Genomic DNA, 56189 nt, shown 5'->3' on the forward strand with positions numbered 1-56189 from the left:
ACCCAGGTGGTGATTCGACCACCGGCTCGGCTATCGCGGCTGAACTTGCAGGTCGCGACGCTAATCCGTGCGTTTTCCGGACGCGGCGCGCGTCCAGAGGGAAAGCTGAGCCTGGTGCACCACATCCGAGGGAGGTGAACCATGGACGTCAAGGAAATCAATCGTCGAACGATCGCTCAGTTCCGTGCGGGCGGCGACATCGAGGGTATGCATCGCGACCGCTTGGTCCTGCTGACCACGACCGGCCGCCGCTCCGGCGCCCCACACACCACCCCGATGATGTTCCACCGCGACGGCGACCGCCTCTTGATCATCGGCTCCAATGTCGGCGCGCCGGATCACCCGGACTGGTACCTGAACCTGCGGGAGAATCCGCACGTCACCGTCGAGGTGGGCGAGGAGACCTATCCCGCGCTGGCCACCCCGCTCACCGGTGACGACCACGCGGTGACCTGGGCCATGCTCAAGAACGCCTACCCGTTCTTCGCCGAGCACGAAATGAAGACCTCGCGCGTCATCCCGGTGGTCGCGCTGACCCGGGCGTGACGCGCACTCCCCTGCTCGGCTGCCGCGACGCTCCGGCGGCAATCGGCGATCAGGTTGCTCGGTCAGTTCGGCGGCGCCGGTGCGTCGCCACGGTAGTTCGCGGCGATCTCGAGCAGCGTCATCAGGTTGCCCGGGTCCACGGGCTCGATGACTCCATCCGGAACTGCCAGTTCGGTCAGTTGGTGGCCGGTGGGACGCAGGGGCGGGGCGTGGTCGGGTTGTCCGAGGATGGTGGCGATGTTCCCGTCGGTGTCGTAGACGGCGTAGTAACGCATGAGCTGGCTCCTCAGTGGCCGGTCGAGACGGTCATCCGAATGGTGTAGCTACTCCTGGTCAGAACACGCTGTGGTTGAAGGCATCTGAGCTTAGCTTGGCTCCACCTCCGCATGGTGCCGCCTTCGTCCTCGGGTGCGCATGAGTAGCGGGTACCCGTTTTCGCCCGACTTTTGCGTACTCGGTGCAGGTAGAGCGGTCTACGGAAGCGTGATCTATGGTTTGCCGGCGCACACGGTCGCGAACGCCGACCAGAGCACCGGCGAGTGCTCGATTCCGCCGGTGCCGCGCCAGGCGGCCAATCGGGCACGCTGCCAATCGGCGAGCGCGGACACCGGGTCGGGCTGTTCGTGCGCGGCGTCGATGGCGCAGATTGCCTGCTGGAGCGGGTGGGCTTCGGGCGGTGCGCCCGCGATGCGCTGGAAGGCGAGGTCGGTCGGCAGCGCCCATCGGCTCGCGGTGACCAGTTCGGCGCCGCCGCTGATCATCGCGGCGGTCAGGCCGAGCGCTTCGCTGAATCGCAGGTCGCCGCCGCTTTCACAGGCGATCAGCGCCACCCGGCTCGGGATCGGCCACAGTTGCGGCCCGGCAACGGGGTCGGGGTCGATCGTGTGTGTGCCGAGCAGCAGATCCTTGGCCGACAACGGACGGTGCGTCCTGGTGGGTTCGGCGAAGCCGACGGCATCGGCCGTGCAGGAAAGGTGCAGTTCGGCGTCCTCGCTGCGGCCCGATTCCGGCGCGGCCGCGGTGACGTGCCCGACGTAGATCATGCGGCTCGCCCCCTCGCGCAAGGTGGCGCCGAGCCAGGCGCGGTCTACATCGGTGCGGCGGAAGACCTCGACCGGGTCCTCGACCGCGGGCCGCAGCCTGCCACGCATGGCATAGTCCGCGATGCGCTGCGCGAGTGGGGTGTCGGCCGTCATGCGGCCGAGCACCGAGCCGAGCGTCGAATCGGCGCGGAACCCGGGGACCCGTGGGTCCAGCACCGCGACGACCGGACTCGCCTGCGTCCGCGTCCATTCGCGCGCGCTGCGCCCCGGCGCTTGCACGACGCTCGCCGGGGCGAGCAGGCTGACGTCCGCGATGTCGATCAGCCGGACATCGCGATCCGGCGCGATCAACTCCCACGGCACCTGCGCGACGCGCGGTGACGGTTGCAGCCGGATATGCGGACGCACGCCACGCTGCCACAGCTCGTAGAGCTGAGCGGCCAAGCCATAGGGCAGTAGTGCCCGGGAAAGTGCCTGTGCGACAGTGTATTCGCGCTCATAGTCGGCGAAGGCCCCGGTGGTCAGCGCGCGCTCCAGCCCACCGGACTCCCCGGGCAGTGGCAGCGCGTCAGCGAGCATGCCTACCGCCCGCATCGCGGCTTCTTCCGGAAGCATGCTCGCGCCACGCTCCGCGCTGTCGCCGACCCACCGCCACGACACGTACACGTCTCCCGCGTCCGCCATGCGGACGACCACGGTCGGCGTCATATCGTCAATACCCGATCGTCGCGGATCACCCGGCCGTAGCGCTGTTCGGCGGCGGTGATGAACGGCGCGAGCGCGATCCGGCCTTCCGCGGCCAGTGCCAGGCGCGGCGGTGGCGCGACCGGTAGACCGGCACCGGCGGCGACTTCGGCGAGAGCGGCGCCGAGTTGCAGCGCGGCGCTGCCGGGATGGTCGTCGAACTCTTGCGGTGCTTCGAGCAGTGCGAGCGGGAGCCGGGCAGGCCACTCGCGCTCGGAGCGGTCGATCGCCAAGGTGGTTCCAGCACATTGTGTTTCGATGAGATCGGCCAGCAGTGGCCCGTTGCCGGACAGGTAGGCGAACCGGAACGCCAACCGCATGGCGGGGTCGGCGATCCGGCGGTTCCACTGCTCGCGCTGGGTGCCGTTGGGCAAGGTGTAGCGCACGGCGTCGATCGCCAGGGCGGCGGGAACGGCGAGGTGAACCGCGTGCGTGAGCATTTCCGCGGTCGGTGCCTCGGTCGCGGTGATCGCGTCGTCGAGCAGCGTCGCGTGCCAGAAATCGAGCTGGGCGCAGTGCAGCCCCAGACCGCGCTCGGCGTAGGTCGCGAACGCCGTGGCGAGCAACTCCTCGCACTCGGCGAGGCGCCCGGTCCTGAATGCCACCGTGGACAGCCGCATGCGCAGCTCGGCCGCGTCCAGCACGGCGCCGGACTCGATGAAGTAGGCCAAGCCCTGGTCATAGCAGTCCTGCGCGCTCGCGAGATCGCCGCGGCCCTCGGCGAGGAAACCCATCGTCTCGAGCCCGATTCCGGCTCGATAGCCGAGACCGGCGCGCTCGAAGTACTCCTGGCTCGACCGCAGCGGAGCCTCCGCCTCGTCGTAGCGCTCGACGCGGACCAGCATGGTCGCGAGGTTCTGTTCGGTCTCGGCGACCGCGTTGCGGTCGTCCACCGACGCGAACGCGGCCAGCGCTTGCCGCGCGAAATCGATGGCCAGATCGCGGCGACCGGTTTCGAAGTAGGTCGCGGCGAGATTCATCAACGGGTGGCCGGCCAGTTGCGGTGCGAAACGCCGTGCCGCATCCAGCGATTCGGTGGCCAGCTCGGCGGCGTAGGCCCAGTTCTGGCGGTGCAGTGCGACCGCGGTCAACGACAGCAGGCAGGCTACGCGGAGCACGCCGAGGTCGGTGTCGGTGTTGTCGGCGAGCAACGCCCGCGCCTGCTCCAGCGCCTCCTGCGCCTCGTCGAGCGCACCGAGGTGCTGCAACGCCTGCGACATGTTGACCAGTGCGTTCGGGCGCAATCGCGGGGCATGCTCGGGCATTTCGGCCAGCGCCGCGCGATAGAGAGCGAGCGAGGCGGTGTGGTCGCCGAGTTCGTCGGCCATGCTGGCCGCGTTGATGATCGCGCCGAGCCGGATGTCGCCGGTCGTCTTGTCCGCGGCGTCCTCGAACAGACGCTTGGCCTCCGCCGTTTCGCCGCGCGTATAGGCCGCGGCGCCGGCGGCGAGCAGTTCGCGACCGTCGTCCGGAGTCTCATGGGTCATGTCAGAAGTCCGAATCGGACGCGGCGGCCGCGATTTCGGCGAGCAACGGGCTTTCGACCGGATTGTCCGGCGCATCGGCCGTGCGGCGAAGCCGCGCCGTGACCAGCGCACGGATCTGGGCACGACGGCTGACGGCGTCCGGTTCGGGCTCGTCCACGCCGACGCCGGGCACGTAGATCGCCACGGCCACGCCTGACTCCGATCCGGCCGGTGCGGCTGTCTCCGCGTGCCAGAGTTCACCCTCGCGAATCAGGGGCACGTCGACCGCGCCGGCGGCCTGGATGCGGGCACGGGGATGCAGGTGTGCCGGGACATCAACGACCGACAGCGGTGCGGCGACCGCGCTCACCCGCACGATCGTCGTGCCGGCGTCGCGTACCACTTCCCAGGACACGGCGCGCTCCGAGGCGTCGAGCAAGCCCGGTGGGCAGCGACGCCAGTCCCAGCCCGCGGTGCCCCTGGCCAAAACCAGGGCGCCGGGTGCGACTGTCGCGACCGGTCCGGCGGCCAATGCGTAGTCCTCCGCGCGGCCCAGTGTTTCGGTGCTGCTGCGTATCTCCTCGAGCGCGTCCGCTCCGTCGACGATCAGCTCGCATTCCTCGTTCAACGCGGCGATCTCGTCCTCCAGCAGGTGCTCGTCCAGCGGGGCGATGCCATCCAGGGTGGAGGCGGGCCACCAGCGCGCCGCCCAGCGGGCATAGCCGAGCCGCCAGATACGTGCCGCGAGGTCCGGCAAGGCGGGCTCGACGGTGTATTCCCTTGTGTCCCCGTTTGATTCGTCGAGCGCGAGGGATACCTCCTGGCCGTAAATCGCCCAGACCCATTCCTGGGCGAGAGAACGGTCATCGATCACCGCCGCGGGGGCCGCGTGGCCGGTGAGCAGGCTCCACGTCAGATGCCCGCCCGCCACTTCGAGCACCAGCACGTCGATTCCCGCCGTGCCGTCCACCACGGTGGGCGCGCCTTCTGGCGCGATGATCCACAGGCCGTCTCGATTCCGGATCCGTACGGTCGTGCTCATCAGCTCGCCTTCGATTCCGCCGCGTCCGGCTCGCCCGCGCCCGCCCGCACGCTGAGCGCCCGCTTGACCCGCGTGCGATGGTCGAGGATGACCGAACGCGCCACGCCGTCGAGCAGATCCCAGAGCTCGTCCGGATCGTGGATCGCATACTCCCTGACGTCCCTGCCGTGCAGGCGGACCCACAGTCGCCGCAGGTAGGGCCGCCACGGTGTGGTCAGTTCGGCGGCGATGGCGGCCAGTGGGCCGGAGGGCGGTTCTGCGGAACCGGCGCTCACCACCAGCCGACGGGCCTGTAGCACGTATGCCTCCCGTTGCCAGCGACCGTTGATCACCTGGTGGGCGGTGGATTGCGCGGTACCCGTGCGGGTTTCGGCCAGACGCAGACGCGATTGACTCGCATTTCGCACGTGTCGCTGATCAATCGGCGCCAAGCCGAGCGCCAGCTTCGTCCCCGCCGTCGCCGCGACGCGCAACGACTCGTCCAACAGCGCCCACGGCGCACAACTCCTGGCGATCTCGGCGTCCACCAGCTCCGGAATCGGCGGCAGCTCGGCACGGTCGCTGGAGGCCTGCAGGACGGTGAACACGCGCTCGTAGACGGTGCGATCGAACGGCAGTCCCAGGGTCGATTTCGAGGCGGAGGCGCCGATGTCGGGCCGTCGCGGCACCGGATGCGCGGTGAGCCCGAGCTCCCGCGCCGAAGGGGCGGATTCGTTCTGCCACAGCTGGATTCCCGTGTGGGTTCCGGCGTGCCCGCCGATCAGTCGATTCAGCGCGGGTTGCGCCGCGGGCGCGTCTCGACCGAGTCGTGCGGCGGCGCAGGCTTCCAGCAGGGTGTCCACCGCGACGGCGTGGTCACCGCCGGACGGGTTGGTCAGCGGGCGCCGGCGCCAGGCGAGGTCGAGCAGCCCGGCCAGCACCGGCCCCTTGGTGTGATCGTTCAGGTACTCCTTCAGCGCTTGGGTGGTGCGTCCCGCGGTGTACTCGTGGATCTCGCGCAGCGCGGCCTCGGCGATGGCAGGCCCCCGCGCCGGATCCGGCATGCCGGACGTGGTCGCCAGCTCGAAGCAGCGCTGAAAGTACAGATCCTGCGGATGCCCCTCGGTGATCCGCAGCGTCCGCCGCACCTGCTTGAGCACCGTGAACCAGGCCGCCGTCGCGCGCAGCACGTCGGCCGCGGCCTGGATGCGCGCTTCGAGCAGCACCGCGCCGTCGGCCGTCAGGATCGGCCCGGCGCACAATGGATGCTGCACAGGCCGGATCACCAGCGGGTCGAGCACGAGCTTCACGGTGCGGCGCAGCGGACCGCCGTGGGGGCCGCTGAGCGGTTCGACGCCGTCGAGCCTGCGCCACACCTCGTCGAGCACCATGGCGCGCGGTCGTCGCATTCGACCAGGTTAGCTGGGTCTAATCTGCATCGCCTGCGGCGCTGCGTGTTCGCGGCCCCCCTTATGGCGAGCCGGGCCGCGAACAGGGAATGCTCGGTCTCGCTGCGCTCGAAAATCAGGGCCGGGCCGATGGGGTACGTGGGCAGCAATCGGGCATTGGATGTGGGCGGGCTGACTGGTACCTGACGGCTGGGGTGGTTGCCGGTGGCGAATTGTCCCGGGCAACACCAGATGGGCCGCGTTGTTCCCACAGCGCCAACCGCAAACGCCAGGTTTGGCTGTGCTCGAAACCGCGAGGTGGGCCGGTGTGTTGCGTGGATCGGTACCCGCGGCATCTGGATGGTCGCTACCTACGGGGCGTGCAAAACCTGGGATCGGTAGGGCGCGAACCGTTCCTAGTTTTCTCTCATCGGCTTCGCACCGCGGGGCCGAACGAAACGAAGACCGGGCGCCGCGCCCACGAACCACAAGGACAGATCATGAACACCATCCGTTTCGCCTCCGCCGCTTTCGCCTCCGCCGCCGTCGCGCTGCTCGTCACCGGATGCAGCGACGACGCGAGCACCTCGCCCGCCGCGCCCGCGCCCTCCTCGGCCCAGCCGGGTCCGGCGGCCCCGGCCGGCAAGTCGATCGCGTCGGTCGACGGCAAGGCTCTCGAGGCGAAGTTCACCACCACCTGCGCCAAGCAGGGCGGCACGCTGGCGCTCGCGCTGACCGACACCGACAACGGCGCCTACGGCAACCTCTCGGTGAGCGCGACCATCACCGGCGCCGACACCGTGCAGGCGGTCGCGATCGCGGGCAGCAAGGGCGGCGACAACGGCCTGCCCTACGCGGTCGGCTTCGGCAACGGCATGCCGGGCGGCTCGGCCACGGTGGTGAAAGACGGCAACACCTACAAGGTCACCGGCGAGGGTGTGGGCGCCCCCGACCTGACCAACCCGCTGGCGGGACCGAAGACGTCGAAGTTCGACATCACCTTCGCCTGCTCGTCCATCGTCGGCGCCTGATCGCCGCATGCCCCCGATCCGCACCCGTCATCCCGGTCTTCGCACCGGGATGACGGGTGGCGGCGAATCCCGAACTTCTCACCCCCGAAGGACTGTCATGAAAAAGATCCGCCTCTTCGCTCTCGCTCTCGGCGCCGCGGCCATCGGCTACTACGTCTATCACGCCGTAACCTACGTCCCCACAAGCGAATGGGAGCCCGCCGGTATGGGCTGGCTCGGCTTCGAGATGGCGCTGCCGATTCTCGCGTTCACGCTGGTTCCGCTGGTCTTCTCGTTCACGGGTGAAGGCATCGCCGCCGCGTTCACCGGCCGCAACAGCGCCGAGTTCCGCGACGGGCGTACCGGACTCGGCACGGTCCGGTCGGTGCGGGAGACCGGGCTGACCGTCAACGACCAGCCGCAGGTCCGTATCGAGTTCAGCGTGGAGGGCGCGGACGGCAAGACCTTCGATTCGGCGGCGAAGCTGATCGTGCCGCTCACCGAGCTGGCCCTGCTGCGTCCCGGTGTGGTGCTTCCGGTGCGCTACCTGCCCGACCGGACCGACAAGGTGGAGATCGACCTGTCCGGCGACGCGTCCGCCGCACAGCACGCGATCAACGAGTCGCTGATCCGCAAGGGCATCACCACCCGGCACAAGCTCGACATCGCCGAGCGCGGCATCGCCACCCAGGCCGTGGTGCAATCGCTGTCGGTCACCGGCACGATCCGCGACGGTTACTCCGAGGTCGAACTCGGTCTTGTGGTCACCCGGCCGGACGGATCGACCTTCGCCACCCGGGTGACGAAGTTCCTCGCGCCCACCAGTGTCGGACAGGTCCAGATGGGGCGCGTCGTGCAGGCGCACTATCTGCCCGAGAACGAGAGCGAGGTCGTCATCGCCCTTCCGGTGAACGCCTAGTGGGCGCCCCGCCTGTCCGCCAGTGGGAATGCCGCGTCGATTCGAGATACCGAATCGACGTGGCATTCGCTTTTGCGCGACAGCCGGGCAATTTGAGGGTTACCTAATTGGGCGGCTGTTCACTTTTTCGTCTTTTCCGGATGGTCTGGATGGTCTACCGTGCGCCCCGTCGGCCCAACCCAGGAGTCACCGTGAGTCTTCAGCCACTCGCCCTTTTCGTGAAGCACGACGGCCAGTCGTCGCGCGCCGCTGTGACGTGTGAGTACAAGTGCGCGAACGCGTGCTTCCACGAGGCGCCCAATACTTCCGCCGGTGCCTACTTCGGTGACATCGTCAGCTCCCTGAACCGCCGCGGCCTGATCAAGGGTGGCGCGGCCGCGGTGCTCGCGGTCGGCGCGGGCAGCGTGCTCGCGGCCTGCGGCGACGACGAACCGGCCCCGGCGGGATCCACCAAGCCCGCTGGTCCGCCCGGAACCGGCACCGACTTCGCCGCCGTCGCGCCGAACAAGGAAGATGCCGTGGTGATCCCGGACGGCTACGAGCAGTCCGTGGTGATCCGCTGGGGCGACCCGCTGTTCCCGGACGCGCCCGCATTCGACTTCGACAAGCAGACCGCCGCCGCGCAGGCCGAGCAATTCGGCTACAACAACGATTTCGCGGCACTGCTGCCGATCGAGGGCCAGGCCAACGGCTACCTGCTCGTGGTCAACCACGAGTACACCACCGGCCCGCATATGTTCCGGGGCTACAACAAGGACGCTGCGACCGACGAGCAGATCGCGATCACCATGGCCGCGCACGGGCTGAGTGTGGTCGAGGTCAAGGGTGATTCCGGTTCGGGCAAGCTGGCTCCGGTCTTCGGCAAGTACAACCGCAGGATCACCGCGACCACCGAGTTCAAGCTGACCGGCCCCGCCGCGGGCAGCGATTTGGTGAAGACCTCGGCCGACCCGACCGGCACCAAAGTCCTCGGCACCTTCGCCAACTGTGCCGGTGGCCTGACGCCCTGGGGCACCGTGCTTTCCGGCGAGGAGAACTTCAACGGCTACTTCGCCAATGGCGACAAGGTGACCGATCCCACCGCCACCGCCAGGCTGAAGCGCTACGGTCTCACCGCGGGCAAGACCGCCAACCAGTGGGAGCGCGCGGACAAGCGCTTCGACGTGGCCCAGGAACCCAATGAGGCCAACCGATTCGGCTATGTGATCGAGGTCGACCCGTGGGACCCGAACTCGACGCCGATCAAGCACACCGCGATGGGGCGGCTCAAGCACGAGGGCGCCAACATCTACGTCACGAAGAACGGTGACGTCCTCTCCTACACCGGTGACGACGAGAAGTTCGACTACATGTACAAATTCGTGTCCTCGCGCAAGATCCAGCCGGGCACCGGCGCGTCCAGCATGCGGCACAACCTGACCATTCTGGACGCGGGCACGCTCTACGTCGCGAAGCTCACCGGCGACCACCCGGACAAGATCGACGGCACCGGCGCCAAGCCGTCGGACCAGGGTTTCACCGGCACCGGCCAGTGGATTCCGCTGCTCGAAACCGATGCGGACGGCAAGGGCAAGTCGCTGGTCGACGGCATGAATGCCGAGGAGGTCGCGGTCTTCACCCGGCTGGCCGCCGACAAGGTCGGCGCCACCAAGATGGACCGCCCGGAGGACTTCGAGGCCAACCCCTACACCGGCAAGGTGTACGTCGCGTTGACCAACAACGACAATCGCGGCGCGGAAGGCAAGCAGGGCCCCGACGAGGCGAACCCGCGCAAACTCAACAAGAACGGCCAAGTGCTGGAGATCGACGACAACCACACCGGCACCACGTTCACCTGGTCGCTCCTGTTGGTCTGCGGTGATCCCGCGGCCGCGGATACCTACTTCGCCGGCTACGACAAGTCCAAGGTGAGCCCGATCTCCTGCCCGGACAACCTGTCCTTCGACCCGTACGGCAACCTGTGGGTCTCCACCGACGGCAACGCCATGAAGTCGAACGACGGCTTGTTCTCGGTGGTGCTCGACGGGCCGAACCGCGGTCAGACCAAGCAGTTCCTCACCGTCCCGCGCGGCGCGGAGACCTGCGGGCCGGTGGTCACCGAATCGCGAGTCATCGTCTGCGTCCAGCACCCCGGCGAGGCCGACGACGCGACCCCGGAGAACCCGCTCTCGCACTGGCCCGACGGCGGGACGGCTCAGCCGCGCCCCTCGGTCGTGGCGGTATGGAAGAAGAACAGCGGCCGCATCGGCGCCTGATACCGCAGCCGCGACCCGGCCCCTGCAACCACGGCCGTGCCCACCGCGGCTTTCCTCATAGGTGGAGCCGCTACTCGACTGGGCGGGTAGCGGCTCCACCTCCCGCATCCGCCCGGAAGTGCGGTCAGCCGCTTCCGGTGCGGAAGCCCATGTTCGCGAAGCGGGCGAGATCGCCGTGGGCGCCGCTGTAGACGTTGAGGTCGACGCGGCCCGCGATGCCGGGGATGGTGCCTCGGTCGGTGGTCTGCCAGAACGTCCAGGTCGGCCAACCGCCGGGGACTTCGGGCTGGGCGTTGCCGCGATAGTCGGCGATCCACAGGGGATAGCCGGAGAACTCAGCGGTGTCGGCCATCGCCGTGCGCCAGAAGTTGGGATAGGTGTAGATGATCGGTACCCGGCCGGTGAGTGCTTGCACGGTGGTCAGATAGCGTCGCGTCCAGTCGATCAGGGCTGGTGGCCCGAGCCCACCGGAGTCCTCGAGATCGAGCACCGGCGGCAGGTCGAGGGGACCGTTCTGTCCGAGCGCCACCGACGCGTACATCGCGGCCTGCGGTTCGGGTGGCAAGGCGGGCCGAGCGTAATGGTAGGTCCCGCGCGCCAGGCCGGCGGCAAACATCAGCAGGCTGTCGGTCACGAAGTACGGGTTGACGTAGCTGAGCCCTTCGGTGGCCTTGACCATGGCGAAGTCGTGCCCCGCCCGCTTGACGGCGAACCAGTCGATCAGGCGTCCATCGGTGTGCTGCCAGGACGAGACATCCGGGCCGGTCGGCGCGCCGGCGGCGCCCGGAGTGATAGCTGAAATGATGCTCAACGGTGCTATCAGTGACAATGCAATGCTGAGGCAACGGCTTGCCGGGCTCGCCCATGGGATTTTCATGCCATTTGACGCTAGCCACCTGCGCATGGTGTGGCTAGTGTTACTGATGTGATAGTTGCGAATAATTAACTATCAATCCCGACGCGCTCAGATCGCCTTGCCGAGACCGCTGGGCATGGCGCGGTGAGTGGTTCGATCGACTGATGACGCGGCGCGAATATCAGCGAAATCCCGCCCCCGCGCAGGGGACCGCCAGTCGGGTGCTGTTCCGGTTCACTCTGGGCCGGCGGGCGTTCATTCTGCGCCAGACGCTCATCGAGCCCGGCGGCACCAGTGGCTGGCACTATCACGACGGCACGCTGTTCGTCCTGGTCGCCCGGGGCATCCTGGACCATCCCGGAGCGGACTGCGCGCCGGTGACCTACCGCCGCTGGCGGGTCTTCCGGGAGCCGAGTGGACCGCGCTATCCGCATGTGGCGCGCAATTCAGGGCCGGTGCCGGTACTGCTGTGCGTGCTCTATGTCACCCCGGTGGACAGCCCGCTGTCGCGCAGCGTCGCGCCACCACCGTGTGCGGAATAGATCGGCGTCCGGGCACTGCCGCGCCGGGCTATCCCGATGAGTGACTCGGCCGACAGCCCCCGCCGGCGCCGCGCCGATCAGCCGGCGGGCTGGCAGGTGTCGCGTAGCGAGCACGCGCCGCAGGAGCTGCCACAGCCGCCGACTTCGGCGGGCGGGGCGATGGCGTCGGCGGCCTGCGCGGCGGCGGTAGCGCCCGCACCCAGGGTGAACAGTGCGACGACGGCGGCACCGGCCGCGACGACGAGCGCCACGATTCCGCTGGCGGCCAGTGCGACTAGACCACCGGCGAACAAGAGGGCGCCGGCCGCGATCGACGTGGGGGCGGCGACACGGTTGGCGACGCGGAACGTCTCATCGCTCGAAAGCGCGGCCTCGGTGTGCACCCCGAAGAAACGGTTACGGGGCAAACGGCCGGTCAGCCCGAGTGCGCCGGTTGCGATGGCCACCACAGCCAGCACGAACAGGACGAGAGCGACGACGAACACCCATGCAGGCTAGCGCATCGGTGCCGGCCGGCCGCCGACGGGCCGTCTGGCTGCGACCGCTACCGGAAGTCCAGGCCAGCCCGATTTTCGGTCCTGCCGACCACACGTTCTACCCTGATAGGCGAAGTTCGACGGGGATCGGCGACCACAAGAAGGCAGGACCGTGCAGGACACACGTGCAACCGAAAGCGATGTACCAGAGCACCGGTACAACGCGGAGCTTGCCGGGCGCATCGAACGCCGATGGCAGCAGACGTGGGACGAGCGCGGGACCTTCCATGCGCCGAATCCGGTCGGCCCGCTGGCCGGCCCGACCCCGGACGACAAGCTGTTCATCCAGGACATGTTCCCCTACCCCTCTGGCGCAGGCCTGCACGTCGGGCATCCGCTCGGCTACATCGCCACGGACGTCTTCGCGCGCTATCACCGGATGCACGGCCGCAACGTGCTGCACGCGCTGGGCTACGACGCCTTCGGCCTGCCCGCCGAGCAGTACGCGGTGCAGACCGGCGCACATCCGCGGGTGACCACCGAATCGAACATCGCCACCATGCAGCGCCAGCTGGACCGGCTCGGCCTCGGCCACGACCGGCGCCGCAGCTTCGCGACCACCGATCCGGAGTACTACCGCTGGACGCAGTGGATCTTCCTGCGGATCTACAACGCCTGGTACGACGTGGAACTGAACCGCGCCCGCCCGATCGCCGAGCTGGAGGCCGAATTCGCGTCCGGCGCACGGGCCGTGCCGGACGGCGGGTCCTGGACCACGATGTCGCCCGCCGATCGCGGCGCGCTGCTGGACTCGTATCGACTGGTGTACCAGACCGATTCGGTGGTCAACTGGTGTCCCGGCCTGGGCACCGTGCTGGCCAACGAAGAAGTCACCGCCGACGGCCGCAGCGAGCGCGGCAACTTCCCGGTGTTCCGTAAGCGCCTGCGGCAGTGGATGATGCGCATCACCGCCTATTCCGATCGGCTGGTCGACGACCTGGACCGGTTGGAATGGCCGGAGAACGTGAAGGCCATGCAGCGCAACTGGATCGGACGATCTCGCGGCGCGCAGGTGAAGTTCGACGCCGACGGCGAACAGATCGAGGTCTTCACCACCCGCCCCGACACCCTGTTCGGCGCGACGTATGTCGTGCTCGCACCGGAACACGAGCTGGTCGACAAGCTCACCGCGGCCTCGTGGCCGGAGAGCACCGCCCCCCGCTGGACCAACGACGGCGCCGCCACACCGGCCGACGCCGTCGCGGCCTACCGCAAGTCGATCGCGGCGAAGTCGGATCTGGAGCGCCAGGAGAACAAGGAGAAGACCGGCGTCTTCCTGGGCAACTACGCGATCAACCCGGCCAACGGCAAGGCCGTGCCGATCTTCATCGCCGACTACGTGCTGAGCAGCTACGGCACCGGCGCGATCATGGCGGTCCCCGGACATGACCACCGCGACTGGGAGTTCGCCTCCGTTCTCGGACTGCCGATCATCGAGGTCATCAGCGGCGGCGACCTGGCTACGGGTGCCCATGCCGGCGAAGGCGTGCTGGTGAACTCCGGCTACCTCGACGGCATGTCCGTCGAGGAGGCCAAGGCGGCGATGATCGCCCGGCTGGAGGCCGACGGCCACGGCAAGGGCACCATCCAGTACAAGCTGCGCGACTGGCTGTTCGCCCGCCAACGCTACTGGGGCGAGCCATTCCCGATCGTCTACGACGAGCAGGGCGCGCCGCACGCGCTGCCGGAATCCATGCTGCCGGTGCGGCTTCCGGAGCTGGACGATTTCGCCCCGGTGACCTTCGATCCGGATGACGCGGATTCCGAACCGTCCCCGCCGCTGGCCAAGGCGACCGACTGGGTGGAAGTCGAACTGGACCTGGGCGACGGGCCGAAGCGGTACCGCCGCGACACCAACGTCATGCCGCAGTGGGCGGGCAGTTCGTGGTACGAGCTCCGCTACGCCGACCCGACGAACGCCGAGACGTTCTGCGCCAAGGAGAACGACGCGTACTGGCTGGGCCCGCGCCCCGCGGAACACGGCGAGAACGATCCGGGCGGCGTCGACCTGTACGTCGGCGGCGTCGAGCACGCGGTGCTGCACCTGCTGTATGCCCGGTTCTGGCAGAAGGTGCTGTACGACCTGGGTGACGTGTCGGCGAGCGAACCGTACCGGCGGCTGTTCAACCAGGGCTACATCCAGGCGCACGCCTACACCGACGCGCGTGGCGCCTACGTGCCCGCCGCCGAGGTCGTCGAGCGGGACGGCACGTTCTTCTGGACCGACGCCACCGGAACCGAGATCGAGGTGTTCCAGGAGTACGGCAAGATCGGAAAGTCGTTGAAGAACGCGATCTCTCCCGACGAGATGTGCGATCTGTACGGCGCGGACACCTTCCGCTTCTACGAGATGGCGATGGGTCCGCTGGACACCTCGCGGCCGTGGGCGACCAAGGACGTCGTCGGCGCGCACCGGTTCCTGCAACGCGCGTGGCGCCTGGTGGTGAACGAGGAGACCGGGGCGCTGCGGGTCACCGACGCCGCGCCGACCGACGAGACGCTGCGCCTGCTGCACAAGACGATCGCTGGCGTGGACGAGGATTTCGCCGCACTGCGCGACAACACGGCGGGCGCCAAGCTGATCGAACTGACCAACCATCTGACCAAGACCTACCCGGGCGGCGCGCCGCGCTCGGTCGTGGAGCCGATGGTGCTGATGCTGGCTCCGCTCGCCCCGCACATCGCCGAGGAGCTGTGGGAACGGCTGGGCTATACCGAATCCCTGGCGCACGGCCCCTTCCCGGTCGCCGATCCAGCGCTGCTGGTGGAGCAGTCGGTGGAATACCCGATTCAGGTGAACGGCAAGGTGCGCAGCAGGATTCAGGTGGCCGCCGATGCCGACAACGCGACGATCGAGGCGGCCGCGCTGGCCGACGAGAAGATCACCGAGCTGCTCAATGGAGCAGCGCCGCGCAAGCTGATCGTGGTGCCGGGGCGTCTGGTCAACATCGTCGCCTGAGTCGTCCGGCGTAGGCGGCGCGGTAACTGCACGACATCGCGCGTGGCCGGGAGTTTGCGCTGGCACCCGGCTGGACAGCGCACCGTCCCGCCGCGCCGCGCGGCAGTGGTGACAGCACGCCGCGTGCAGCTACCGTGCGTTGGCACGGACGCGGTGCGATCCGGTGGAGCGCCGGTCGTTCAGTACGGCCGCAGCACGATCTCGGTGGGATGCGCGTCGCGCGGGGTATCGATGGCGGCGCGCACCGCGTACGCCACCGTCTCCGGTGTGAGGAATTCCTCAGGCCGATACTCGCGGCCCTCACCGGCGATGATCTCGCGCTGCATGTCGGTATCGATGCGGCCCGGGTGAATCGACGTCACGCGCAGTTCGGGTTCTTCCAGCCGCAGTGCGTCACCGAACGCGCGCAGCCCGAATTTGCTCGCGGCGTACGAGGCCCAGCCCGCGTTCGCCCGCAGCCCGGCGCCCGAGTTGATCAGCACCACATGGCCATTGCCCGCCCGCAGCGCGGGAAGCAGCAACCTGGTCAGCTCGGCTACCGCGATCAAGTTGGCTTCCAAGGTGTTTCGCCATTGCTCGACTGTGGAGCCCGCGATGGTCCCCAGATCGGCGATACCGGCGTTGTGCACCAGCACATTCAGCCGCTGGATCGGCGCGGCAGCCGCGGCGACGGCGGGATAATCGGTCAACTCAACCGGCCAGCCCGTGGCGGCGGGCAACTCCGCCAGAATGCCGCGCAACGCCTGGGCCGATCGGGCGCCGAGCAGCAGGTCGTGCGTCGGTGCGAGCTCGCGGGCGATGGCGGCGCCGAGCCCGCGGCTGGCACCGGTGATCAACGCGGTCGGTATCGAGGTCGCGGCGGAAGTCATGGGCCCCACCGTAACCGGCGGTGGAACTAAGGCGTAAAAACCCGTAGCAGTGGACGAAGGACTAGCGATGCAGGCATGAATCGACCGACAATTCTCGGGCAGCGATCACGGGATGGGGCATTCGAGGTTGAGAACCGCCGAAGAGGAGCCGGCCACCGGCCGGTGGGACGGAGCCGAAACGGACACCGCTGAGCGGGCATATCTGCGGGTGACATCGCAGAATAGGGGGATGGCACACCCGGGCTTCACACCGACCCAGCTCGCGGCCCGCGCTGCCTACCTGCTGCGCGGGAACGACTTGGGCACGATGACCACCGCGGCGCCACGACTGTATCCACACATGTGGAGCTGGGACGCGGCGTTCGTCGCGGTGGGACTGGCTCCGCTGAGCGTGGAGCGGGCGGTGGTCGAGCTGGACACGCTGCTTTCGGCGCAGTGGAAGAACGGGATGATCCCGCACATCGTCTTCGCCAACGGCGTGGACGGCTACTTTCCCGGCCCGGCCCGCTGGGAATGCCGCAAGCTGGCCGCCAACGCACCGGACGGCCCGGACACCTCCGGCATCACCCAGCCGCCGGTACACGCCATCGCCGTGCAGCGGATTCTGGATCATTCGCGCAGGCACGGGCGCACCACCAGGTCGGTGGCCGAGGAGTTCCTCAACCGGCGCTGGCCGGACCTGGTGCGCTGGCACCGCTGGTTGGCGCACGCCCGCGATCCGAAGGAGACCGGCCGGATCACGCTGTATCACGGCTGGGAATCCGGGATGGACAACTCGCCGCGCTGGGACCGCGCCTACGAGAACGTGATGCCCGGCGACCTGCCGCCGTACCGTCGCGAGGACGTGCTGGTGATCTCCGATCCGAGCCAGCGCCCGACCGATCGCGAGTACGACCGCTATTTATGGCTGGTCGAGCAGATGCGCCGCGCGGGCTACGACGACTACCAGCTCGCCTCAACCATGAGCTTCGCCGTCGAGGACGTGTTCGTCACCGGGATCTTCGCGCTGGCCTGCGAGGTCCTGGCGAACATCGGCGAGGAGTACAAGCAGCCCAACGCCGACGTGCGCGACCTGCACGCGTGGGCCGACCGTTTTCGCGCGGGCGTCATCGCGACCACCGACGCCCGCACCGGCGCTGCCCGGGACTTCGACGTGCGGTTGCGGCGGTGGATCAACACCGAGACGCTGTCGATGTTTGCGCCACTGCTGTGCGGCGGGCTGCCCCGCGACACCGAGCGCAGCCTGCTGCGGCTGTTCGAGGGCCCACGCTTCTGCGGGCACCCGGATCTGCGCTACGCGCTGCCGCCCTCGACCTCGCCGGTCTCCAAGGACTTCCGCTCCCGTGAGTATTGGCGCGGCCCGGTGTGGCCGGTGATGAGCTGGCTGTTCTCCTGGGTCTTCGCCAGGCGAGGCTGGGCCGAGCGCTCGTTCATGCTGCGCGCCGAGGGTCTGCGCCAGGCCAGCGACGGCGCCTTCGCCGAGTACTACGAGCCGTTCACCGGCGAACCGCTGGGCAGCATGCAGCAGTCCTGGACGGCGGCGTCCGTGCTGGATTGGCTGGGATAGGCACGCGCCGGTCGCACGGACTCAACGTCATCTCGTGGCGAAGTTCGAGCGCTACGGTGTCGAGGTCGGGGTGAGGGCTCGGAGGACGGCGTGGTCCGCGGCTGGGTCACCGACGGCGATCCGGGCGCTGCCGTCGGAATAGCACTTGGCGGCGATGCCCGCGCGGCGTAGGGCAGTGCCGATGCCGGGTCCGGGGAGGTAGAGGAAGTTGGCGTGGCTTTCCGGGACTGCGATGCCGCGGGACAGGAGCGCGGCGCGGAGGGCGTCACGCGCTTCGGTGATGCGGAGGGTTCGGGCGGTCAGTTCGGGTTCGGCGGCGTAGGAGGCGGCGACCGCGGCCACGGCCGCCGCGCCCATCCCGAAGGGTAGTTGCAGTTTGCCGACCCGCGTGATCAGTTCGGTTCTGCCGAAGGCGTAGCCGATGCGCAGCCCGGCCAGGCCGTACGCCTTCGAAAAAGTGCGTAGCACAAGCAAATTAGGGTGTCTCTTGATCAGCGCGAGCGGGTCGGTGTATTCGGCGGCGCCGAGGAATTCGACATATGCCTCGTCCAAGAGCACAGGTATCCGGGTGGGCACGTCGGCCAGGAACGCCTTCAGTTCGTCGGCCGGAATCACCGTGCCGGTCGGATTGTGCGGACGGCACACCACGACCAGTGCGGTCCGTTTGCCGATGGCCCGTAGCATCGCCCGCAGATCCTGATCGCCCGCCTTGCCGAGCGGCACCGGCACGCCCGCCACGCCGGTCATCTCGCACATGATCGGGTACCCGTCGAAAGTCGGCGCACCATAAACGATGTCCGCTCCCGGCGTGATCAGCGACTGCATGATCTGCATCGCCACCCCGGTAGCGCCCGAGCCGACCACCACCTGATCGGCCCGCACACCCACGTGCTGTGCGATCAGCATCGGCAGTTGCCGCGGCAGGAATTCCGGATACCGATTCGCCTGGGCCAGCGTCATGTGCACGGCCCGCAGCACCGAGGGCAGCGGTGGGAACGGATTCTCGCTCAGGCTCAGGTCGAATCGCGGCGGCATCCTCGGGGACACGTACTGCCGCGATGGCCGTGTCTCGTCGGCGATGCGAACGCTCATCGCGCGGCGCCCCAGCGGACGGCGGCCGCACCCGCGAAGTCGCCCGCGTGCGCGAAGGCCGCCATCAGTACCAGTGATCCGTTGGGCAGCCGGCCCGCCCGGTTCTCCACGTCCAGGGTCACCGGGATACCGGCGGCGAACAGATTGCCGCAGGAGTCGAAGGTGTCCGGATGCCGCTCCGGCGGGAGCTCCAGTGCGTCGTGCCAGTTGCGCAGGAACAAGCGGTTCGGCTGGTTGGTGACGAAGGTGTCCACCTCGCTGCCCTTCACGCCGATCCGATCGCACACCGCGAGCGCCACCTCGGGGACCAGGCGGTTGCCCCGGGCGAACACCTTGGTGACCTTGGACTCGGTGAAGCTGACGCAGCCCTGCCCCTGGCCCGGCTCCCAGTACTTGCGTTCGCCGTTGGTGGAAAAGTCCATGTCCCCGGCGAATTCGGGATAGGTACGGCATTCGATGTCGAGGATCGGCGCGCTGTCGTCCTTCCGGAGCAGCCCCACGCCGCAGCCGTCGCCGGGCACCGGCGCCTGGGCCAGCTTGCGGATCTCGGTCTGGGTGAACACCGGCCCGGCGCAATTCTGTGTCACCGCGATCAGCGCGGTGCGGGCGGTGGTGGTCTGCAACACCATGCGAGCCATCGCCATCATGTGCACGAATGCCGCGCAACCGCCGTTGTGCACGTCGTAGACGAACGAGGGGCGGATGCCGAGCCGTCGCGCCACCTCGGGACCGCAGCCGAGCACCGGGTTGTCCGGCAGCTGGGTATGGGTGATCAGCACGTCGACGTCGGTGATGGCGTCGTCGCCGTGGCGCTCGATCAGCGGCGCCACCGCCTGCTCGACCATGTCCACCGCGGTCTCGTCGCGTGCCACGTGATGGCGGCCCTTGGGCGCGCGGAACATGACGTTCTTCGCCATCCGGTCCGAGCGCGCGAACTGGGTGAAGTATTCGGTGCCGACCGGTTCGCCGGGCAGGTAGCTGGACACGTCGACGAGGCTGACCGGCGGCAGTCCCGAGGTGTCGTGGTGCGGGGGGTTGATCACGTGCGTCTCACTTCATCCAGTCGGGCTTGATGGGCAGGCCGTGCGCCGCCCGGTACTCGCAGATCGCCTTGAGGTTGTCCATCTCCAGCTGATGACCAGCCGAGAACATCTCCCAGAAGTCGCCGACCCACACCGGCCGCTTCGGTGGCGCGGTCTCGGGGTAGGGGTTCTCGTCGTAGAACGGGTGCTTGCAATTCACCCACAGCACAACCGAACCCGGCTTGTTGAACACCACTTGCGCGTCGATCACGCGCAGCAGGTAGATCATCCACAGGTGCTGTCCCTGGTCCCAGGCGCAGTGATAGTCGACGGTCATCGCGTCGGGGTGCGCGACGGTGCGGGTGAAGATCTTGGTCTCGGAGCCGAGCCGGTCGTAGGCCAGCCAGAGTCCGGGTTCCTCGGTCTCGGCGAACCCGCGCAGGCTGTAGGTCCACTCCTCCAGCGACCTGGTATCGGCGAGGTATTCGTACACCTCGCGCGGCGGGGCGGCGATGTAGGCCTGCACCGGGCAGTATTCGCCGTAGATCTGGTCGTGCGGGTACACCGATCGCAGCATGTCCATGATGATCGGAGTGGTCGCGTCCTTGTCGGAGTTCTCGATCCGCAGCACACCCGCTGGGACGTCCGGGATGTCGCTGAGCGCGGGCAGGGAACTTGTGGTCACGGTGTACTCCTCTCGGCAGGCGCCAGCGTGCGGGCTGGGCGAGCCTGGTTCATCAGGGGTTCCTGGATTGCTCGATGGTCGTCAGGAAGGGCAGGAACGGGGGGATCTCGTCGGGGTCGCATTCGATCGAAAGGAACGAGGGCCCTTCGGTTTCCAGGCAGTACCGCAAAGCGCGGTCGAGTTCGCCCGCGGTGTGTGCCGAGAACGCGGGCAGCTCGGGGAACATGGCCGCGACGCCCGCGCCGAGATACGCGGGACGAAATCGGTTGAAGCTGTATCGATCCCGGTAGTACAGCTGCTCCCTGGTCACACACATGGCGTGCGCGTTGTTGTTCAGCACGATGAAAGTGACGGGCAGGGCATGCTCGATCGCGGTATGCAGTTCCAAGCCGTGCATGAAGAACGCGCCGTCACCCCCGATGACCACCGTGCGCCGCGTGCCGTCCGCCGTCGCCTTCCGCGCGAACGCGGAGCCGATCCCCGCGCCGAACGCGTAGCCCATCCCGCCCATGCCCAGCGCGACGACGAACCGCCCACCGCGCGGGACCCGGAGATGATGCACCACCGCGGCGCCGGTGTTGCCCGCGTCCGCGAACACGTCGGTGCCCTCCGGCAGTGCGGCCTCGATGGTCTCGACCAGGTCCCGGTAGCGCAGGCCGGGACCGGTGGAGTCGGGCACGCGCAGCGGCGTCGGCGGTTGCGCCGAACCGTCGCGTTCGGATTCTGCCGCGCCGCCCGATAGTTTCTCGGCGAGATCGGCCAGGGTGCGCGACAGGTCGGTGCTGGTCGCGTGGATGGCAGGGAAGTACGGCGGGGCGACGCCGACACTCGCCACCGTGCATTCGCTGAGCAAAGGTTCCAGGCCGGCGCGCGTGGTGACCGGCAGCCGAGTGCCGACCAGCAGGCACAGGGCCGAGGACCGGATGGCCGCGGCCAGCTCGGGATGACCCATGGTGCCCGCGACGCCGCAGAACGCGGGGTCGGCATTGTCGTAGGTGTCCTTCGCGTCCGGGGCGACACCGACGGCGGCGTCCAGCGCGGTGGCCAGGCGAGCCAGCTCGTCGCGCGCGTCGTCGCGCGCGACTTGATCACCGGCGATGATCACGATCTTTCCGGTGTGCCGGGCCCGGGCGAGTGCGTCGCGCACGCGGGCTGTCCCGGCTCGGTCGGATTGATGCGTCCTGGAGGACAAGCGGAACGGCGCGACCTCGCCCAGGTCGGCCTGCTGCACGTCTTTGGGCAGCAGCAGTACCGCGGGCCCGCCGCGCCGGGCGGCGCCGACCGCCCTGGCCACCTGATCGGGCAGGTCGGCGCCGGTCTCCACGCGCGCGCAATAGGTGCTGACCGCGCCGAACAGGCGGACGGCGTCGATGGCGCCCGCCCGTCCGCTGGTGTCCTGGAAGGCGCCGTTGCCTTCCAGCGACGTCGGTGGCTGCCCGACCAACGCGAGCACCGGAACCCGCGACGCGAAAGATTCGGCAAGTCCGGCAACCAGATTCATCGCCCCGCCGCCGGAGGTCGATGCGACGACGCCGAATCCACCGGTGCTGCGGGCGTAGCCGTCGGCCATGGTGGCCGCGGAGAATTCGTGCTTGGCGATCACGCCGGTGACGTCATCCGGTGCGTCGAAGATCGCGTCGTACAAGTCCTCGATATTGGCGCCGTCAACGCCGAAGATGTGCCGCACCCCCAGCGCCGAAACCGCTTGCACCAGATAGTCCACGACCCGCATCGGCACTCCCTTCCGCTGACGAACGTTCGGCTGCGTACACGAGTGATACGGGCTGGGCCGCCGGATGGTTCAACGGCGGATCAGAAGATGCATCCACCGATCTTGCGTGTACGTATACATCTACGTATAGTGGGTTCATGCCCAACAAGACGATCTACGTTGCCGATGACGACCTCCCGCTCTTCCAGCGCGCGCAGGAGTTGGTCGGCGGCAACCTCTCGGGGGCGGTGGTCACGGCGCTGCGCCGGTTTATCGAACTCGAGGAGGGGCGCCTGGAGGGCTTCGACGAGATTGTGCTCGAGGTTGGTCGCGACGGTGTCCGGCAGGTTCGTTTCTCCGGCACTCTGCTCGGCGAGTGGCACGACGTCAACGATACGCGGATCGAGCACGTCAAGGTGTATCGCAGCCGCAAGGGCAAATACGTGATGCACGCCCAGTATTCGAACTGGGACGACTACCCGACCGACGCGGGTGCGAAGTGGCTCAAGGACTGGAAGGACCCGAAGAGCTGGCGTCGCCTGCTCGGCGTCGGGCAGCAGGATTGGGGCGAATTCATCTTCGTCGTGGTGGATTCGCCCGACGAGCTGAAGGGCCACCTCCCCGACAAGCTCTATCAGCGGGTGGTCGACCTGGCCGAGGGGCCGAAGATCGAGGATCTGGACATCTAACCGGCGCACCCGGCGCGACAAGCGAATAACCCACCGGCAATCGCCGCACCGGATTCGGTCGCGGTGCGGGTGAAACATGCCCGCATTCGCATGAAGACATATATTTTGAAAGGAAAAGTCATGGTGAACGGCCATCGCGTGCCCGCAGTCTGGGCACGGGGCTTGCGCAAAACGTTCGGCGAGCAAGTGGTGCTCGACGGCATCGATCTCACCGTCGCGGAGGGCACGATCTTCTCCCTGCTCGGCCCGAACGGCGCGGGCAAGACCACCACCGTGCAGATCCTCACCACGCTCATCAACGCCGACGCGGGGGAAATCCAGGTCGGCGGGCACGACGTGGACGCCGAGCGCAAGCAGGTGCGTTCGCAGATCGGGGTGACCGGCCAGTTCTCCGCGGTCGACGAGCTGCTCACCGGCCGGGAGAACCTGCTGCTGATGGGTGATCTGCATCATCTGCCGCGCCGCGAGAACCGCAGGCTGGCCGCGGATCTGCTGGAGCGCTTCGACCTGGTCGACGCGGCCGACAAGACCGCGTCCACCTACTCCGGCGGCATGACCAGACGGCTCGATCTGGCCATGACCCTGGTCGGCGATCCGCGCATCATCTTCCTGGACGAGCCGACCACCGGGCTCGACCCGCGCAGCAGGCGGTCGATGTGGGACATCATTCGGGGGCTGGTCGACGACTACAGCGTCACGGTCTTCCTCACCACCCAGTATCTGGAGGAGGCCGACCAGCTCGCCGACCGCATCGCCGTGCTCGACCGGGGCAAGATCGCCGCCGAAGGCACCGCCGCCGAACTGAAGCGGCTGGTGCCGGGTGGGCATATCCGCCTGGAGTTCGCCGATCGGTCCGCCCTGCTCGCGGCGGCCGACGCGCTCGGGGCCGTCGCACCGACGCCGGATGACGACGATGACGACCTCACTCTCGCGGTGCCGAGCGACGGCGGCGTGAAATCGCTGCGGTCGGTGATCGACCAGCTCGACTACGCGCGGATCGAAGTCGAGGGGCTCTCGGTGCACACACCCAACCTCGACGACGTATTCCTCACCCTCACCGGCCACCCCACCACCGAAAAGGAAATTGTGCGATGAGTGCCACGTCCTACGCGCTCGCCGATTCGGCGACCATGCTGCGCCGCAACCTCGTGCGCGCCAAGCGCTATCCCAGCATGACCTTCGGTGTCATCGTGATGCCGACCGTCCTGCTGCTGGTGTTCAACTTCGTCTTCGGCGGCGCGCTGGAGAAGTCCTCCGGCGGAAACTACATCGACTACCTCGCGCCCGGCATGCTGCTGATGATTCCGGCGTACATGACGGTCTCGGTCGCGGTGTCGGTCGCCACCGACACGACCAGGGGCATCGTGAACCGGTTCCGCACCATGGACATCGCGCAATCGGCGATGCTCACCGGCCATGTGGTCGGCGCGCTGATCCAGGCGCTGGCTGGGATCGCCGCGATGGTCGCGATCGCGGTGCTGATCGGGTTCCGCCCGAACGCGAACCTGCCCGAGTGGATCGCGGCGTTCGCGTTGCTCGCGCTGATCATGGTCGCGCTCACCTGGTTGTCGGTGGCGCTCGGACTGCTGGCTCCGAACCCGGAGAGCGCGAGCAACACGCCCTTCCCGCTGGTGATGCTGCCATTTCTCGGCAGTGGGCTGGTCGCCACCGACACCATGCCCGTCGGGCTGCGGCAGTTCGCCGAATACCAACCGTTCACGCCGTTCACCGAGACCCTGCGCGGCCTGCTGATGGGCACCGAGATCGGCAACAACGGCATCATCGCAATCGCCTGGTGCGTCGGCATCACGGTGGTCGGGTACCTGTGGTCGTCCTCGATCTTCCGGCGTCAGGCGCGCTGATCGGCTTGCCGCACGACGATCCCCCGCGGGCATTTGTCCCGGCGGGGGATCGTTCGATCGATCAGACCGTGCCTGCCAGCAACACCCGGCCAGTGTTTGCGGCGCGGATCTCGACCGAGCGAACCTGGTCGGGCGGGCCGTCGATGGTCCGGTCGATGGTCAGTTCGGTGCCGGGGCCCGCTGGCCACTGGTCGAGTTTCTGCTGCTGTCCCTTGACGCTGGTGACGTACAGGGCCAGCTCCCAGTTGTAGCGCTGCTGCTCGCCCGGCGGGTAGCTGCAGGACATCACGAGCCGCGTCTTATCGCCTGCCGGAAAGAGCTTGAAACTCGCCGAGACCGGCGTCGCCTCCAGCGGATCCATCGGGCGTTCGACGAAAGCCTGCTCGGTGGTGCCCGGTGTGTCCGGCCCGTCAGACTCCGACATCGTGACGGCGATCGGCACCGCGATCGCCACGGCGGCCGCGGCCGCCGCCACCGCCACGCCGACCGACGTCCACCGGCTGCGCCGTTCGGCGGCATCGGCGAGCCGCGGCGGCGGGGGTGGCGCCGTCGGTAGTTGCGGCATCGGCGGCGGTAGCGGCATCGACGGTACCGACTCGGCGGCGGTCGGCTCGATCATCGCGAGCGCAGTCTCGGTCTCGACCATGGCGAGCATGCCGGGCAGACCCGCCAGCTCGCCAACCGCGGCCCGGCATTCGGTGCAGCCGGCGAGGTGGCTTTCGTACTCCAGGCGCTCAGCACGGGTGAGGGAGCCGAGCACGTACGGTGCGTCCCACGTGGTGTAGTCGTCCGTGATATCCATCATTGATTCGTCACCCCCATCTCCTGTAGTGCCAGTCGCAATGCGCGCATGCCGTAGTGCATCCGGGATTTCACCGTGCCCGGCGGGACATCGAGTTCCTCGGCGATCTGGTGGGTGGACAGTCCTCGGTAATAGGCCCGCACGATCACCTCGCGATGGTCGGCGCTGAGCCTGCCGAGTGCGTCGGCGACCAGCCACCCGTCCAGTGCGCGGTCGGACTGGTCCGGGGCGGCCCGTTCGGGCGGGCTGTCGGTGCGGAACTCGCGCCTGCTGCGGGCGCTGCGATGCTCATCCACGGCGAGATTGCGGGCCACGGTGAACAACCACGCGCGCGCCGACGTGGTGGATTGGTCCAAGACGTTCGGGCGTTGCCATGCCCGCAGCAAAGTTTCCTGCACGATGTCCTCTGCTCGCCCTGGATCCCGTACCAAGCCGAGCGTGTACCGCCACAGTGGGGTGGCGTGTTCGCGATAGAGAGCCCGCATCAATTCGGACTGATCGTCGGGCTGATCTGCTTCGTTGCGCACAACTAGATCCCTCTCCGCTTGTATTGCGGGTCCGGTGTTCGGGCGCACCCGAGGAGTCACCCATGCTCTCTCGCCAGATCAGTTGCCGTGTCTCATACCATGTCTCCTTCGGTCCTCTCGAGGAGTACACGTTCTCAGTTGCGTTCGAGTTCAATCGGGTGTGTCGCGAGTAGGGCCAGCGGCAGCGGCTGGCGGCGCAGCACGTGTGCCCACAGGTCCGGGCGGCCGGTGCTGATCGGGTCGGACGGCAAGGCCGACAGCACGATCCAGTCATTGTTCTCCAGCTCGCCTTCCAGTTGGCCGAAGGTCCAGCCCGCGTAGCCGGCGAAGATCCGGATGCCCTCGACGAGCGGGCCGACTCGCTCGGGATCGGCGTCCAGGTCGACCAACACGACGCGGCCGTCGACGCGACGCAGCCCGGGTACGCCTTCGATCTGCGCGCCCACCCGGACGGTGCCCAGGCACAGCGCCGCGTCCCGTTTCACCGGGCCGCCGATGAACAGCGTGCGCGGCGCCGCGACCGCGTCCGTCCAGCGGGGTAGCACGTCGTGCACCGCCGTATCGCTCGGACGGTTGAGCACGACCCCGAGACTGCCCGCCTCGTTGTGCTCGATGATGTAGACGACGGTGCGCCGGAAAGTGGGTTCGACCAGTTCGGTGGCCGACACCAGCAGCGTCCCGGCACGTACCACCTGCTCGCCGGGCCGGAAATCGCGCCGCCTGCGGTCGCCGTGTCCGCCGCGAGTCTTCCGATCATCCGGGTCTTCTGCGCGTGCCACTCCGACATCATCGCAGCTGTTCGCCCACAATGCGCCTTCTGTGGCGCAGTTCTGTCGTCCCGATTTGCGGGCGGCGGCGGCCCGGCGGCAGGACGCCGCGTTGCGGTGCCGGCGCGACATCGTAGAGTCCAAGGTCATGGAACCGCCCGAGGTGCGCCTCGAGAACAGCGACACCGTGTACGACTTCTACCGAGATCATCGCCAGAACCGGCTGAAAGCCTGGGGGGCTTACGCCATTCTCGGCCGCCGCTACCATCCCCGCGTCAGCTACGCAGAAGGGGCGCGCGCCTCGCTCCGCGCGGTGATCGACCAGGGCCGGCCGCTGCTGATCGCGATCAACCACCTATCCGAAAACGATCCCTACACGGTCGCGGCGGCGGCGTGGCGCAGCGGGCTGCGGCCGGTTATCGGGCGGGTGCGCGTGCTGGCGAAGGACGAACTGTTCGTCGAGCCCGACCAGCGGCGCAAGATCGACATGATGGGCGGCATCCCGGTGTTCCGCGGCAAGGATCATGGCATCCGCGCGGTGAACGCGGCCGGTCAACGCATGATGGACATCTGCGCGGAGCGGATGGCTCGCGGCGACGGCATCGCGGTGTTCCCCGAGGGCACCTGCAACGACGTCGATCCGACCCAGGTGCAGCCGGTGGGCAGCGGCATCGGGCACATCGCGTTCCGGGCGATGAAGCTCGGCATCGAGCCCGTGCTGCTGTCCATGGGGCTGAGCTACGGGCCGCGCAAGGACCCGGCGGTGCAGCCGACGAGGGAGGAGGCCAAGTCGGCCAGCTTCTACTTCGGCGCCCCGGTGCTCGACCTACCCGCCCGGCCCGGTGACATCGCCCGATTGGTGCGCAAGGATCTGCAAGCGGCGCTCGACGGCGCCGTGGCGGCCTACTGAGTCCGTTGCTCATGCCTGCGCTTTGCTGACGCTCGGCTCCGGCATGAGCACGTGCTCGGCTGTGTACATGGTTCGCAGTCGCTCACTGCGGCAGGTTGAGCCGGTCGCGCGCCCAGTGCGGCACCATCGCCAGGTATTCCGGGCGGGTCTCGATGAAGTGGTGGACCGTGCGGCACATGGGCAGCGCGCCGAGCTTGTCGTCGCGGGTACTGTTCAGCGCGGTCTCGACCAAGAGCCGCGCGTAGCCCTGGCCCTCGTAGCGCGGATGGATCTCGGTGTGCACGAACGCGCGTTCGGAGGCCGTGTCCTGGTATTCGGCGTAGCCGGCGATCGCACCGTCGACGTAGATCTCGAAACGTTCCAGTGCGGTGTTGTTGCTGACCTCGGTCGACATGGCTCGACGCTACTCCGTGCACCGCTATCGGGGTAAACCACATGCTCGACCGGGCGAAATCCCGCCACCGACTTGTCTGTCCGGGCGGGCCTGCGCAGAATGCTCTTGGTCGGCGCCGGTTCACGCGCGAGCGCGGCAGGCCCGGGAGGTACGGAACATGATGAGGACACTGCGGGTTTCGCGGGTCGCGGCCACCGTCGCCGCCGCGGCTCTGCTCGGCGGATCGATCGTCACCGGCCTCGCGAATGCCGCGCCGGGCGTCGTGTTCGGTGCGTGCCCCGACGGGTCCGTCACCGCTGACCGCGGCGTGCAGTGCGCCGTGGTCAGCGTTCCGATGGACTACGCCGAGCCGAACGGGCCGACGATCGAGGTGACCGTCAGCCGGATCGCGGCGACCGGCACGCGAGAAGGCGTCTTGTTCACCAATCCGGGCGGCCCCGGCGCGGACGCGCTGGACTACTGGGCACGCCGGTCGGAGGCATTCCCCGCCGAACTCGCCGCCCACTATGACCGGATCGCCGTCCAGCCGCGCGGGCTGCGCTGGGCCACGCCGCTGGAATGCGGAGCGGGCGGGAAAACCGCGGAGAGTGAACAGGTCTCCTTGGGCGGCGGCAACCGCGACGCCATCAAGAAGGCCTGCGACGCCGCGCAGCCCGGCTATCTGGACACCATCACCACCGAGAGCACCGCACGTGACCTCGACACCGTGCGTGCCGCGCTCGGGCTGGAACGGATCAGCTACTTCGGCACGTCCTACGGCACCTACCTCGGCGCGGTGTACGCGAGCTTGTTCGGCGATCGGGTGGAGCGGATGATTCTGGACTCCAACGTCAACCCGGATTGGGTGTGGACCGAGGAGTTCGCCCAACAGCAGCTCGCGGGCAAACAGCGCCTCGACGATCTGTTCGCCTGGATCGCCGAACACAATGCCGAGTATCACCTGGGCGACACCGCTCTGCAGGTCTACCGGACCTGGGTACGGCTGGCGGCGGCCCAGGGCGGCGGCTGGTACGCCAACCTGACCCCGCCACCCGCGAGCCTCGCCGACCTGCCCGGCGCACTACCCGAGCCGCTGGCCGAGATCGCCAAGGACGGCTACAACGGCAGTGTCGAGCAGCTGGGCAAACTGCAGAACCTGTTGCGCACCTTGGTGAGCGGTGGTGTCTCCGCGCAGGTGCCGCTGCTCGGCGCGACCACCGTGGCCACCTACACCCGCACGTTCTGGCCGACCTTCGCCCGCGCGATGGCCGACGCCGCCGCCGATCCGGCGAATGTGCAGCGACTGCGGGCCATCGAGGGCGCGACCTCGACCGACCCCACCGGGCGGTTCGTGTTCAGCGCGATCACCTGCAACGAGAACGCCGTGCCCGGCAGGCCGGAACTGCTCGGCTCCGCGGTCGGCACCATCGCCTCCGGCGGCAACGCCATGGATGCCCGCGCCGACCTGATCCGCTCCGGAATGGCCTGTGGTTCCTGGAAACCCGTGACGAAGCCCGTGCCGATCACCGGGGCAGCTCTGCGTACCCCGCCGCTGGTGCTGCAGAGCCGCCACGACGCGCTGACCAAGTACGAAGGCGGCCCGGCCATGGCCGAGGCGCTCGGTGGTGCACTGATCACCGTCGAGGGCGGTGACCACGGAACCTTCGGTCGGGCAAACCCCGCGGTCGACGAGGCCGTGCTCGCCTACTTGCGGACCGGGAAGGTCACTATCACGCAGGCTGACCAAGCTCCCCTGCCCGGAAGCTGAGCGCACCGCGCCGGCGAAGGGTTCGCGTCGTGTGCGCCGAACATGCGGTGGTGCGGCCGATCCGGTCGCGTCCGAGAATGTGGGGATGACGCGTGCATCCACTGCCCCCCGGGTGATCCTCGCTCCGGACAAGTTCAAGGGGTCGCTTTCCGCGCCGCAGGTGGCGGTGGCGCTGGCCGCGGGATTGACGCGGAGCGCGCCGAATGTCGACCTCCGGCTGGTTCCGGTTGCCGATGGTGGTGACGGCACGGTCGAGGCGTTCGTCGCCGCGGGTTGGACGCGCGTGGAGCTGACGGCGCCGGGACCGACCGGGGTGCCACGCCGTGCGGCCTACGCCCGGCACGGGACGCGGGCGGTCGTCGAATTGGCGGCCGTGGTCGGTTTGTCGGCTCTGCCCGAGGGGCGGCTCGATCCGCTCGGCGCGAGCACGTACGGGCTGGGCATTGTCCTGGCGCACGCCATGGACCACGGTGTGACCGACATCGTGCTAGGTCTCGGCGGCAGCGCGTCCACCGACGGAGGCGCGGGCATGCTGCAGGCGCTGGGCGCGCGCATCCTGGACGCCGACGGGCGGGCATTGTCCACGGGTGGAGCGGGTTTGGCGCGCGCCGCCGAATTGGATCGTTCCGCCATGCACCCCCGAATCGTCGCAACGACGTTCACGCTGGCCTGCGACGTCGACAATCCGCTGCTCGGGCCGAACGGTGCGGTCGCGGTATACGCGCCGCAGAAGGGCGCGGGGCCGGCGGAGTTGGAGGAACTCGAATCCGCGCTCGCCACTTGGGCATCCGTCGCGGGACCCGGTTTCGCAGGCCATCCTGGTGCGGGCGCCGCGGGTGGTGCCGGTTTCGGAGCGCTCGCCGTGCTGGGTGCGCGGGTTCGCAGCGGCATCGAAGTCGTGCTCGAACTCCTCGAATTCCGCGACCTGCTCGCCACCGCCACCCTTGTCGTCACCGGCGAAGGCTCGCTCGATCGGCAGAGCTTGCACGGCAAGGCGCCCATCGGTGTCTGTGCGGTGGCTCGCGAGGCGGGTGTCCCGGTGATCGCCGTGGCAGGCCGCACGCTCCTGGAGCCCGGCGAGACGCGGGCCGCGGGCTTCGCGGACTGCTACGCGCTGGCCGACCTGGAACCCGACCCGGCACGCTGTATGACCGACGCGGCGTCGCTGCTCGAACGCGTCGGTGCGCGTATCGCGGCCGACCAGCTGACTTAACTCGCGGACGCCAACAGGTTCGCGCTCAGTTCGTGCCGGTGCCGGTCGCCCCATTCCTCGAGCGGGCGCAGGGCGACGGCGAGTTCCTTACCGAGCGGGGTGAGCGAATATTCGACCCGCGGCGGGACTTCGGGATAGACCTCGCGGTGCACCACGCCGCTGGCTTCGAGCTGGCGCAGATTCTCGGCGAGCACCTTCTCGCTGACCCCGGTGAGGAGCCGGCGGATCTGGCCGAATCGCTGCGGGCCTGCCCCGAGCACCCACATCAGGTGCAATTTCCACTTTCCGCCGACGACATCGATGGCGACCGTCATGCCACACACATCGTGATCCGCGTCACTGCTCATGCCCACCGCGCTCCTCTGACCTGTTTTCGAACCCCGAGGTAAGCAACCGCACCTCTACGTTCGGTCTTCCCGACTCTACCTGCGGGAACGACGATGGATTCCGGCGCCGACAGCAATCCGAACGACAACCGAAGGGACACATCATGTCCGAGCAGACCTCCGCCAGCGCCGTCTCCGTCATCGGGCTCGGCCCGATGGGTCAGGCGATGGTTCGGGCTTTCCTGGACGCCGGCGTGGAAGTGACGGTGTGGAACCGTAGCCCCGAGAAGGTCGACGCCATGGTCGAACTGGGCGCCAAGCGTGCCGCGACCGTCGCAGACGCGCTCGACGCCAACGAGGTCACCGTGCTCAGCCTCACCCACTACGCGGCCATGTACGACGTGCTCGGTCAGTCGACCGATCACCTGAAGGGCAAGGTGATCGCGAACCTGTCCTCCGATTCGCCGGAGAAGGCCCGCAAGGGCGCCGAGTGGGTTCGCTCGCACGGTGCGCAGTTCCTCTCCGGCGGCGTCATGTCGGCCGGGGACAACATCGTGCATCCGGCGTCGTACATCTTCTACAGCGGCCCACGGGAGGTCTTCGACGCCCACGCCGAACTGCTGCGCCCGTTGAGCCCGCAGGAGTACCTCGGCGCGGACGACGGCCTGGCGCAGGTCTTCTACCAGGGTCTGCTGACCATCTTCCATCCCTGGCTGCTCGCCTTCGACCAGGCGACCGCGATGATCGAGCGCACTGGCCACGACATCGCCGCGTTCGTCCCGTTCGCGATCCGTTCGGCCGCCGCCTTCCCCTACTTCATGGAGGAGTTCTCGGTCGCCAACCAGAACGGCGGATGGGCCACCCTGGCCAGTCTGAAGATGATGGACGCGGGCGCCAAGCACGTCATCGACGCGAGCGAGGAGGTCGGCGTCGACGCGACGCTCTCGCACACCGCCCAGTCGTTCTGGCGCAAGGCCGTTGCCGCCAGCGAGCAGGCGGGCACGCCGATCTCCACCTACGCGCTGATGCGCGGCGACGCGTAGTTCTGCCGCCGCCCGGCGCCGGGCGCTTCCTCGCCCACGCCACTCCCGCAATGTCCGGCGCACCGATGTGAGCCGAAAGAGAGAGCAGTGCTCTTGACTCGGCTGCGGGAAACATGGAACACTCCTCACTATAGAGAGCAGTGCTCACACTCAAGGGGTAGGACATGGACTACAGCACCCGCTACATCGGCCCCGCCGGACTGGATCCGTTCTTCAACCGGATCTTCAATCTGCTGCCCAAGCTGGGAATCAGCGTGCTGGGTTCGCGGCTGCTCGCGGTGCGCGGGCGCAAGAGCGGTGAGTGGCGGACCGCGATGGTCAACCTGCTGGTGCGCGAGGACGGCGAGCGATTTCTCGTGGCGCCGCGCGGACACACGCAGTGGGTGCGCAACCTGCGGGTCGCGGGCGGCGGCGAGCTGCGGCTCGGTCGCAAGGTCGAGCCGTTCACCGCGATCGAGGTGCCCGACGCCGACAAGGTGCCGTTGCTGCGGCTCTACCTGCGGAAGTGGGGCTGGGAGGTCGGCAAGTTCTTCGAGGGCGTGACCAAAGACGCCACCGACGCCGAACTCGCCGCCATCGCACCCGGGTTTCCGGTTTTCCGGCTCGCCCAGTGAGAGCTGCCGAAGGCGCTGGTCGGATCAGGACGAGCGCGCCAGGAATTCGATGGCGGCGGCGTAGCCCAGGATCCCCATTCCCGCGACCACGGCGGTGGCGATCGGAGAGATATACGAGTGGTGCCGGAACTCCTCACGCGCGTGCACATTGCTGATGTGCACCTCGACAATGGGGAGTTCCGGAATCACCAGCGCGTCGCGCAGCGCCACCGACGTATGGGTGAGTCCGCCGGGATTGATCACGATGCCCGACGCGGTGCCGCGCGCCTGATGGATGCGATCGATCAGCGCGCCTTCGGAATTGGACTGGAAGGCGACGACCTCCCGGTCGAACTTCGCCGCGGTCCGCTTGCACAGTTCCACGACGTCGTCCAACGTCGCCGACCCGTACACCTCCGGTTGCCGGGTGCCGAGCATGTTCAGATTCGGGCCGTTGAGTACGAGGATCGGGCCCGGCGTCGCGCCGACGGTCTCAGCCATGCACGCAACAGTAGACCCGGTCCGGCATCAGTGATCAGGCCCGGAGGCGGCAGCGGAGCGTGACCATGGAGGGCCCCGCTGATGCCGATAACAAGGGCACAGCTACAGCCCCTGTGGTCCTTCCGAGCGCAGATCGTCGACCTTGCGCATCGCGACGCGCAGTTCCTCCAGCCACGCTTCCGCGTGCTTGCCCGCCAGTTTCACCGTCCAGGCCAGCGCGTCGGCGCGGGAACGGGCCACGCCCGCGTCGACCAGGGTGTCGAGCACCTTGCGTTCCGGCTGACGCAGCCGGGTCATGACGGGAACGGCCAGGTGGGTGAACATGATCCGTTCCCCGTCCACCGATACGCCCCAGGCGACACTGCGCCCGTAGCGGTGCTGCGCTTCGTTCGCGATCTGCATGCGAGCCGGGCGGGTGGACTCCCGGAAGCGGGCCACGGCGCCCTCTTTGGTCGCGCGCGGAACCTCGTCGGTCTGCGCCTCGGCGTCGTCGGTCTGCCGCTTCTCCGGCTGCGGGATCGGCAGCTCACCGATGACGACGATCTCGTCCCGGTCCACCTCGATCACCGGCGGACCGGCGAACCAGTCACTCGGCAATCTTCCGGCGAACCAGTCCGGCACGTCCGCGGGATCCGGCAGGTCGGCCTGCTGCCAGCCGCCCGGTCGCCCGAAACCGCGGCCGCGGTGTGTGTTTCTCATGGGAGGGTCACCTACTTACTGTGGTGCGTTGCTTCATTGATTACAAGATTACTTCGCAATTGAGCGTGGGGGTTCCGCTCTGTGCGAACAGGGCCCGCATGCTTCGATCGGGGCGCGGAAGGGTATTTATTGATTCGAAACGTCCGGTACGGCGGTAACCGCGCGACTTTTCGTGGAGGCCGGTACGGTAGCGGCGCCGGTTTGCCTCCGTGCGGCCGGTCGATGATCATGAAAGGCCCCCCGAGATGCGAGATCCCGGGGCAGAATTGGGATGCTGAGCATGGGTAACGTCCGCGCTACGGAGGCATCGCGGTCTGGTCTTTTTCGGGTACGGTGGTCTTGTTACTGGAGTGACAAGAGTGAAGAGTGGGCGACATGGATGTGTGGGGATCCCGCCGCTTTCGCGTTCGGGGCGCAATGGCACTCATGGCGGTGGCATCGCTCGCGCTCGCGATCGGGTCGTGTGGGATACATGAGAAGCAGAATGAAGCCGAGGCAGTCGTAGAGCGCTTCACGGATCTGCTCGACGATCAGGACTACGCCACGGCGGCGGACCTGACGTCATACCCCACTGCGGCATCGGCAACGTTGAAGCAAATGTTCGAGGGACTCCAGCCCGGCAAGGTCGACTACCGCAAGACCCAATTCATCGGTCTGGACGCGCAGTCGGGGATCTTCAGCATGGACGTCGAGTGGAGCTTCGGCGAGAAGAAGACCTGGCACTACAGCCTGCAGGGCAATGTCCGCAAGCTGGCCATCGGCTGGCGGATCTCCTGGGAGCCCGCGGTCGTCATGCCGCAGCTGGCGCACAACCGGACGGTCCGGTTGGTGCGGACTCTGCCGTCGCCCGCCCCTCGGGTCAACGACATGGCCGGTCAGCCGCTGATGACCGAGCAGATCATCAACGTCATCAAGCTCGACCCCGCGAAGATGTCCGACCCGGTGGCCTCGACCGATGCGCTGGCCAAGGCCATCGAGCCGGTCGCGCCGCTGATCACCGGGCCGTCGCTGATGCAGCAACTGGCCACCTCACAGGGCAAACCGATCATCGCGGTCAACCTGCGCGAGGGTGATTTCGCCATTCTGGAACCGCGGATGGGGCCGATACCCGGCGTGGTCATGGAGAAGCAGCCGCGGTTGATCTCCGCCGACCGCAGGGTCTGGTCGCCGATGCTGGACGCGTTGCGCAAGGTGCAGCAGGAAAGCCAGGAGGAGCACTCCGGCTGGGGTGTCCAGTTGTTCGAGCGGGACGGCCGGTTCATCACCCAGCTCGCCGGCCAGCAGGGCCCGCCGGGGCCGGATATCGCCGGCACCATGGACCAGCGTTTGCAGCGTGCCGCCGAGGACGCGGTGGTCAGCGTGGGCACGCCCGCCTCGATCGTGGCGATCCAGCCGTCCAGCGGGGCGGTGGTCGCGGTCGCGCAGAACAGCTACGCCAGCGAGCACGGCCCTGTGGCGTTCACCGGGTTGTATCCGGTGGGCGGCGCCATGGACCTGTTCCGCACGGTCGCGGCGGTGGCCAAAGGCAAGGCGCCGCACGAGGTCTCGGTGCAGGACGCGGCCGAGGCGGCCACCGCCCTCGGGGTCGGCATCGATTTCAAGGTGCCCGGCCTGGACGAGGTGACCGGTCGGCTGGCCGTGGCGGGACGCAGCGCCGAGCAAGTCGTCCAGGGTGCCGGTTCGGATGCGGTGCTGGCGAGTCCGTTCGGCATGGCGATCGCCGCGGCCACGATCGCGCGCGGCTCGGTGCCGCCGCCGATGATCGAGGTCGCTCGGCCGAGCACCACCGACGCCCAGCTCGCGCCGCTGTCGCCGGAGACCATCGATCGGTTGCGCGGCCTGTTACGCGACGCCACGAACGCGCCGGAGCTGGCCAGTGTGCGCCGCTACCGGGACGTCAACGCGTTCGCCGCGATCGCGGGGCGGGACGGATGGTTGATCGGGGGCATGGGCGATCTGGTCTTCGCCGTGCACATCAAGGACGTGGACAGCAGGGACGCGACCGCGCGAATGGCGGCCAGGATGCTACAGGCGCTGGCGACCCCGGAACCGTGATCGGCTCATGGCCCCGAACGCGGCACGCCACCCGAGCAGGAACAGCGCGAGCACGGTGCCGGCGACCAGCACGAAGCTGACCGCCGTGCCCTGACCGCTGACCACGCGCAGCAGCATGCCGCCGGCCAGGGTGCTGATCCAGACCACGATTCCGGCGGGCCACAGGGCCGTACCGTCGAATCCCGGCTCGTCGGCCCTGCGCCACCATCGGCCGGACGCGACGATGAGCCAGCCCGCGGCCAGCCCGGTGGCGAACGGCCAGAAGGTGCGCAGCAGCCCGGCGAGGACGGCTTCGTCGTGGCTGCGCCTGCCGATCGCGCAGAAGACGATGACCAGCAGCGCATCCGTGACCAGCGGCAGCAGTTTCCTCACGCGGGCAAGCGTAGTGGGGCCGCCCGCTGCCCACTCACAGCCGCCGCTGCTCGAATTCCTTCTCGAACTCCGCGTCCTCGGCCTGGCGTGTCCGGAACAGGAACAGGAACACGATCCAGCCGACGATGGCGACCAGGATGAAGCTCACCATCCGGTAGACGAACGCCGCGGCGACCGCCTGCGCGGCGGGCAGGCCCGCGGCGGCGGTGAGACCGTAGATCAGCGTCGCGTCGACGTAGACGATGCCACCGGGTGCGAACGGGATGGACCCGACCGCTTTGCCGACGGCGAAGGCGAGCAGCAGGCCCGCGATCCGCGGATCGGCGCCGACCGCGTAACAGGCCGCGCCGAGGCAGGCCACGTCGGCGAACCGATGGACCAGCGCCCACACCGCCACCAGGACGCCGTCGCGCTTACCGAGATCCACCGACTCCAGCTGGTCGAGCATGTCGGCGATCTTGTTGGCACCCTGGTCCCGCGGGCGCTTGCGCAGCCGGTTGACCAGCGCGAGCTGCCTGCGCAGCAGCGCTTCGAGCGAACCGGGATTGCGCGAGACGTAATTGCCCACCCACACCAGCGCGACCACGGCGGCCAGCGAGAGGATCAGCTTCAGCGGGCCGACGTTCCCGCCCGCGAGCAGCGTGCCGCCGACGCCGAGCAGCGCCAGTCCCACCGCGGCGACCACACCGGAGAACACCAGCTGCCAGGAGGCGACGATCGGACTCGCGCCCCAGCGCCTGGTCTGCCGATAGGTGAAGGCCGTGGAGAACACCTGACCCGCGGGCAGGGTGACCGACATCGCGGTCGCGCCGTAGACAACCGCGACCGACTTCCGCTGACTCACCGCCACCCCGCCCGCGTTGAGCAGCTGTTTCTGCACTCTGGCGAAACCGCTCATGGATACCGCCTGCAGCCAGATCGCGACCGCGAGCCAGCCCCAGTGGATTTCGGTGAGCTTGCGCCAGGATTCGTGCAGCCGGGGCCAGAGATATACCCCCTCGGCGATCAGCAAGGCCAGCAGGGCGGCTCCGAGCACCCATTTCAGCCACCGGAATCTGCCACGGCGGGAACCCGCCGTGGGCGGCGGCGCAGGTTCTCCTGCCAGTTCCCCGTTGGCCGTCACGCGGTCAGCCTAACGAACGCGCCGTTTCGACATCGGTACCCTCGGGCGCGTCGTCCCTTTCCCGTGGCCAGGCCAGCAGCGTTTTCCTGCGTCTGCCGCGCAGCTGTACCTCGTCGCCGGTTTCCCACTGCTCCTGCTCGCTTTCCTCGGCGAAATACAGCGCGCTGCCCGACGCCAGTGTCCGGCCGGGCCGTTCTTTGGCCAGTTCGGTCAGCCGGGAAGCCTCGTTGACCGGATCTCCGATCACTGTGTATTCGAAACGGTTCGCGGCACCGATATTCCCCGCGACGGCCAGACCCGCCGAAACGCCGATTCCGATGTCGAGGCCGGGGACTTCCCGCAGGGTTTCGCGCAGCTCCCGCGCGGCGGCGAGCGCGGCGGTCGGCGCGTCCGGGCGGTCCAGCGGCGCGCCGAAGATGGCCAGCGCCGCGTCGCCGACGAATTTGTTCACGAAACCGTGGTGGCGGTCGATCACGTCGACCACGATGCGGAAGAACTCGTTGAGCAGGCTCACCACCTCGGTGGGCGGGCGCTCGGCCGCGGTCGCCGTCGAGCCGACCATGTCGACGAACAGCACCGCGACGAAGCGTGTCTCGCCGCCGAGCTCGGTGCCGTAGTCCAGCGCCCGTTGGGCCACGTCCTCGCCGACGTGCTGGCCGAACAGCTCTTGCAGCTCGCGGCGCTTGGCGGCCTCCTCCATCATCCGGTTGAAGCCGACCTGCAGCAGCCCTATGACGCTGCCGTCGAAGACCTCGACCTGAACGTCGCGCGCGCCGGCTTGCACCCGGTCGATCGCTTGACTGAGCTGGCGCACGGGGTCGGAGATGCTGGAACCGGTGAGCATGGACAGCGCGAGGGCCTGCATGATCACCACGCCGCACAGCAGCAGGATGGACAGCGCCAGCGATTGGGCGGAGAACTTCACATCCGAGGAGATCTGGGTGACGCACAGCAGCACGATGGCGATGGTGGGGGCGAAGGTGCCCAGTCCCCAGGTCATCGCCATCCTGGTGCCGACGCCAGGGGTCAGGGTGTGGTCGAAGGTCCCCTCGGTCAGCGCCTGGGCCGCGACCGGCCGCAGGATGCGTTCGCCCAGCATGTAGGTGAAGCCGAAGACGAAGGTCGCGGCCATGCATTCGGTGACCACGACCGCGCCCGCCAGCTCGGGGGTGTCCCTGATGATCAGGGCGGCGAGGACCGCTCCGCCGATGAACCACAGCGCGAGATGCAGGATCGCCTGACGCAGCGGGGCGTGCAGCGCGGCCATCTGCTCTTGCCGGCTCGGCGGTCCGCCGCGCATCTGCCAGCGCATCACCGGTCGCAGCATCAGGGCGGAGGCGGCCATGCTGAGCAGGCCGCCGCTCAGGAAGACCAGGGCCGGGATCAGCAGGCCGGTGCGCCTGACACCGGAGGGCTCACCCTCCGGGACGGGCAGCCCGTACTGGATGAAAGCCCATACCAGAACCGCGCCGAAAGCGTTCGCCAGCAGCATCGATGTCAGGTACAGCGGCCAGCGCGTTCGCATGGTCTGTTTGACCGCTTCCAAGGGCGCCGACACGAGGACCAATCTAGCGTTTCGACAAGCTGGCATGTCCGGGCGCCATGCTGCGCGGGCTGAAGACGGACCACGTCCGACCGCGCCGATTAGGCTCACGGAGGTGACCGAGCCGAAGTCGAGTCCAGAGCGGAAAATCAGCATGTCGCGGCCTGCGGCGGAGATGGTGCACCCGGTCGTGCGCGTCGCCGCGGAGTGGGGCTGGCGGCTGCTGGTGCTGTTCGCGCTGGCGATCGCGGTCACGGCGATCGTGCAGAAATTGGCCACGGTGGTCATTCCGCTCGCCATCGCGCTGCTCGCGGCGGCGCTGCTCGCACCGCTGGTGGACTGGATGCAGCGCCGGGGGATACCGCGCGCGGTGGGCGTCTTCGTCGCGCTGGTCGGGTCGCTCGGTGTGGTCGCGGGCATCATGACGTTCGTCGTCGAGCAGTTCGTCGCCGGTGTGCCGCAGCTGTCCGCCAAGTTCACCGACAGCATCCATCAGATCCAGGACTGGCTGATCAATGGGCGGCTGCACCTGAGCAACGAGCAGATCCGCAACGCGGGCGACGCCATCGTCAAGGCCATCCAGTCCAATCAGGCCAGCCTGACCAGCGGGGCGCTCACCACCGCGACCGTCATCGGCGAGTTGCTCACCGGCGCTTTCCTGACCATGTTCATCCTGATCTTCTTCCTCTATGGCGGGGATCAGATCTGGGAGTTCGTCACCAGGATCGTGCCGACCGAGCACCGCGAGCGGGTGCGCACCGCCGGCCAACTCGGGTTCGGCACGCTGGTCGGGTTCGTTCGCGCGACCGTGGTGGTCGCCGCGGTGGACGCCATCGGCATCGGCGCCGGATTGGCGATCCTGGGCGTGCCGCTGGCGCTTCCGCTGGCCTCGCTGGTGTTCATCGGCGCGTTCATCCCGATCATCGGCGCGTTTCTCGCCGGATTTATCGCGGTGTTCATCGCGCTGGTGACCAAGGGGCTCGTCACCGCCCTGATCGTGCTCGGCATCATCATCGCGGTGATGCAGCTCGAGGGCCATGTGCTGCAACCGCTGCTGCTCGGCCGGGCGGTCAGCATCCATCCCCTCGCCGTGGTGCTGGCCATCACCGCCGGTGTGGTGGTCGGCGGCATAGCCGGGGGTCTGCTCGCGGTGCCGTTCGTCGCGGTGATGAACACCGCGATCCGGTCGCTGCTGGAAGGTCCCGAGGAGCTGTTCGAGGAATTGCAGACCGGCGAGGACCATCGCAGGTTGTATGCGGCCGAACCGGACCGACCCGATCCCGGCCGGTTCGACGTGGTGGCGACACTGGTCGAGGCGGCGCACCGGCAGGCGGCGGAGCGGAAAGCCGCGGGACACGAAGGGGGGAAAACGGCTGAGCAGGAAACGGCGGGGCCGCCAGGCGCGGAGCGGAAAGCCGCGCGGCAGCGGGCGGAATCCGGCGAGGGCGCGGAATCCGATGGCGGCGTGGCGAACACCTGAGTTGCGCTCGGCTGACGTGGCGACCACGCCGCTGTGGCGGGCCGCCCAAGCGCTGCGGCTGGTCACGCTGCTGTACGCGGTCGGTCAGCAGATCGCCTCCGTGCCGTACTACTCCAACCAGCGGTTGAGCTGGGTGCTCATCGCGTTGATGGCCGTGTGGTCGGGGGCTTCGGCGATCATGTTGTCGCAGTGGCAGTTTCCGGGCGTCGCCAGGTTGCGCACCTGGGTGGTGATCGGCGATCACGTGGTCGTGATCGGGCTGATGGCCGCCACCAGGCTGGTCGCCGACTACGGCTGGTACCACGGACACCAGACGCTGCCGACCACGCTGTGGGCCACCAACGCCGTGATCGGCGCGGCGATCCTGCGCGGACCGATCGCGGGCGTGCTGTCCGGCGCGCTGATCGCCGCGGTGTCGCTGACCGTGCGCGACCAGTGGGGCCAGGACGTGTGGACGGATGCGACCGTGCCGGTGCTCGTCTCGGTGGGCCTCGCCTTGGGGCTGGCCGCCAACACCGCGCGCCGCGCGCAAGATCAACTCGAGCGCGCGGTGCGTCTGACTGCGGCCGCCGAAGAGCGCGAACGCCTTTCCCGCGAGGTGCACGACGGCGTGTTGCAGGTACTCAGCTACATCAAGCGCCGTGGCAGCGCGATCGGCGGTCCCGCGGAGGAACTGGCGCGGCGCGCCGGTGAGCAAGAGGTGGCCCTGCGGGTGCTGATTTCCGAGCAGGCCGATCACCGAGACGAAGGCGGGATCGAGGTGGACCTGCGTCCGCTGCTGACCGCGCAGTCCACGCCGAAGGTGTCGGTGTCGACGCCGGGCGATTCGGTGCGGGTCGGGCGCTGGGTGGCGAACGAGATAGCGGCCGCCGTGGCCACGGCGCTGTCCAATGTGCAGCTGCATGCCGGACCGGATGCGAAAGCGTATGTGCTGCTGGAGGACACCGGCGACGAAGTGGTGGTCAGTGTGCGCGACGATGGTGTCGGCATCCCGCCGGGCCGGTTGGCCGAGGCGGAAGCCGAAGGGCGGATGGGGGTGTCGCGGTCGATCGTCGGGCGGATCGCGGCGCTCGGCGGCAGCGCGGACCTGCTCACCGAGATCGATGGCGGCGTCGGGTTCGGCACCGAGTGGGAATTCCGGGTGCCGAGATGAGTGAGCGCCGGCGAGGCGCAGCCAATGAGCGAAGATGGGAGGCGCGGATGACGGACCGGGCGGCCGAGACCATTTCGGTGATGGTGGTGGACGATCACCCGTTGTGGCGGGACGGCGTCTCCCGCGATCTCACCGAGGCCGGATTCCAGGTGACTGCCACGGCCGACGGCGTCGGCGCGGCGACCAGGCGGGCAGCGGCGGTGCGGCCGGACGTGGCGCTGATGGACATGCAGTTCCCCGACGGCAACGGGGCGCAGGCCACCGCCGAGGTGCTGCGCGTTTCCCCGCGGACCCGGGTGCTGGTGCTCTCGGCATCGGCCGAGCGCGACGACGTCCTGGACGCGATCAAGGCCGGGGCCTCGGGATATCTGGTGAAGAGCGCGTCGGCGGCGGAGCTGATCGACGCCGTTCGCGCCACCGCCGCCGGTCAGGCGGTCTTCACGCCCGGCCTGGCGGGGCTCGTGCTCGGCGAGTACCGGCGGATGGCGACCGCGCCCGCGGAGCCCGACGAGCCGCATCGCCCGGCCCTCACCGAGCGGGAGACCGAGGTGCTGCGGATGGTGGCGAAAGGACTGTCCGCCAAGCAGATCGCGGCGCGGCTGGGCCTTAGCCATCGTACGGTGGAGAACCACGTGCAGGCGACGCTGCGCAAACTGCAACTGGCGAACCGGGTCGAACTGACCCGCTATGTCATCGAACAGGGCCTCGAGTAGTCCGGAAATGGCGGCGGGCGGAGGCCGGGAATCGGGGATCGCCCTGATGCGGTCGTGGCCGCGCGCTCGGTAACCTCGATTGCATGGTCGGCCCCGAATCGGTATCCAGTGCGGTCGGCTCCGGTGGCGGCAACCCCGCGGCGTCCACGGTGGGTGACCGGGAACTGCGGGTGTCGGACGCGGAGCGCGAACACGTCGGACAGCTCTTGCAGCGCGCGGTCGGCTTGGGCATGCTCTCGCTCGGTGAGTTCACCGAGCGGATGGACACCGCGCTGGCCGCGAAGACGCGCGGAGAGCTGAACGCCGTGCTCATCGACCTGCCCGGAGTACGCCTGATCGGCCAGCCCGCCGCCCCGCCGTCCACCTTCGTGAACTCCTCGCCACCCTTCGCCAAGCCGGCCTCTCCGGTTCCCGGCTCGAATACGGCGGGCAATGTGATCCGCGCGCGTATGTCCGCGGTCAATCGCCGCGGCCCCTGGCAGGTGGCGCCCAGGCTGTATCTGAACAACTGGATGTCCGGGGTGACCCTGGACTTCACCGAGGCGATCATGTCGACCCAGGTGGTCGAGGTCCGCATCGACGACTACTGCGGTTCGGTCACCCTGATCGTGCCCGCCGAGGCCACCGTCGACCTGAACGCCCTGGAACTGATCGGTTCGAGCGTGAACAACAAGGTCCGCACCGGACCGCCGCTCGGCCCGCTGCACCTGGTGGTGCACGGCCGGATGCGGCTGGGATCGGTGACCGCCAAGCATCCGTTGCTGGCGCACTGGCGCCGATTGATGGGGCGCTGAGCCCGACGCGAAAGCCGAGGTGCGGATGAGGATCGGGGAACTCGCCGAGCGTACCGGCGTCAGTGAGCGGTCGCTGCGCTACTACGAGCAGCAGGGGCTATTGGCGTCCGATCGCACGCCCGGCGGGCATCGCGAGTATCCGGAGCGGGCCGTGGACCGGGTCATTCACATTCAGGAACTGCTCGCGGCGGGGCTGACCAGCAAGAAGATCGCGCGGATCCTGCCGTGCATGCGGGATGCGGACGGCGGCCCCAACGAGTACGCCACCCCGGCGCTCGTCGCGGAGCTGCGGACCGAGCGTGAGCGGATCACCCGCACGATCAATGATCTCGTGCGCTCGCGCGAGGTGCTGGACGACGTGATCGACCGGGCGGGCGAGCGTCCGGCGGTCTAGGTGTTGACCCCGATGCGGCGGGCGAACGCGCGCAGCGGCACCTTCCGGTCGTGGTCGAGCAGTTCGGACACGATGTGCCGGGGCAGTGTCTGGTATTTCAGCCAGTCCGCTCCGCCCACCCGTTCGGCAGTCAGCAGCGCGTCGAGGGCGCGCTGGTGCTGGCCGGTGCGGGTCAGCGCGACCGCGGTGTCGGCCAGGTGGCGGGCCCGCGACGCCTGCGGCAGACTGCCGTTGACCGGCATGTCCTTGGCGGCGGCCAGCGCCTCCGGGTAACGCTCGGAGGAGACGTTCACGTCGACGGTCTGCATGACCACCTGTGAAGGGCCGAAATAGGTTTCGTAATCCTGGCGGTCTCCGCCGATCCGCAGCGCGACTTCAGCAGCGGTCTCGACCAGCGACAAGGCACCCGGCACGTCCTGCGCCCGGCCCGCCGCGGTCGCACCCTGCAACACCAGCGAGCCGTAGGCGGACAGATGGGCGGGCGTGACATCGCCGGAAGGCTCCAAATTCGCCGCCGCGTTCAACGCGACGCCGCGTGACTCCTCGTAGCGGCCCTGCACCAGTAGCTGCCAGGCGACCGAGCCGCGGATGGTGGCCAGCAGCAGCGGGTCGTTGCCGAGTTCGGCCGCGGCGAGCGCTTGGCGGATCGCCAGGAACGCCGGATCGGTCTGGCCGAGATGCACCAGTGTGCAGCCGGTTACCCAGTACATCCTGGCCAGCAGCTCGTTGGCGGGCGCGACCGAACCGTTGCGGGCGGCGTGCACGGTGGCGCGCAGCTGGGTCAGTCCTGGCGGAAGGATGGAGGTCAGCGTTTCGTAGCGGCCCGACCAGTAAGCGCCCCAGGCGTACTCGACCGCTCGGCGACCGTCGTCGAGGCTGACCGCCTCTTCCTCCTTGGTCTCGCCGAGCAGGTCGTCGACCGGCGTCAGCGCGCGGCGAATGGCGACGATGCCCGCGTCCGGGTTGGCGGACGGCACGCCGTGGCGTTTGCCGATGAGGTCGGCGATGTCCACATCCAAGGCGCGCGCGATCTTCTGCAAGCTGGCGATGGAGGCGGTCTGGCGGCCGCCCTGCTCGAGCTTGCGCACCAGATCCACGCTGACCCCGGCCTGATCGGCGAGCTGGCGCTGGGTGAGCGCCTTCCCGCGGAACTGGCGGATCCGAACTCCGATCGACGATTCGTCCATGTACCCAAGTCCTTTTGTTAAATCTGGGTTTCAGAGTACGACGCTATGCCATCGAACTCGACCGAAGTGGGACATTGCGTACGACTAGTTGGCTGCTGGTTGGAATACCGTTGCCTTTCTGCAACTTTGACAGCAAAGGGCGGCGGCGATGATCACCATGCCGAACAACACCGTGCAGGCCGGACGCGCCGATCGCGCGTGCGGGCTCGATGCACAGACCAAGCGACCAGCGCGCCACAGCACCACTCGATCGGCACGCTTCGTCAGCGCCCTACCCGCGTTCACCAAGCGGCGGGTGCGCGATCAGCAGGAGTTGCTATGCCGAACGTCCGTGGTGGTCACCGGATCCGGCTTCTTCGGGGCGGGGTAAGGCCATGTTCGAGCGCTGTCATTCTCCCCACGAAGTCGCGCACCTGCTGCGGCATACCTACGGGCTGCCGGTTCAGCTTCTCGCCGGACGCCCGATGATCACCACCGGTTCCATCATCGGCGCGATCGTCATGCCGCCGGAACTGGGCCGTAAGGTCCTGACCCAGCTGGAACGCCACCACACCGCGCCCGTGGTCGCCGATCCGGGCGAACGCAACTGGACCTTCCTGGTCACGCCGCCGAGCCCCGCGCGGCCCGTGGAGGTCCCGATCCGGCGCAGCCTCGCCGGTCACCAGGTCACCGTGGTCCCGGGCGGCCGGATCATCCTGCTACCCAGTTCCGACTCACCGCTCGGCTGGCACTGGGCAGGGGAGCCCGCGCCCGGCGTGCTGCGGATGCCGCCGCGTTCCGCGGTGATCGAAGCCGTACACGAGGTCATCGGCCTGCGTGCCTACTGACCATCTGGCGCGGACCGGCCCGCACTCGACTTCCCGGGTGGGGGCCGGTCGTGTCCGCGGCAGGTGCGTGACCGGCGATTCGGCGAAGAACAGGTAGATCTCGGCTGTCTACAGGGGTTACTACTCATGCTCGCGCGCGTGGTGGCAACCAGCATGAAGTCATGACTACCTCTATCGATCCGGCGCTGCTCGCGCGGCTCTCCGGCGAGTTCACCACGCTGGGGACGCGGCTTGGTGCGCTCGGTCGTGATCTGGAGCTGCTGCGCGAGCAGGTCGCCGCGGATTCCGCCGCAGGTCAGGGGGTTACTGCGAAGCCAGGGCGCACGTCTTTCGCGGAACCGGCTTCGGCCGCGACGCCGGGTGCTCCGCAGCCGCAAACCGGCGCGGGTGCGGTGTCCGGCGGAGCCGGCGACCCGGCACCACCTTGGCCTGGGCATGCTCCGATGGCTGGTGCACCGATTCCCGCGCCGCAGCCCGGTTACGTGCCGCGTTTCGCCCCGCCGCCCAGCGCGGGATGGGGTGGCGGCGCGCCGTGGGCGCCGAGCGCGCGTGGGCCGGTGCCGGGAGTCGCGTCGCCGATGTCGCCGCCGCGTCCGCCCGTCCCACCGCGCGCGGCTGGGCCGCGCGTGCCGCACACGCCATGGTGGCAGCGGGACGGGGTGATCAGCCGGATCCTGGCGTTGGCCGGTGTCGCCGTGACGTTGATCGGCGTCGCGATGTTGCTGGTGCTGGCCGCGCAGGCGGGCTTCTTCGGGCCGGTGCCGAGGGTGGTCGCCGGCGGTGTGTTCTCGGCTGCGCTGGTGGGTGCGGGCGTACGGGTCTTCGGGCGGACCGGCGGACGGGTCGGCGGAATCGCTTTGGCGGCCACCGGCATCGCCGGTGCTTACCTCGACGTGGTCGCGGTGACCGCGATCTATCACTGGCTGCATCCGGTGCTCGGACTCGCGGTCGCCTTCGGTGTTGCCGCAGTGGGCGTCGGCCTCGCGATGCGGTGGCGGTCGCAGCCGTTGGCCGTGCTGGTGGTGCTCGCTGTGGCGGCCCTGTCGCCGGTGCTGACCACCCGTCTGGTGCTGTTGGGATTCTTGATCGTGCTGCAGGCGGCTTGCGTGCCGGTTCACTTGCCGCGGAACTGGCCATACCTGCACGCGGCGCGGACGATCCCCGCGGTACTTGCGACGTTCGTGTTCCTCGTGGGTGCCGTACTCGGTACTGCCACGGTGGGTGATCGGGCCTGGTTGCTGGTCGCCGCGGCGGCGGTTGCGCTGGTCGGGCTCGCCGGGACGATCGTCGTCGTCCGGCATCGGCCCGCCGACCTCACCGCCTCGCTGACGATGGCGGCGGCGCTGGTCCCGATGCTGATCGCGCCCGGCATGTACGAGGACCGGCGCGCCGCCGTGCTGGTGGCGTCGGTCGCCGCCGCGGTGCTCCTGCTCGTCGCCGCGGCGCCCATGCTGCCGAAACTGGGTGCGCACCTGCGGATTCCGGGGCATACCACCGTGGTCGCCGCCGCGGCGGGCTCGATCGCCTTGCTCGAGGCGTGCGTCGGCGTATCCGAGACGAAGACGCTGCCGATCGCTCTGCTCATGGTGGCGCCGGCCTTTCTCGGCGTGGCGGGCCAGCAGCGGTCCCGCGTCGCGGCCGGAATCGGGGCGGCATTCGCCGTACTCGGCGGATTCGCACTGCTGAACGTCGCGGGCCCGGAAATTCTTGCCTCGCAGGCTCGTTCCGAGGCGAGTTTGGGCTCGGCGACCGTGCTCGGCGCGATGCTCGCCCTCGGGGTGGTCGCGGTGGCGCTGTGGTGCGCGCGACGGCTGCCCGGTATGGCGGCGGGCGGCGAATTGCAGTGGATCGCCGCGAGCGTCGCGGGACTCTACGCGGTGACCGCGGCGACGGTGTCCATCGGCGTCGCGACCGGAAACCGGAACGGATTCCTCATCGGCCACAGCGCCGCGACCATCTTGTGGATGGCGGGCGCCACCGCCGCCCTCCTGTTCGGATTACGCAGGCTTGCCGGCGCACCCGCCGTGGCCAAACTCGCCCTCGGATCCGGATTGCTGGTCACCGCCGCCGCTTTGGCCAAACTGTTCCTCTTCGACCTGGCCACCCTGGACGGGCTCGTCCGCGTCGCCGCGTTCCTGGTCGTCGGCATCCTGCTGCTCCTGGTCGGCACCCGCTATGCCCGCGCATTCGCCGACGCGGGAGCGGACAGCGACCCCGGTGATGCGGCGGTCGGCTGAACCACATCACGTGTAGCCGTTGCCGACCGAATGCCCCGAACCTCGAAGCCCATGAGGTGACGGGCATCGGCGCAGCCGCCTTTTGCACCAGCGCGCTCGGTTGCTCACTCGCGTTCGCGGCGGCGCAGCAGTTCGTTCACGCTGACCGTGCGGCCCTCGCTGTCATGGTGACGGCCCTCGCTCTGCCGCACGCTCTGGCGGCGGGAGGAGCGGAGTTCGGCCATCCAATTCTCGATGCTGCTGCGGTTGGTGTCCGGGCCGTTGTCCGGGTCCGAAGTCGCCGCGCTCTCGGGTGCGCGATGCGCGGGACCACCCGTCTCCCGCGACAGCGGCCGGGGTTCGTGGGGCGTGGAGGTCTGGGGCGGCAAATCCACGGTGGGGTCCTGCCAGACTCCCGAAATTGGCTGCGCTTCCGGCGACTGGACCGGGCGCGGCGGAGGCGTGACGGACGGGACGATGGGACCCGGGTTGTGCTCCGGCAGTGCCAGCGAGTGGGGGCCGGCGTGCGACACGTTCGGATCCCGCGGTGTGCCAGCGGACGGAGCCAGTCGCGGTGCGGCGGCGTTATAGGTCGTCGCGGACATCGGCTGCGGCTGCGGTCCGGCCTGGTCCGGCGCGAAGTGTGACGCCTTCGGGATCTGCGCGATCCGCCGCGGGCGGATCGGATCACCCTGCCCAGCCGCGGAATTCGTCGGCGGCGTAGGACGCCTCCTGATCGGATCGTGCGGTGCGGGCGCAGGGGCTGTCTGCGGTGCGGGTGTCGGCGGCGGCGTGCGGTCCAGCCGCTGCGTGGGCGCATCGGCCTCGATCTCCGCTACAGTGCGCGGCTTGCGCCTGCGTGGCACCTTGTTGGCGGACGTCACCGCGGGGATCTGCATGGTCACCGGGTCGGTGACCGGTGTGGTCTTGACCAGGTCGACGACATCGCCGCCGCCGGGGCGCTCGTCGTCGAGGATGGGTTCACCGAGGCCGATCTTCTGCTGAACCTTCTTCATCCAGGCAGGGGCCCACCAGCAGTCGTCGCCGAGCAGCTTCATGGTGGCGGGCACCAGCAGCATGCGCAGGACGGTCGCGTCGATGAACAGCGCTGCGATCAGGCCGTAGGCGATGTATTGCATCATCACCAGATCCGAGAACGCGAACGCGCCGACCACGACGAGCAGGATGAGCGCGGCCGCGGTGATGATGCGGCCGGTGTGCGCGGTGCCCGCGCGCACCGCCTCGGTGGTGGAGGCGCCCATCGTGCGCGCCTCAACCATGCGGGACAGCAGGAAGACCTCGTAGTCGGTGGACAGGCCATAGATCACGGCGATGATCAGCACCAGCACCGGCGACATGATCGGCTGCGGCGTGAAGTTCAGCAGGCTCGCGGCGTGGCCGTCCACGAAGATCCAGGTCAGAATGCCGAGTGTGGAGCCAAGGCCGAGCGCGCTCATCAGCGCGGCCTTGATCGGCAGCACCAGCGAGCCGAAGGTGAGGAACATCAGCAGCGTGGTCACGAACATGACCAGCGCGATCATCGCCGGCATGCGGCCGAGCAGCGCGTCGATGCTGTCCTTCTGGATGGTGGGCTGGCCGCCGACGTAGAGCTGGACATTGTCGGGCACGTCGATCGAGCGCAGGTATTCGATGGTCGGATCGGCGTTTTCCGAATCCTCCAGCGTCGCGCTCGTCCGGTAGACGTCGGGTTGGCTGTTGGAGCGGCTGGGCACCTCGAACTTGCCCGTGAGGCCGGGAGCCTCGCTGGCTTGCTTCCACACCTTGCCGACCGCGTTGCTGTCGTCGGAGACCATGACCAGCTGGACGGGATCGGTCTTCCTCAGTGGGAAGACCTCGTAGAAGTTCTCCAGTGCCACGCGAGTCTTGTTGTCCGGCGGCAGGTATCGCTCGTTGATGCCGCCGAAGGCCAGGTTCTTCACCGGAATGATGAGCAGCAGCAGGCCGATGCAGATCGGCACGGCGATCTTGAGCGGGTGCTTCATCACCCACTGCGTGATCTTCCCCCAGAAGCCGTTCTCGATCTCCTCCGCGGTCTTGGTCTTGCGGAACCTCTTCAGGCCCAGCATGTCCACGCGGGGCCCGAGGACGCCGAGCATCGCGGGCAGGATGGTGATGGCGGTCAGCGCGGCCAGCGAGACCGTCGCGATGGTGCCGTAGGCCACCGATTTCAGGAAGCCCTGCGGGAACAGCAGCATGCCGCCGAGGCTGGCGATGATCATGGTCGCGGAGAACACCACGGTGCGGCCCGCCGTCATCACCGAGCGCCGCACCGCCGCACGGGTGTCGTAGCCCTCGGCCAGTTCCTCGCGGAAACGGCTGACGATGAACAGGCCGTAGTCGATGGCGAGGCCGAGGCCGATCATCGAGACGACGCCGGAGACGAATGAGTTCACCTCGGTGAACTTCGTCAGGAACATGATGATGCCGTTGGCGCCGATGACCGTGAGACCGCCGACGACCAGCGGCAGCCCCGCGGCAACCAGTCCGCCGAAGATGAAGAACAGCAGCACCGCGACCGCCGGGATGGCCAGCATCTCCATGCGTTTCTGGTCGGCGGCCATGGTGTCGTTGAGCGTGCCCGCCACCGCCTGCAAGCCGGTGACCTGGACGTCGACGCCCGGAATGTAGAAGACGTCCTTCACTTTCCGGAAGTTGCGCACCATCTCGGTGTCGTTGTCGCCGACGATGGCGATCGAGGCGAAGGTGTACTTCTTATCCTTCGAACCAAAGAGCGAAGGAGATCCCTGCCCGGTCTCGGTCTGCCAGTAGGCGCCGTTGACCTTGGCGATCTGGTCCGGGTTCTCCTTGGGCAGCCGGTTGAGGCTGTCCACGATCTTCTGCCGGAACGCCGGGTCGTCGATCGTCTTGCCCTCGGGCGCGGTGTAGAGCACGATCACGTCGCTGCTGTGATCTCGCCCGAACGCCGCGTCCGAGATCCGCGCCGCCTCCGCCGATTCGGAGGTCGGATCGTCCCATCCGCTGGAGCTGAGGTGGTGTTCCAGGCCGAAGCCGTATCCGCCCAATGCCAACAGGGCCGCGCTGACGATGCCGATGACGGCGAAGCGCAGCCGGTAGGCCAGATCGCCCCAGCGTGTGAACACTAAGCGACTCCTTGCGCAGGGCGAGAGGTGAGCAGTGCCGACAGCGGCCGGAACGGCTGCAGCCAGGCACCCTCGTTGGGCAGCGAGTCGAGGCTCACCCGGGGCAGTGGTTCACGGAATACGCCCGGAATGTCCTCGAGGTCGATGAATTCGAGAGTATCGGATGTGACGGCCCAACTCGCGTGCTCGCGGAAGCCGAGCACTTGCACCGGTACACCCTTGGCGGCGAGTTCTTCCAGCGGTTCGCGAAACGCCTGGCCATCGGCCGACGCGACCATGATGCCGGCCAAACCGGCGCCGCGGCTGCGTAACGCGATATGCGCCAGCATGTCGGCGTCGACATCGGAATCGTCGTCGATCTTGGGTTTGGCGAAGACCGCGTAGCCGACGTTGCGCAGCGCCTCCACCCAGGGCCGCACGACGTCGGCGGTGCCCGGCGCGATATTGGTGAAGACGGTTGCCTCGGGTTCGACGCGATGCACGCTGCCCACCGACAACTCGGCGGTTCTGGCCAGCAGCCAGCGGCCGAGGGCGTCGAACCGGGGACGGTAGGCGGCGGTCGGCCGCCCGCCCAGGATGGCGCCGAGGCCCATGTCGAGGTTCGGGGCGTCCCAGACCAGTAGGACCCGGCGCACGTCCGGTGCCGCGCCGCCCAGGCCTTCGGCTCCGCCTCCGTGCACCTCCCCGGCAACATCGACTACCTCGTGGGCCATCTCACTGACGCTCATCGGTCGATCTTCCCCCATATGAGCTCGGTGATGGCGCTACCGGCGCGATGCGCCTTGCCTTCGAATTTCGTGACGGGTCGTTCGAAACCGATCGGCGCGGTCGCGCGATGCTGCGCGCTGTCGCCGCCCGTGGCCTCGTTCAACCCTCTGAGCAGCGGCTCCGCCATGCCGACCTGATGAATGTGTTCGGCGTAGCCGGCGTGGTCGGTGGCGACGTGCAAGACACCGCCCGGCTTCAGGCGGCTGGCGATCAACGCGACCGTCGCGGGTTGCAGCAGCCGCCGCTTGTGGTGGCGCGCCTTGGGCCACGGGTCGGGGAAGAACACTCGGACGCCGGTCAGCGACTCCTCGGCAATCATATTCTCCAGCACGTCGACCGCGTCGCCGCGCAGCAGCCGGATGTTCTCGATCCCTTCGCGCTCGATGCGCTGCACCAGCTGCGCGAGGCCCGGCTGGTATACCTCGATGCCGATCAGGTTCAGATGCGGCTCGGCCTGCGCCATGGCGGCCGTCGCGGTGCCCGTGCCGCAGCCGATCTCGATCACCAGCGGCGCCTCGCGGCCGAACCAGGCGGCCGCGTCCAGTGGCTCGTCGGCTACCTCGCGGCCGATCGTCGGCCACATCCGGTCCCAGGATTGCTGCTGGGTCGCGGTCAGCGCGCCCCTGCGCGACCGGAAGCTGGTGACCCGGGGGTACAGGCGGGAGCCGGTCTTGTGCCGAGGCCCGCCTTCGGCCGAAGCCGAAACTGTGGACGGCGGGCCCGGAACTGATTCGGCAGTGTGGTTCACGGCGTCGTTCACGGCGTCCATTGTCCAGCATCCGGCGATCAGTGCGGCAGGCGGTTGCGCACGGACCGCTGAGCGGGAGGTCAGGCGGCGCGCGCGGGCGCGATCCTGGACTCGGCCGGTTGCTGCTGGCGCAGCGGACGGCCCAGCGCGACCTTGGCCGCGGTCACCGCCATTTCCAGCAGGCCACGTACCCCCGACGGCGAGGCGGCGACCGACCACACGGTCGTGTCGCCGACGTCGCTCACCGGTTGCCCGGCGAACCGATCGGCCAGCCAGTCCAGGCTGATCGGAGTGGACAGCGGCAGCAGCGAAAGATGCTCGCTGAGCCGGTCGCGCACGTAGGTGACCATGGCTCCGCCCCGGCGGTATCGCTCCACTTGGCCGTCGACCGCCTCGACGTGGATGACCTGATCGTGCACGGGTTGCAGCACGAGCAGAGGGCAGGCCGGTGTCGCGTTGCCGAGGCGCAGATCATCGAACATCGCCCGCAGTTCCGGCGTGTCGAGCACCTCGGCGAGCGGGCGGCTGAGGAAGTCGTCGACTTTCTTGTGGGCGAGCCCGAGAACCGCGCCGACCGGTGTCGCGTTCTCCGCGTGGACGACGAACCGATGGCCGTCGGGGTTGAGTTCGTGGTCGATCAGCCTGCTCAGCGCGGGATACAGCCTGCGAAGGGCGGCGATCACGATGGCGGGCAGGCCCGCGTAGGCGGTGCCGTTGAGCCGGTCGAATATCTGGCGTGGGTCGCCGACCGGGGCCCCGAGCACCGCACCGACGATGTCGAGTTCGGGGGCGTACATCGGCGCCATCTCGACCGTCCACGAGCTGGCCATGCCGCCGCCGGAGTAGCCCCACACCGCGACCCGGGTATCGGGGGCGAGGCCGAGCGGGGCGAAGCGGAGGGCGGCGCGGATCCCGTCGAGCGCCCGGTAGCCGGGCTCGCGCGGGGCCCCGAAGTTTCCGTGCGGGCCCTCGTGGTCGGCGATGCTGACCGCCCAGCCGCGCCGCAGCGCGTTCGCGACCAGGAGCCATTCGAACTGGGTGATCGAGCCGAGCGCACGGGCTCCGTGGCGCAACGCGTACGAGGGCGAACACTTCTCGGCCACCGCGTCCATCGCGGTCTGGAAGGCCAGCAGCGGTCGATCCTCGTCCGGTTCCGCGTCGATCGGCAGCAGGACTGTGGTTATCGCCGCCTCCGGGGCACCGTGCAGATCACAGCTGCGGTACAGCAGCTGCCAGGCCGAGACCTGCTGCGGGATGATGCCGAACAGCGCCACATCGATCTTCCTGCTGCGCAGGATGGTCCCCGGCGGCTTGGCCGCGAACCCCTTCGGAGGTCGGTGGAACGGGTCCACGCTCGGCAGCAGGGGCTCGTAATCCGGGGTGGAAACAGGCTCAGGATCGACAACGCAGGTGATTTCCGCGGTCATCGCAACCTCCGCATCGTTGTGGTCGTTGCCGATTCGAGACCTAACATTGCGTTTTGATAACGGTGCTGACCTCAAAGAGAGAGTAAATGACCAACCACAGGTCTGTGAACCCCCTGTTACCAGGACTATCGGTACTAGACTCCGCGGCATGAACAGACCGACCGTGTTCATCAGCGGTGCGGCAGCCGGGATCGGGCGGGCTACCGCCCTCCTTTTCGCCGCGCATGGCTACCACGTCGGCGCTTATGACATCGACGAAGTCGGTTTGACCAGGCTCGCCGCCGACATCACCGGCAAGGGCGGCAGCGTGCGCACCGGCGTCCTGGATGTGACGAACGACACGCAGTGGGCGAAGCGACTCGCGGAGTTCGATGCCGAGAACGGGCGGCTGGACATCTTGGTGAACAACGCGGGCATCCTGCGCGCCGGGCCGTTCGAGTCCATCGATCTGGCCGCTCACCGGGCGATCGTCGAGGTCAACCTGGTCGGCGTGCTCGCGGGGACCCACAACGCGTTCCGCTATCTGCGCGACACCCCCGGCGCCCAAGTGGTCAATCTCTGTTCGGCCTCGGCGATCTACGGCCAAGCCGAGCTCGCGAGCTACGGCGCGACCAAGGCGGCGGTCAAAAGCGTGACCGAGGCCCTCGATCTCGAGTGGGAGCCCTACGGCATACGGGTGATCGCGGTCTGGCCGCTGTTCGTCTCCACCGCGATGGTGGAGGGCGTGACGACCGGGACGACGAAATCGCTCGGCGTGCGGTTGACCGCCGATGACGTGGCCGCCGGAATCTGGGCGGCCACCCGCAAGCGCGCCCGGCTGCCGAAGGTGCACTACGAGATCGGCATGCAGGCGAAGGTGCTGGCCACGGTCGGGAAATACGCCCCGAACTGGGCAGTGCGCACCGCGAACAAGTTCTTCAGCGGCAGCTGAGCGGTCGAGCCTGTCCGGTGGCGCGACTTCTGACAGAATTGCGCACCGAACAAGGGGGTGCAGCATGCCGACAGCCACTGAATCCGACGGGCCACTGCGTGGGCGGGGGGTTCCCTCGCGCGATCACGATCAGCTCGACAAGCTGCTCGGCGAACTGCGTTTCGGAGCAGGACGGGACCCGCAGATCGGCTACGCCGCCGCGGCGGCTGTCAGCGCTTGGCGTAAACCGCCGCGCATCCAGGTGGCCGGGCGCGCGCACGCGGGGCGGACCACGGTGCTGCACGCGCTCGCGCTGCTGTCCGCGGTGGAGACCGATCCGGTGGACGAGCCGGGGGCGCCCGATCCGGAGCTCGACGCCGACATCGTCGTCTACGTGTTGTCAGCCGCGGCGACGCCCGCCGACCGCAGAATCTTGGCCGCCCTGCCGCCGCAGCGCACGGTCGTGGTGCTGAACAAGGCCGACGCCATCGGCTCCCGCTGGGGCGACGCGGTGGCCGCGGCCGAACAATACGGCAGGGAACTGCGGATTCCGGTCGTTCCGGTGGTCGCGTCGCTGGCGGTGCGCACGAGGGCGGGCGTGATGACCGGCGCCGATTTTTCCTTGTTGCGCAAGCTCGCCACCGAGGCGGACCCCGCGCTGGTGCTGTCGCCGGATCTGTTCGTCGCGCCGGGGCCGGATGTCGCCGAGCGGGAGCAGTTGTTACAGCGCTGGGACCTGTACGGCGTGGTCTGCGCCTGCACCGCCCTGCGCCACGATCCGGAACTCGCGCCGCATGCGCTGCTGCAGATCCTGCACTCCGCCAGCGGCATCGACGCACTGCACCGGCTGCTGCACCGCCGTTACGAGCAGGTCTCCGCGCTCCGCGGCGGCGAACTGCTCGACGAACTGGCCCGGCTCGCCGCCCGCGCGGTCCCGGAAGAGGGCAGCCGTGCTCGCGACCTCCTGGAGACCTATCTCTACGGTGACGACGCTCTCTGGCTCGGCCTGTGCGCGGGCTTGGCCCGGCCCGAGGTGGCTCACCTCGCCGCGGG

At 68.6% G+C, this 56189-nt stretch carries 52 protein-coding genes and 1 pseudogene (1 of these 53 running past the window's edge); 26 read left to right on the plus strand and 27 right to left on the minus strand.

Annotated elements, in window-relative coordinates; translation table 11 throughout:
* Window positions 1-141: 141 nt before the first annotated feature.
* Window positions 142-546 (plus strand): nitroreductase family deazaflavin-dependent oxidoreductase, encoded by a 405-nt coding sequence (locus tag AB0M45_RS00290; RefSeq protein WP_364320810.1) that lies wholly within the window; start codon window positions 142-144, stop codon window positions 544-546.
* Between the two features lie 62 nt (window positions 547-608).
* Here AB0M45_RS00290 and AB0M45_RS00295 read toward each other — a convergent pair whose 3' ends face one another.
* The 5 genes from AB0M45_RS00295 to AB0M45_RS00315 form a co-directional block, all read right to left on the minus strand.
* Entirely contained in the window at window positions 609-821 is a 213-nt protein-coding gene (locus AB0M45_RS00295) for a hypothetical protein (protein ID WP_364320813.1), read from the minus strand.
* A gap of 213 nt (window positions 822-1034) precedes the next feature.
* Window positions 1035-2297 (minus strand): CHAT domain-containing protein, encoded by a 1263-nt coding sequence (locus AB0M45_RS00300; protein WP_364320816.1) that lies wholly within the window; start codon window positions 2295-2297, stop codon window positions 1035-1037.
* Window positions 2294-3820 (minus strand): tetratricopeptide repeat protein, encoded by a 1527-nt coding sequence (locus AB0M45_RS00305; RefSeq protein WP_364320819.1) that lies wholly within the window; start codon window positions 3818-3820, stop codon window positions 2294-2296. Before AB0M45_RS00305 ends, AB0M45_RS00300 begins: the two co-directional genes overlap by 4 nt.
* Before the next feature lies 1 nt (window position 3821).
* A complete protein-coding gene (locus AB0M45_RS00310) occupies window positions 3822-4841 on the minus strand; it encodes a hypothetical protein (RefSeq protein ID WP_364320822.1) in 1020 nt (339 codons plus the stop codon).
* On the minus strand, window positions 4841-6211 hold the full coding sequence (locus AB0M45_RS00315) for a hypothetical protein (RefSeq protein ID WP_364321721.1): 1371 nt from the start codon (window positions 6209-6211) through the stop codon (window positions 4841-4843). Before AB0M45_RS00315 ends, AB0M45_RS00310 begins: the two co-directional genes overlap by 1 nt.
* 497 nt (window positions 6212-6708) lie before the next feature.
* Between AB0M45_RS00315 and AB0M45_RS00320 the strand changes: the two genes are divergently transcribed.
* The 3 genes from AB0M45_RS00320 (at window position 6709) to AB0M45_RS00330 (ending at window position 10392) form a co-directional block, all read left to right on the plus strand.
* Window positions 6709-7239 (plus strand): lipoprotein LpqH, encoded by a 531-nt coding sequence (locus tag AB0M45_RS00320; RefSeq protein WP_364320825.1) that lies wholly within the window; start codon window positions 6709-6711, stop codon window positions 7237-7239.
* 97 nt (window positions 7240-7336) lie between these two features.
* On the plus strand, window positions 7337-8137 hold the full coding sequence (locus tag AB0M45_RS00325; RefSeq protein ID WP_364320828.1) for a hypothetical protein: 801 nt from the start codon (window positions 7337-7339) through the stop codon (window positions 8135-8137).
* Between the two features lie 191 nt (window positions 8138-8328).
* Window positions 8329-10392: a PhoX family phosphatase gene (locus tag AB0M45_RS00330; RefSeq protein ID WP_364320831.1), complete on the plus strand. Its 2064-nt coding sequence runs from the start codon at window positions 8329-8331 to the stop codon at window positions 10390-10392.
* Between the two features lie 124 nt (window positions 10393-10516).
* Here AB0M45_RS00330 and AB0M45_RS00335 read toward each other — a convergent pair whose 3' ends face one another.
* A complete protein-coding gene (locus AB0M45_RS00335) occupies window positions 10517-11269 on the minus strand; it encodes a glycoside hydrolase family 25 protein (protein WP_364320834.1) in 753 nt (250 codons plus the stop codon).
* 143 nt (window positions 11270-11412) lie between these two features.
* Between AB0M45_RS00335 and AB0M45_RS00340 the strand changes: the two genes are divergently transcribed.
* Entirely contained in the window at window positions 11413-11790 is a 378-nt protein-coding gene (locus tag AB0M45_RS00340) for a hypothetical protein (protein ID WP_364320837.1), read from the plus strand.
* A 77-nt stretch (window positions 11791-11867) separates the two neighbouring features.
* Here the strand turns inward: AB0M45_RS00340 and AB0M45_RS00345 are convergent, their stop codons facing one another.
* On the minus strand, window positions 11868-12275 hold the full coding sequence (locus tag AB0M45_RS00345; protein ID WP_364320840.1) for an SdpI family protein: 408 nt from the start codon (window positions 12273-12275) through the stop codon (window positions 11868-11870).
* Window positions 12276-12438: 163 nt separating this feature from the next.
* Here AB0M45_RS00345 and leuS point away from each other — a divergent pair, with 163 nt between their 5' ends.
* Window positions 12439-15285: a leucine--tRNA ligase gene (leuS, locus tag AB0M45_RS00350; protein WP_364320843.1), complete on the plus strand. Its 2847-nt coding sequence runs from the start codon at window positions 12439-12441 to the stop codon at window positions 15283-15285.
* A gap of 179 nt (window positions 15286-15464) precedes the next feature.
* Here the strand turns inward: leuS and AB0M45_RS00355 are convergent, their stop codons facing one another.
* Complete coding sequence (locus AB0M45_RS00355; protein ID WP_364320846.1) at window positions 15465-16154, minus strand: SDR family oxidoreductase; 690 nt, start codon at window positions 16152-16154, stop codon at window positions 15465-15467.
* 229 nt (window positions 16155-16383) lie between these two features.
* On the opposite strand from AB0M45_RS00355, the gene AB0M45_RS00360 reads away from it, so the two are divergent.
* A complete protein-coding gene (locus tag AB0M45_RS00360) occupies window positions 16384-17721 on the plus strand; it encodes a glycogen debranching protein (RefSeq protein ID WP_364320849.1) in 1338 nt (445 codons plus the stop codon).
* 51 nt (window positions 17722-17772) lie between these two features.
* On the opposite strand, the gene AB0M45_RS00365 is transcribed toward AB0M45_RS00360, so the two are convergent.
* Genes AB0M45_RS00365 through AB0M45_RS00380 form a run of 4 tightly spaced genes read right to left on the minus strand, consistent with a single transcriptional unit; the run spans window position 17773 to window position 22252 of the window.
* Complete coding sequence (locus AB0M45_RS00365; protein WP_364321724.1) at window positions 17773-18756, minus strand: aminotransferase class I/II-fold pyridoxal phosphate-dependent enzyme; 984 nt, start codon at window positions 18754-18756, stop codon at window positions 17773-17775.
* A 53-nt stretch (window positions 18757-18809) separates the two neighbouring features.
* Complete coding sequence (locus tag AB0M45_RS00370) at window positions 18810-19823, minus strand: 3-oxoacyl-[acyl-carrier-protein] synthase III C-terminal domain-containing protein (RefSeq protein ID WP_364321727.1); 1014 nt, start codon at window positions 19821-19823, stop codon at window positions 18810-18812.
* A 40-nt stretch (window positions 19824-19863) separates the two neighbouring features.
* Window positions 19864-20520, minus strand: coding sequence for an SRPBCC family protein (locus AB0M45_RS00375; RefSeq protein WP_364320852.1), 657 nt, complete (start codon window positions 20518-20520; stop codon window positions 19864-19866).
* A 52-nt stretch (window positions 20521-20572) separates the two neighbouring features.
* On the minus strand, window positions 20573-22252 hold the full coding sequence (locus AB0M45_RS00380; RefSeq protein ID WP_364320855.1) for a thiamine pyrophosphate-binding protein: 1680 nt from the start codon (window positions 22250-22252) through the stop codon (window positions 20573-20575).
* A gap of 137 nt (window positions 22253-22389) precedes the next feature.
* On the opposite strand from AB0M45_RS00380, the gene AB0M45_RS00385 reads away from it, so the two are divergent.
* The 3 genes from AB0M45_RS00385 to AB0M45_RS00395 all read left to right on the plus strand — a co-directional run bounded on the left by AB0M45_RS00385 (window position 22390) and on the right by AB0M45_RS00395 (window position 24782).
* A complete protein-coding gene (locus AB0M45_RS00385) occupies window positions 22390-22920 on the plus strand; it encodes an EXLDI protein (RefSeq protein WP_364320858.1) in 531 nt (176 codons plus the stop codon).
* A gap of 120 nt (window positions 22921-23040) precedes the next feature.
* Window positions 23041-24015, plus strand: coding sequence for an ATP-binding cassette domain-containing protein (locus AB0M45_RS00390; protein ID WP_364320861.1), 975 nt, complete (start codon window positions 23041-23043; stop codon window positions 24013-24015).
* Window positions 24012-24782: an ABC transporter permease gene (locus AB0M45_RS00395; RefSeq protein WP_364320864.1), complete on the plus strand. Its 771-nt coding sequence runs from the start codon at window positions 24012-24014 to the stop codon at window positions 24780-24782. The genes AB0M45_RS00390 and AB0M45_RS00395 overlap by 4 nt, the downstream gene beginning before the upstream one ends.
* Window positions 24783-24843: 61 nt before the next feature.
* Here the strand turns inward: AB0M45_RS00395 and AB0M45_RS00400 are convergent, their stop codons facing one another.
* The 3 genes from AB0M45_RS00400 to AB0M45_RS00410 form a co-directional block, all read right to left on the minus strand.
* Entirely contained in the window at window positions 24844-25587 is a 744-nt protein-coding gene (locus AB0M45_RS00400; RefSeq protein ID WP_364320867.1) for a zf-HC2 domain-containing protein, read from the minus strand.
* Window positions 25584-26069 carry a sigma-70 family RNA polymerase sigma factor gene (locus tag AB0M45_RS00405; protein WP_364321730.1) on the minus strand — a complete coding sequence of 162 codons (486 nt, stop codon included), beginning with the start codon at window positions 26067-26069 and terminating at the stop codon, window positions 25584-25586. Before AB0M45_RS00405 ends, AB0M45_RS00400 begins: the two co-directional genes overlap by 4 nt.
* Before the next feature lie 176 nt (window positions 26070-26245).
* Window positions 26246-26890 carry a YqgE/AlgH family protein gene (locus AB0M45_RS00410; RefSeq protein ID WP_364320870.1) on the minus strand — a complete coding sequence of 215 codons (645 nt, stop codon included), beginning with the start codon at window positions 26888-26890 and terminating at the stop codon, window positions 26246-26248.
* Window positions 26891-27026: 136 nt separating this feature from the next.
* On the opposite strand from AB0M45_RS00410, the gene AB0M45_RS00415 reads away from it, so the two are divergent.
* A complete protein-coding gene (locus tag AB0M45_RS00415; protein ID WP_364321733.1) occupies window positions 27027-27788 on the plus strand; it encodes a 1-acyl-sn-glycerol-3-phosphate acyltransferase in 762 nt (253 codons plus the stop codon).
* Between the two features lie 82 nt (window positions 27789-27870).
* On the opposite strand, the gene AB0M45_RS00420 is transcribed toward AB0M45_RS00415, so the two are convergent.
* Window positions 27871-28182: a GNAT family N-acetyltransferase gene (locus tag AB0M45_RS00420; RefSeq protein ID WP_364320873.1), complete on the minus strand. Its 312-nt coding sequence runs from the start codon at window positions 28180-28182 to the stop codon at window positions 27871-27873.
* Between the two features lie 157 nt (window positions 28183-28339).
* On the opposite strand from AB0M45_RS00420, the gene AB0M45_RS00425 reads away from it, so the two are divergent.
* Both AB0M45_RS00425 and AB0M45_RS00430 read left to right on the plus strand, forming a co-directional pair.
* A complete protein-coding gene (locus AB0M45_RS00425; RefSeq protein WP_364320876.1) occupies window positions 28340-29929 on the plus strand; it encodes an alpha/beta hydrolase in 1590 nt (529 codons plus the stop codon).
* 85 nt (window positions 29930-30014) lie between these two features.
* Window positions 30015-31142, plus strand: a complete 1128-nt coding sequence (locus AB0M45_RS00430) for a glycerate kinase (protein ID WP_364320879.1) — start codon at window positions 30015-30017, stop codon at window positions 31140-31142.
* Here the strand turns inward: AB0M45_RS00430 and AB0M45_RS00435 are convergent.
* Window positions 31139-31495 (minus strand): helix-turn-helix domain-containing protein, encoded by a 357-nt coding sequence (locus AB0M45_RS00435; RefSeq protein WP_364320882.1) that lies wholly within the window; start codon window positions 31493-31495, stop codon window positions 31139-31141. The genes AB0M45_RS00430 and AB0M45_RS00435 overlap by 4 nt on opposite strands.
* 80 nt (window positions 31496-31575) lie before the next feature.
* On the opposite strand from AB0M45_RS00435, the pseudogene AB0M45_RS00440 reads away from it, so the two are divergent.
* A pseudogene (locus tag AB0M45_RS00440) lies at window positions 31576-32511 on the plus strand (NAD(P)-binding domain-containing protein); the annotation flags it as partial.
* A 164-nt stretch (window positions 32512-32675) separates the two neighbouring features.
* Window positions 32676-33125, plus strand: coding sequence for a nitroreductase/quinone reductase family protein (locus tag AB0M45_RS00445; protein ID WP_364320885.1), 450 nt, complete (start codon window positions 32676-32678; stop codon window positions 33123-33125).
* Window positions 33126-33149: 24 nt separating this feature from the next.
* On the opposite strand, the gene aroQ is transcribed toward AB0M45_RS00445, so the two are convergent.
* Window positions 33150-33605, minus strand: coding sequence for a type II 3-dehydroquinate dehydratase (aroQ, locus tag AB0M45_RS00450; protein WP_364320888.1), 456 nt, complete (start codon window positions 33603-33605; stop codon window positions 33150-33152).
* A 102-nt stretch (window positions 33606-33707) separates the two neighbouring features.
* Window positions 33708-34304, minus strand: a complete 597-nt coding sequence (locus tag AB0M45_RS00455; protein WP_364320891.1) for a hypothetical protein — start codon at window positions 34302-34304, stop codon at window positions 33708-33710.
* Between the two features lie 426 nt (window positions 34305-34730).
* Between AB0M45_RS00455 and AB0M45_RS00460 the strand changes: the two genes are divergently transcribed.
* Complete coding sequence (locus AB0M45_RS00460) at window positions 34731-36359, plus strand: NTF2-like N-terminal transpeptidase domain-containing protein (protein ID WP_364320894.1); 1629 nt, start codon at window positions 34731-34733, stop codon at window positions 36357-36359.
* On the opposite strand, the gene AB0M45_RS00465 is transcribed toward AB0M45_RS00460, so the two are convergent.
* The 3 genes from AB0M45_RS00465 to AB0M45_RS00475 are packed head-to-tail and all read right to left on the minus strand — an operon-like array spanning window position 36330 to window position 39379.
* Window positions 36330-36731: a DUF3054 domain-containing protein gene (locus AB0M45_RS00465; protein WP_364320897.1), complete on the minus strand. Its 402-nt coding sequence runs from the start codon at window positions 36729-36731 to the stop codon at window positions 36330-36332. The two genes, AB0M45_RS00460 and AB0M45_RS00465, sit on opposite strands and share 30 nt — an antisense overlap.
* Window positions 36732-36765: 34 nt before the next feature.
* Entirely contained in the window at window positions 36766-37854 is a 1089-nt protein-coding gene (locus AB0M45_RS00470; protein ID WP_364320900.1) for a YbhN family protein, read from the minus strand.
* A 4-nt stretch (window positions 37855-37858) separates the two neighbouring features.
* Window positions 37859-39379 carry an adenylate/guanylate cyclase domain-containing protein gene (locus tag AB0M45_RS00475; protein WP_364321735.1) on the minus strand — a complete coding sequence of 507 codons (1521 nt, stop codon included), beginning with the start codon at window positions 39377-39379 and terminating at the stop codon, window positions 37859-37861.
* A gap of 172 nt (window positions 39380-39551) precedes the next feature.
* On the opposite strand from AB0M45_RS00475, the gene AB0M45_RS00480 reads away from it, so the two are divergent.
* The 5 genes from AB0M45_RS00480 (at window position 39552) to AB0M45_RS00500 (ending at window position 43931) form a co-directional block, all read left to right on the plus strand.
* Window positions 39552-40877: an AI-2E family transporter gene (locus AB0M45_RS00480; RefSeq protein ID WP_364320903.1), complete on the plus strand. Its 1326-nt coding sequence runs from the start codon at window positions 39552-39554 to the stop codon at window positions 40875-40877.
* Complete coding sequence (locus tag AB0M45_RS00485) at window positions 40855-42030, plus strand: DUF5931 domain-containing protein (protein ID WP_364320906.1); 1176 nt, start codon at window positions 40855-40857, stop codon at window positions 42028-42030. The genes AB0M45_RS00480 and AB0M45_RS00485 overlap by 23 nt, the downstream gene beginning before the upstream one ends.
* 47 nt (window positions 42031-42077) lie before the next feature.
* Window positions 42078-42743 (plus strand): response regulator transcription factor, encoded by a 666-nt coding sequence (locus tag AB0M45_RS00490; protein WP_364320909.1) that lies wholly within the window; start codon window positions 42078-42080, stop codon window positions 42741-42743.
* A gap of 149 nt (window positions 42744-42892) precedes the next feature.
* Window positions 42893-43537 (plus strand): DUF1707 domain-containing protein, encoded by a 645-nt coding sequence (locus tag AB0M45_RS00495; protein WP_364321738.1) that lies wholly within the window; start codon window positions 42893-42895, stop codon window positions 43535-43537.
* A 25-nt stretch (window positions 43538-43562) separates the two neighbouring features.
* Window positions 43563-43931: a MerR family transcriptional regulator gene (locus AB0M45_RS00500; protein ID WP_364320912.1), complete on the plus strand. Its 369-nt coding sequence runs from the start codon at window positions 43563-43565 to the stop codon at window positions 43929-43931.
* Here the strand turns inward: AB0M45_RS00500 and AB0M45_RS00505 are convergent.
* A complete protein-coding gene (locus AB0M45_RS00505) occupies window positions 43928-45118 on the minus strand; it encodes a helix-turn-helix transcriptional regulator (protein WP_364320915.1) in 1191 nt (396 codons plus the stop codon). The genes AB0M45_RS00500 and AB0M45_RS00505 overlap by 4 nt on opposite strands.
* A gap of 148 nt (window positions 45119-45266) precedes the next feature.
* Between AB0M45_RS00505 and AB0M45_RS00510 the strand changes: the two genes are divergently transcribed.
* The 3 genes from AB0M45_RS00510 (at window position 45267) to AB0M45_RS00520 (ending at window position 48182) form a co-directional block, all read left to right on the plus strand.
* Complete coding sequence (locus AB0M45_RS00510) at window positions 45267-45488, plus strand: hypothetical protein (RefSeq protein ID WP_364320918.1); 222 nt, start codon at window positions 45267-45269, stop codon at window positions 45486-45488.
* Window positions 45489-45492: 4 nt separating this feature from the next.
* Entirely contained in the window at window positions 45493-45945 is a 453-nt protein-coding gene (locus AB0M45_RS00515; RefSeq protein WP_364320921.1) for a hypothetical protein, read from the plus strand.
* A gap of 161 nt (window positions 45946-46106) precedes the next feature.
* Window positions 46107-48182 carry a DUF2339 domain-containing protein gene (locus tag AB0M45_RS00520; RefSeq protein ID WP_364320924.1) on the plus strand — a complete coding sequence of 692 codons (2076 nt, stop codon included), beginning with the start codon at window positions 46107-46109 and terminating at the stop codon, window positions 48180-48182.
* Between the two features lie 104 nt (window positions 48183-48286).
* Here the strand turns inward: AB0M45_RS00520 and AB0M45_RS00525 are convergent, their stop codons facing one another.
* The 4 genes from AB0M45_RS00525 to AB0M45_RS00540 are packed head-to-tail and all read right to left on the minus strand — an operon-like array spanning window position 48287 to window position 54226.
* Complete coding sequence (locus AB0M45_RS00525; RefSeq protein WP_364320927.1) at window positions 48287-51283, minus strand: MMPL family transporter; 2997 nt, start codon at window positions 51281-51283, stop codon at window positions 48287-48289.
* The gene (locus AB0M45_RS00530; RefSeq protein WP_364320930.1) at window positions 51283-52011 is read right to left on the minus strand and encodes an NYN domain-containing protein; all 729 of its coding nucleotides are present in this window, start codon (window positions 52009-52011) and stop codon (window positions 51283-51285) included. Before AB0M45_RS00530 ends, AB0M45_RS00525 begins: the two co-directional genes overlap by 1 nt.
* Window positions 52008-52820, minus strand: a complete 813-nt coding sequence (trmB, locus tag AB0M45_RS00535) for a tRNA (guanosine(46)-N7)-methyltransferase TrmB (protein ID WP_364320933.1) — start codon at window positions 52818-52820, stop codon at window positions 52008-52010. Before trmB ends, AB0M45_RS00530 begins: the two co-directional genes overlap by 4 nt.
* 59 nt (window positions 52821-52879) lie before the next feature.
* Complete coding sequence (locus AB0M45_RS00540) at window positions 52880-54226, minus strand: lipase family protein (RefSeq protein ID WP_364320935.1); 1347 nt, start codon at window positions 54224-54226, stop codon at window positions 52880-52882.
* A 148-nt stretch (window positions 54227-54374) separates the two neighbouring features.
* On the opposite strand from AB0M45_RS00540, the gene AB0M45_RS00545 reads away from it, so the two are divergent.
* Both AB0M45_RS00545 and AB0M45_RS00550 read left to right on the plus strand, forming a co-directional pair.
* The gene (locus AB0M45_RS00545) at window positions 54375-55157 is read left to right on the plus strand and encodes an SDR family oxidoreductase (protein ID WP_364320938.1); all 783 of its coding nucleotides are present in this window, start codon (window positions 54375-54377) and stop codon (window positions 55155-55157) included.
* 64 nt (window positions 55158-55221) lie between these two features.
* Window positions 55222-56189, plus strand: the 5' portion of a protein-coding gene (locus AB0M45_RS00550; RefSeq protein ID WP_364320941.1) for a hypothetical protein. Its footprint extends 166 nt past the window's final position; the window shows 968 of its 1134 coding nt (coding positions 1-968); it begins with the start codon at window positions 55222-55224; its stop codon lies off the right edge, out of view.

The organism is Nocardia sp. NPDC051787 (genome assembly GCF_040681325.1).
In the GTDB taxonomy this organism is placed as follows: domain Bacteria; phylum Actinomycetota; class Actinomycetes; order Mycobacteriales; family Mycobacteriaceae; genus Nocardia.

Bases quoted from the DNA above. Each gene is read 5' to 3' on its own strand.
- AB0M45_RS00290 (WP_364320810.1), top strand. From the start codon at position 142: ATGGACGTCAAGGAAATCAATCGTCGAACGATCGCTCAGTTCCGTGCG.
- AB0M45_RS00295 (WP_364320813.1), bottom strand. From the start codon at position 821: ATGCGTTACTACGCCGTCTACGACACCGACGGGAACATCGCCACCATC.
- AB0M45_RS00300 (WP_364320816.1), bottom strand. From the start codon at position 2,297: ATGACGCCGACCGTGGTCGTCCGCATGGCGGACGCGGGAGACGTGTAC.
- AB0M45_RS00305 (WP_364320819.1), bottom strand. From the start codon at position 3,820: ATGACCCATGAGACTCCGGACGACGGTCGCGAACTGCTCGCCGCCGGC.
- AB0M45_RS00310 (WP_364320822.1), bottom strand. From the start codon at position 4,841: ATGAGCACGACCGTACGGATCCGGAATCGAGACGGCCTGTGGATCATC.
- AB0M45_RS00315 (WP_364321721.1), bottom strand. From the start codon at position 6,211: ATGGTGCTCGACGAGGTGTGGCGCAGGCTCGACGGCGTCGAACCGCTC.
- AB0M45_RS00320 (WP_364320825.1), top strand. From the start codon at position 6,709: ATGAACACCATCCGTTTCGCCTCCGCCGCTTTCGCCTCCGCCGCCGTC.
- AB0M45_RS00325 (WP_364320828.1), top strand. From the start codon at position 7,337: ATGAAAAAGATCCGCCTCTTCGCTCTCGCTCTCGGCGCCGCGGCCATC.
- AB0M45_RS00335 (WP_364320834.1), bottom strand. From the start codon at position 11,269: ATGAAAATCCCATGGGCGAGCCCGGCAAGCCGTTGCCTCAGCATTGCA.
- AB0M45_RS00340 (WP_364320837.1), top strand. From the start codon at position 11,413: ATGACGCGGCGCGAATATCAGCGAAATCCCGCCCCCGCGCAGGGGACC.
- AB0M45_RS00355 (WP_364320846.1), bottom strand. From the start codon at position 16,154: ATGACTTCCGCCGCGACCTCGATACCGACCGCGTTGATCACCGGTGCC.
- AB0M45_RS00360 (WP_364320849.1), top strand. From the start codon at position 16,384: ATGGCACACCCGGGCTTCACACCGACCCAGCTCGCGGCCCGCGCTGCC.
- AB0M45_RS00365 (WP_364321724.1), bottom strand. From the start codon at position 18,756: ATGCCGCCGCGATTCGACCTGAGCCTGAGCGAGAATCCGTTCCCACCG.
- AB0M45_RS00380 (WP_364320855.1), bottom strand. From the start codon at position 22,252: ATGCGGGTCGTGGACTATCTGGTGCAAGCGGTTTCGGCGCTGGGGGTG.
- AB0M45_RS00385 (WP_364320858.1), top strand. From the start codon at position 22,390: ATGCCCAACAAGACGATCTACGTTGCCGATGACGACCTCCCGCTCTTC.
- AB0M45_RS00390 (WP_364320861.1), top strand. From the start codon at position 23,041: ATGGTGAACGGCCATCGCGTGCCCGCAGTCTGGGCACGGGGCTTGCGC.
- AB0M45_RS00395 (WP_364320864.1), top strand. From the start codon at position 24,012: ATGAGTGCCACGTCCTACGCGCTCGCCGATTCGGCGACCATGCTGCGC.
- AB0M45_RS00400 (WP_364320867.1), bottom strand. From the start codon at position 25,587: ATGATGGATATCACGGACGACTACACCACGTGGGACGCACCGTACGTG.
- AB0M45_RS00405 (WP_364321730.1), bottom strand. From the start codon at position 26,069: ATGCGGGCTCTCTATCGCGAACACGCCACCCCACTGTGGCGGTACACG.
- AB0M45_RS00415 (WP_364321733.1), top strand. From the start codon at position 27,027: ATGGAACCGCCCGAGGTGCGCCTCGAGAACAGCGACACCGTGTACGAC.
- AB0M45_RS00420 (WP_364320873.1), bottom strand. From the start codon at position 28,182: ATGTCGACCGAGGTCAGCAACAACACCGCACTGGAACGTTTCGAGATC.
- AB0M45_RS00425 (WP_364320876.1), top strand. From the start codon at position 28,340: ATGATGAGGACACTGCGGGTTTCGCGGGTCGCGGCCACCGTCGCCGCC.
- AB0M45_RS00430 (WP_364320879.1), top strand. From the start codon at position 30,015: ATGACGCGTGCATCCACTGCCCCCCGGGTGATCCTCGCTCCGGACAAG.
- AB0M45_RS00445 (WP_364320885.1), top strand. From the start codon at position 32,676: ATGGACTACAGCACCCGCTACATCGGCCCCGCCGGACTGGATCCGTTC.
- aroQ (WP_364320888.1), bottom strand. From the start codon at position 33,605: ATGGCTGAGACCGTCGGCGCGACGCCGGGCCCGATCCTCGTACTCAAC.
- AB0M45_RS00455 (WP_364320891.1), bottom strand. From the start codon at position 34,304: ATGAGAAACACACACCGCGGCCGCGGTTTCGGGCGACCGGGCGGCTGG.
- AB0M45_RS00460 (WP_364320894.1), top strand. From the start codon at position 34,731: ATGGCGGTGGCATCGCTCGCGCTCGCGATCGGGTCGTGTGGGATACAT.
- AB0M45_RS00475 (WP_364321735.1), bottom strand. From the start codon at position 39,379: ATGCGAACGCGCTGGCCGCTGTACCTGACATCGATGCTGCTGGCGAAC.
- AB0M45_RS00480 (WP_364320903.1), top strand. From the start codon at position 39,552: ATGTCGCGGCCTGCGGCGGAGATGGTGCACCCGGTCGTGCGCGTCGCC.
- AB0M45_RS00485 (WP_364320906.1), top strand. From the start codon at position 40,855: ATGGCGGCGTGGCGAACACCTGAGTTGCGCTCGGCTGACGTGGCGACC.
- AB0M45_RS00490 (WP_364320909.1), top strand. From the start codon at position 42,078: ATGACGGACCGGGCGGCCGAGACCATTTCGGTGATGGTGGTGGACGAT.
- AB0M45_RS00500 (WP_364320912.1), top strand. From the start codon at position 43,563: ATGAGGATCGGGGAACTCGCCGAGCGTACCGGCGTCAGTGAGCGGTCG.
- AB0M45_RS00505 (WP_364320915.1), bottom strand. From the start codon at position 45,118: ATGGACGAATCGTCGATCGGAGTTCGGATCCGCCAGTTCCGCGGGAAG.
- AB0M45_RS00510 (WP_364320918.1), top strand. From the start codon at position 45,267: ATGATCACCATGCCGAACAACACCGTGCAGGCCGGACGCGCCGATCGC.
- AB0M45_RS00515 (WP_364320921.1), top strand. From the start codon at position 45,493: ATGTTCGAGCGCTGTCATTCTCCCCACGAAGTCGCGCACCTGCTGCGG.
- AB0M45_RS00520 (WP_364320924.1), top strand. From the start codon at position 46,107: ATGACTACCTCTATCGATCCGGCGCTGCTCGCGCGGCTCTCCGGCGAG.
- AB0M45_RS00530 (WP_364320930.1), bottom strand. From the start codon at position 52,011: ATGAGCGTCAGTGAGATGGCCCACGAGGTAGTCGATGTTGCCGGGGAG.
- trmB (WP_364320933.1), bottom strand. From the start codon at position 52,820: ATGGACGCCGTGAACGACGCCGTGAACCACACTGCCGAATCAGTTCCG.
- AB0M45_RS00540 (WP_364320935.1), bottom strand. From the start codon at position 54,226: ATGACCGCGGAAATCACCTGCGTTGTCGATCCTGAGCCTGTTTCCACC.
- AB0M45_RS00545 (WP_364320938.1), top strand. From the start codon at position 54,375: ATGAACAGACCGACCGTGTTCATCAGCGGTGCGGCAGCCGGGATCGGG.